This window comes from Bacillus sp. GZB (genome assembly GCF_001975995.1).
GTDB lineage: Bacteria > Bacillota > Bacilli > Bacillales > Bacillaceae > Bacillus > Bacillus velezensis.
The window spans coordinates 684,914-741,458 of sequence record NZ_MTQG01000016.1 but is presented as its reverse complement, the minus strand read 5'-3'; the positions used below and the strand labels follow the sequence as shown (position 1 = coordinate 741,458).

Below are 56,545 nucleotides of genomic sequence, written 5' to 3'. Positions count from 1 at the left end.
CGATGCCGCCGCTGATTTCCGGTTATTTGGCGACGGGCGGGAAAATCTCCGGTTCGGTCATGCAGCTGATCAATCTCCTGATTACATTTATCATCTATTATCCGTTTTTCCGAATTTGGGATCTTCAAAAATGGAGAGAGGAACGGGCGGCGGAACAAAACGTCACTGAAGAAACATAAAAAAAACGGGCGCCTTCGCCCGTTTTTTTTTAACGCTGGAAAAATTCGATCCATTCGCCGTCAGGTCCTTCAATGTAAAAGTAGCGGTACCCGTTCGGAAGCGTCGTGATTTCTTCATCGATAAATACGGCGCCCTGACGCTTCGCATGCGTGAACTCCGCCGCGATATCTTCAGTTAATAAAGCGACATGATGGACTTTTCCTTCTGCGGGAAGCTCGCTGCTATAGCCCTGGATCAGCTCAATTTCTGTCTCCGGCCCTTCCTGAAAGCCGAGAAAGGCAAGTTCAATAATGCCGTTCGTATGAGTGATACGATCCTTTAACTGCATACCGAGAACGTCTTGATAAAAGGCGATGGATGTTTCAATATCTTTGACCATAATGCCTGTATGGTCGATTCTTTTGGCTGTCATGGTTTTCCCCCTGTTTTGAATTTTTCGGGACAATGCGGTGTTGATCATGTTTTATGGTACGATAAGAGAAAGCAAAACGAAAGAGGAATGCACAATGAAGCTACTTACAGTGAAAGATACATTTGCCGGAAAGCTGAAAAAAGGATTCCCCCTGATTGAAAAAGACGCTCTGTCCGGAAGCTCGGCTCATTTAACAGAGGGCGATCTTTTTGATGTGACATCCGAGAAGGGTGAGTTTATCGGAAAAGGCTATTACGGCTTGCAGAATAAAGGAGTCGGCTGGGTGCTGTCCCGCGCGAGAGATGAACGGATCGACGGACGTTTCTTTCTGGACAAGCTGAAAAAAGCGGCTGAAGCGAGAGCCCATCTGTTTAAGGCGCCCGATACGACGGCGTTCCGGCTTTTCAACGGCGAGGGCGACGGCATCGGCGGCGTCACGATTGACTTTTATGACGGTTATCTGCTGATTCAATGGTACAGTAAAGGCATTTACGCTTATAAGGACAGCATGATTGAGGCGATTGACGGACTGGAGCTTTCTTATAAAGCGATCTATGAAAAGAAACGATTCGATACGGCCGGGCAATACGTGGAAGACGACGATTTTGTCAAAGGCGAAAGAGGAGATTTTCCGGTCATTGTTCAAGAAAACGGCATACAGTACGCGGTGGATTTAAACGACGGGGCGATGACGGGCATTTTCTTAGACCAGCGTCATGTGCGCAAAGCGATTCGGGATAAGTATGCAAACGGCAGACGGGTGCTGAATACGTTCTCTTATACGGGGGCATTTTCCGTCGCGGCGGCGCTTGGCGGAGCTGAGAAAACGACCAGCGTCGATGTCGCCAACCGCAGTCTCGCAAAAACGATTGAACAGTTCAGCGCCAACAGAATTGATTATGAGGCGCATGACATTAAAGTCATGGATGTTTTCAAATACTTCGGCTATGCGGAGAAAAAAGGGCTGGAGTTTGACCTCATCATCCTTGATCCGCCTTCTTTCGCCCGCACAAAAAAACGGACGTTCAGCGCAGCGAAAGATTATAAAAACCTGTTGAAGGAAACGATCGCCATCACTGCAAAAAACGGCATCATCGTCGCTTCGACAAACAGCAGCGCCTTCAATATGAAGAAATTTAAAGGTTTTATAGAGACCGCCTTTAAAGAAACAAATGAGCGTTACGACATTTTGGAAGAATACACGCTTCCGGAAGATTTCAAAACGATTCCCGCGTTTAAAGAAGGAAATTATTTGAAGGTTGTTTTCTTGCGGAAAAAATAGGATGATCATTTATAGCGTGGAAAGAGGGGAAAAGAAAACCCTCTTCCATCGCTTTAATACGGGATAAAATAATCTTCATTCTTAAAGAAATAACCCGCTATTACTTAGTATCTCATCTGTGCCAAGTAAAGTGGCCTCTCTAATCCCCACATTGTTGGCTTTCATGAAGGATTGCACCGCTTGGTAGCCAACCGCATAACCTGCAAACGGTGATAAGCCGACAGGCTGATAACCTTGTTCGGCTGCAAAGGTGTCACCAAACATGTAACTGCTGACCTCAGCAAACCCTTTCACATTTAATGAGTCTTTGATAATTTCTTTTGAGTATTCTAAGTCTTCTTTTTCAAAAGAAGTAACCCAAGGACCTAACAGAGCTTCTCCGTAAAGTTCTTTGGCAAACGATTCTGCCAGCCCCTCTATAATTAAGTAATCACCAACCGTTACGTTCCCATAATCCCAATTGAAATACGAAAAACGAATATTATGATGAAATTCATGTGCGATTACAGCAGGCAGTCTCGGTATGTTATATGAATTGGGGAATATTGAAACTTGAATAAATCCCGGAATTCCTCCGAATCCACAATACCCTCTATGTAATTCAAGCTTTTTTTGATTAGCCAGATACATCCCAAACCTTATTTCATCAGCATTTATTTTTAAGCGGTTTTGTTTGATAAATTCTACACAATGAGTTAAAGTGCCATATGCAATTTGAAGAGCTTGAATTTCTTTTAGATTCTCTAATGCTTTTCTTCCGGTTTCCGTATCAAATATGCTCAGATAGCCCAGCATATTTGCAGCCATGATTACATCATATCCGTTAGGTTGCTTTGCCTTTAAGGGGACATTAATCTTTTTCCACATATCTTCAAAAGGTTTCATCATTGAATACCGATAATAATCTTCTCTATTTTCAATCATTGAAAATAGCGTTTCGTATTGCCCAATTGTATCCTCGATAATGATTTTAATGGGTACCACCCTTTTTTTGATGATCTATATAAATTGTAATGGCATCACTCATGAGCTTCGCCAACCCTTCACCATACCGGTCGATGTTCTTAGTGAAGCGTTTATCTTCAATATAGAGTTGACCTAATCCGTAAAAGGCATCAAAAGAATATTCACCAAAATTTTCATTGAGAAAATCAAACCACTCTTTGATAGCTGTTTGTACGTCTGGGGACTTGGGAGATTGGTTAATAAGGAGTGCAAATTTATTGAACATTGCAGTCCACTTATCAGATAAATCTTTTTGCTCACCATCAGTCATGCTTTTCAATCTAATATTTACCTTATCGACAGGTTGATCACCCCACCGTTTGCGAGCTTCTTGCTCATAAAGATTATGATTGAAGTTCATTCCCTCAAACCGTTCTTTGTTCGTCATGCAAATCTCTCCCATCATATGTTTGATTGATTTATCGATGGTTTCAATCATCTTATCGACCCTATTCCGTTTCTCAATCAACATTTTCTTTTGTAAAATTAATGCCTCCCTTCGGTTAAATGAAGGACTATTAATGATTTCTTTAATCTCTTTTAAGGAGAAATCGAGCTCCTTGAAAAATAGTATCTGCTGCAGCTGTTCAAGATTTTCTTCAGAATAAAGCCGATAACCGGAATCGGTCGTTTCCTGAGGAGTCAATAATCCAATTTGATCGTAATGATGGAGAGTACGTATGCTTACTCCAATCAGTTCAGCTACTTCTTTTACTTTCATACCCATCACGTTTGCCGCCTCCTTAATGGCTACTCTAAAGTATTACGCAACGTAAGAGTCAATAGTTGGTTAAAGATTTTTTGTATATAAAGGGGAACATATGAGGATTTCATTGCTGAAATTAAAGAAAAAAAGCCGGGCGTGAAGCTCCGGCTTTTTTCTATTCAATAATGTGCTGCACCCGGCCGATTCGCCCGTCTTCAAGGCGGACCTTAATGCCGCGCGGGTGGAAGCTTGAGTTCGTCAAAATATCCTTCACGATTCCTCTTGTCAGCTTTCCTGAACGCTGATCGGCTTTCAGGACGATATCGACTTCAAGTCCTTTTCTGATGCTGCTTCGCTGCTGGCCGTTCATATGACACATCCGTTCTTCAGTCTTTTCACTTCATATCTTATCATATCGTGTTTTCGTCTTTTTATGAAGGACAGACGAATCAATCCTTCATAGCAAATAAAAAAAGACCGCTCTGTAAGGAGCAGTCTTTTATGACATAAACGAAAGCAAAATCGGGGCCGCGCACAGCGTCATAATTGCGGCGAGAATCATGGACACGCTTGAGATCGTTCCTGATACGGAGCTGAGCTCAAATGCTTTAGATGTTCCCGCTCCGTGCGCGCTGGTTCCGAGCAGCACGCCCCGGGCAATTTCGTTATCAATGCGGAAATAGCGGATGACCATCGGCCCGATGATCGTTCCCAATAAAGCCGTTAAAATGACGAAAACCGCTGTAACGGCCGGCATCCCGCCGATCATTTCTGAAACGTTCATGGCAATCGGCGTCGTCACGGATCGCGGCACGAGACTGTCGACTAAGCTGCTGCCGAGATGGAACCATTTGGCGATAAAGGCCGTTGACAGAATGGCGATACATGAACCGACCGCTACGTTCAAAATAATTTCCACGGCGTATTTCTTTAAAATCGGGAAATATTTATAAAGCGGGATAGCGAACGCCACTGTTGCCGGCTGAAGCATATCGGTCAGCAGTCCGCCGCCGAGATTGTATGTCTGATACGGGACATTGACAAGAAGCAGCAGTACGACCAAAACAGCGGGCGTAATCAGAAGCGGCGACGTATACACCCGAGGAAAACGAATGTAGAGTTTTTTCGCGCCCAAATATACTAAGACAGTTAAGAATAAACTTATGATTCCGATGAACACGTTTGTTTTTTCTCCTTTCTTTTTGCTATCAGCTGTGTAAGCGTACCTGTTGAAACCATCACGACAAATGTGCTGATGACGACGACAAGTAAAATGCTTACGCCGAATTTAGACATGATATCTCCGTATTCAATCACTCCGACGGCAGACGGGATGAAAAACAGCAGCAGCTCACCGAGGAGCCATGCTGCGCCAAGCTCAATCCATTCAAGTTTGATAATCTTGAAATGCAATAATGTGAAAAGAATCACAATCCCGATTATACTGCCGGGAATATTTATATGAAGAGCCGCCGTGACCCAATTGATCAGACGCGCAAATATAAACAGCAGAGCGATTTGAATAACGGTAAGCAGCAATTTTTTCATAATGATGCCTCCCTTATATTTATATTGTACAGAAGGTTTTGCTATAGGTAAAATACATATAAAGAATAATGTGTATTCCTTTTGTCTATAGAAAGGATGAAATGTAATGGATATCCGGCACTTAACGTATTTCTTGGAAGTGGCCCGTTTGAAAAGCTTTACGAAGGCTTCACAGTCGCTGTATGTTTCACAGCCGACAATCTCAAAAATGATTAAAAACCTGGAGACGGAGCTCGGCATTAAGCTGTTTTACCGCAATGGCCGGCAAGTTGAACTGACTGACGCCGGGCAGAGCATGTATGTGCAGGCGCAGGAAATCACAAAGTCATTCCAAAACCTGACGTCAGAGCTGAACGATATTATGGAAGTGAAGAAAGGGCACGTCCGCATCGGTCTTCCGCCGATGATCGGGTCCGGCTTTTTCCCGAGAGTGCTCGGAGACTTCCGCGTCACATATCCCGATGTGACGTTTCAGCTTGTTGAGGACGGCTCTATTAAAGTGCAGCAAGGAGTGGAGGACGGCTCGCTTGATATCGGGGTCGTCGTGCTTCCCGCGAATGAAGAGATTTTTCATACGTTCACAATCGTCAAGGAAACCCTTATGCTCGTCGTCCATCCGTCACATCGGCTCGCTGACGAGAAAGAATGCAGTCTTCACGAATTGAAAGAAGAGCCATTCATATTTTTCAGGGAGGATTTTGTCCTTCATAATCGAATTATGACGGAATGCGTGAAAGCCGGATTCAGGCCGCACGTCATTTATGAAACGTCACAGTGGGACTTTATCAGCGAAATGGTATCCGCCAATCTCGGTATCGGCCTGCTGCCGGAAAGAATCTGCCGCGGTCTTGATCCTGACAAAGTCAGAACCATTCCGCTCGTTCATCCGGTCATTCCGTGGCATTTAGCCATCATTTGGCGGAAAGACCGCTATATGTCCTTTGCCGCCAGAGCCTGGCTGGAGCATACGAAATCGTATTTATGGAATCCGAAAAAGAGAAAAAAGGATGATTAAGCATGGACGCACAAACCGCAGCTCAACACTTGAGTAAAGTGCGGGATCAAAACCCGCTCGTTCACAGTATCACCAATAATGTCGTCACGAACTTCACCGCTAACGGACTGCTCGCGCTCGGCGCATCGCCCGTTATGGCTTATGCAATTGAGGAGGCCGCCGACATGGCGAAAATCGCAGGAGCGCTCGTCCTGAATATAGGCACCCTCAGTTCGGCGTCGGTTGAAGCTATGATCGCAGCCGGAAAATCGGCCAATGAAAACGGTGTTCCGGTCATTTTTGATCCGGTAGGTGCCGGCGCCACGCCGTTTCGGACGGCATCAGCCCGCAAGATCATACAGGAGGTCCGCTTGTCCGCCATTCGCGGAAATGCCGCGGAAATCGCCAATATTGCCGGCGCCCCTGATTGGAAGATAAAAGGCGTGGATGCGGGGGAAGCCGGAGGAGATGTGGTTCACCTCGCTAAGACGGCTGCAAGCGGGCTGAAGACGGTCATTGCGATTACCGGAAAAACCGACGTCATCTCCGACGGCACCGACACATACGCCGTACATAACGGTGATAAACTGCTGACGAAGGTGACGGGGGCGGGATGCCTGCTGACGTCTGTAATCGGAGCCTTCTGCGCAGCGGGGCAGGACGTTCTGCAAGCGGCCGTTTCAGCCGTTTCTGTATACGGAAGCGCCGCTCAGCTTGCCGCTTTGGACACCGTCCATAAGGGGCCGGGCAGCTTCCAGATTGAGCTTTTAAACAAGCTGGCAAGCATCGCAGAACAAGAAGCGGCCGAGCTTGCTGCAATTGAAAGGGTGACAGAAAAATGACGCGTATTTCTCGGGAAATGATGAAGGATATGTTATCGGTTTATTTTATTATGGGATCAAACAATACAAGCGCAGACCCCGTTTCTGTGGTGAAAAAAGCCATTGAGGGCGGCGCTACGCTTTTTCAATTTCGGGAAAAGGGGAGCGGTTCTTTAACAGGGGATGAACGTGTCCTGTTCGCGAAGCAGGTGCAGGATGTCTGCAGGCAGGCCGGGATTCCTTTCATCATTAATGATGATGTCGAATTGGCCTTGCGCCTTCAGGCGGACGGAGTGCATATCGGACAGGATGACGCAGACGCCGAAGAAACGAGAGCGGCAATCGGCGATATGATTCTCGGTGTGTCAGCACATAACGTCTCCGAGGTGAAGCGGGCGGAAGCCGCCGGAGCCGATTACGTTGGAATGGGCCCGGTCTATCCGACCGAAACAAAAAAAGATGCTGAAGCTGTGCAGGGCGTTACATTGATTGAAGAGGTGCGGCGTCAGGGCATCAGCATTCCGATTGTAGGAATCGGCGGCATTACGGCTGACAACGCGGCGCCCGTCATTGAATCGGGTGCAGACGGCGTCAGCATGATCAGCGCCATCAGCCAAGCCGAAGATCCAAAAGCGGCGGCGCGCAAGTTTTCAGAGGAAATTCGGCACTCCAAAGCAGGGCTGTCCCGATAGGGCGGCCCTTTTTCTGTGTGCGCAAAAAGGCAGTGACGGACTTGGAGAATATAAGCCGTATGTTAAGAACAGGGCAATCAGCTTGCAATATCGACCGAAGTGTTTGACGGCTCTATCGCTTCGCTCAAAAGTAATGCCTGAACCAATCACCGCCGGCGCCGAAGGCTTAAAAGCCCTCTATGAAACAGTGAAAAGCGCGCATGTGAAAGATCATTTCGAGGTCACGGAAAAACTTGATGCGGAATTCAGCGAATTTGAAGTTTTGATGTCGAAATACAAAACGTGCGATCAATCGTATACGTCTTGTGATACATTAAGTACAGATCAAATCAGAGAGATAAGCACGAAGCTGACGGCCCTTTCTGAAACCATGTCGAAGATTGCCGATGTGCTTTAAAAGGAGTTAAGACACAGCATGAGCGATGAACAAAACAAGGAAAAACAGATCCACAGACGGGATGTCCTGAAGTGGAGCGCCGTCGCGGGCGCCGCCGTCGCTGTCGGAGCGAGCGGCCTCGGAGGACTCGCGCCGCTCTTCAAACCGGCGGCCACCGCTTCAAAGAAGAATGATGAAAAACGTGATCGTGATCAAATCGTTCCTTTTTACGGAAAGCACCAAGCAGGAATCACAACGGCGCATCAGACGTATGTGTATTTTGCAGCGCTTGATATCATGTCAAGCGACAAAGCCGATGTCATCTCCCTTTTCAAACAATGGACAAGCCTGACACAGCTGCTGACTTCAGGCGCCGTCCCGTCGGGCGAACAGAAAAATAAATATATACCTCCGCAGGATACCGGGGAGTCGCAGGATCTGGCCCCGGCGAATTTGACCGTTACCTTCGGCTTCGGCCCCGGGTTTTTCGAGAAAGACGGGAAGGACCGCTTCGGACTGAAAGATAAAAAACCGAAGCACCTCGCCGATATTCCGCCGATGCCTAACGACAAGCTCGATAAGAAACAAGGCGGCGGTGATATCGTCATACAGGTCTGCGCGGATAATGAACAAACGGCGTTTCACGCGGTGCGCAACCTGATGAAACAGGCAGCAGGCGTGTGCGAAGTCCGCTTTCTCAATAAAGGTTTCTTAAGCGGCGGGAAAAACGGGGAAACGCCGCGCAACCTCTTCGGATTCAAAGACGGCACCGGCAACCAAAGCACAAAGGATGAAAACCTGATGAATTCGATCGTTTGGGTTCAATCAGGAGAGCCGGACTGGATGACGGGCGGCACGTACATGGCGTTTAGGAAAATTAAGATGTTTTTAGATATATGGGACCGTTCATCCTTGAAGGAGCAAGAGGACACGTTCGGGCGGGTGAAAAGCTCGGGCGCGCCTTTCGGGCAAAAAAAGGAAAACGATCCCGTGAAGCTGAATCAAATTCCCGCAGACTCGCATGTCAGCGTGGCAAAATCAACCGGCAGACAGATTCTGCGCCGGGCATTTTCCTATACGGACGGAATTGATCCGAAGACGGGCTATGTTGACGCAGGCCTGCTGTTTATCTGTTTTCAAAAAGACCCGGACCGCCAATTTGTCCCGATGCTGAAGGCTTTGGCGGCAAAGGATGCACTGAATGAATACACACAAACGATCGGCTCTTCCTTATTCGCCTGTCCCGGCGGCTGTAAAAAAGGAGAATATATCGCCCAAAGGCTGCTGGAATCGTGACACCTTCCATATGGAGGGTGTTTTTTAAAAAACACTTGTAACTATATATGTTACAACTTAAAATAAAAAGGAAAGGAGACTTACAATGACACTGCAGATTAAAGTATATTCTGATTATGTATGTCCGTTTTGCTTTGTCGGCAAAGCGGCGTTTGAAGAAGCAATCAAGGACAAGGACGTACAGGTGGAATGGATGCCGTTTGAATTGCGTCCGAGCCCCTCGCCGAAACTTGATCCGGTGAATGATCCCGCCAAGCGGCAGATGTGGAAAAACTCCATTGAGCCGATGGCGCAGTCTTTAGGCGTTGAAATCACGTTCCCCCGCGTGTCACCGCATCCTTACACGGATTTGGCATTTGAAGGCTTTCATTTCGCAAAGGAACATGGGAAAGGAAGCGAATACCATACACGCGTTTTTCAGGCGTTCTTTCAGGAAGAGCAAAATATCGGTGACGTTGGCGTGCTGACAAAGCTTGCGGAAGAAGCCGGACTTGACGGCGCTGCCTTCAAAGAGGCGCTTGAGACAAGAGCGTACAGACACGTACAGCGGGAAGCGCTCCGCCATGCTTATGAGGAAGCCGGCATTACGGCAGTGCCGACGTTTATCATCGGCGATGAGAGAATCCCTGGCGCGGCGGGGAAGGAAACCTTTGAACAAATCATTGAGCGGGAACTGAATAAACGTTAACAAAAAGCCCTCTCGATCAGCGAGAGGGCTTTGCCATATAGTGTTTGACAAATGTTTGTCTGTCCGCTTCATAAGCCGCGGCGTCAAATGAGTCGCCGCAAAAATGAAGGCACCAAGGGTCTTTTTGGCAGGCGACGCCGACTTGATAGCCGTGTTTTTGAAATTCAAGCGACTGTGATGTGTCGTAAAAATGAAAGCCGCGAAACAAATCCTCCCGCCACTCCACGTCATATTGAGCCGCCATTAACAAGCCGTCAATGGCGTCAGCGGGCGTAAACAGGCCGTCTTCATCACCGTGCTCAAAGACCAGCGGGTGATAAGCATTCCCCCGGTATTCAATCACTTTTCCCATCCGCTCTCCGCTTTCCCACCAAATGCCGTTCGGCGGCAGGGTTTTGCAGCCGGCGACACCGAGAAGGCCGAGCTCCTGATGAGATTGAAAGATATGAAGCATGTCATGAAGGAAATGCTGATGAATGATAAAGGTATCCTGATGCAGATAAATTTTATATTTGGAGGGGTGTCTCAGCGCTTTGTTGTAGGACGAGGCTATGCTTGCTGAATCGTATATCGGCATGATATCAACGGAGTATGAAGGGGGGACGGTAAGCTGCATGATATGGCTTTTGCACCGGGAGTACAGCGACTCGTCATTCACACAGACGACAAACAGAAATGAATGTGAATCCATTACATGCTCCTCTCGGCCTCAATCACATATTGATACGCCGATGCTTCTGTCATAAAGTCATGCCTTATGCCAAGCTGTACGCATACTTCGTGCAATGATGCGATGGCTTTGTGATAAGAGGGGTGATCAACGCGGATCGCCTCAATGCGTTTCACCTCATAGCCGGCGGCTTTAAATAATGAAAGCGTCTCTTCACGGGTAAAAAAACGCAGGTGGGTCTGATCCATTAATCCGGCGTCACTGTAAGTCCATTTGCCGGCTAAAAGCTCCAGCACCACTGAGATGTGGCCGACATTCGGTATGCATGCAAGCACCGTGCCGTCTTTTTTTACATACGGGCGAAGCTTTTTCAGCACGGACCACGGGTCGATAAGATGCTCAAGAACGTCTCCGAACAGCATGCAGTCGAATTGTTCTGATTCGTACGGAAGAATGGCGGATTCAATGTCGCCGCAAAGCACGTGGCTCAATTTGCTTTCCGCCTTTTTTGCGGCTTCGGGATACGCTTCAATGCCGTAAACCGTTATTCCGCGGTCTTCGATCGCCGCTCCTAAATTGCCTGTGCCGCAGCCGACATCAAGCACTGTCCGCCAGTTTTCGTCTATTTTGTTCAATAAATAAGGATTCAGGCCTTCGTAGTAGTTCTGTTGTTTTTCATCATAATAGGGATTCGTATCCATCTGTGTATCACCTCATAAATGGGCATATACACAAGATATGCAGCGGGGGGATCTCATATCACCATGTTTGGCTGTTCAATTGCGGAATGCGGACGGGAATGGTTGTCCGGTATACGGTTTGTTCTCTGATTCCCCTCTTATTGCGGATGTTCCTTTGAAAACTCGGGTGCGGGCGGACTGTGGCAGGTCATATAGTAAAAGGATCCGCCTGTAATCTTACCGCTGGCGGATGGTGTTTTTCATTGGTGTTTTTTTCTTCACCGCTTTTTCAGTATTTAAGAAGCGCCTCACATCGTCAATGTGCAAACCCATGATTCTAGCCTCTTGAATTAACAATTGCCAATCTTGATCTATATCTTTCATTACATGAGTTTTCATAAGAACCTCCAATTGAAAAATTGATTTGCCCAGCTACAGCAGCCAATGTATAACAAATATCACACATAGTTGGCCGGTAATCCCAAATTGAAGATGAATTCACCTACCTATTCCCTAAGAAAATGACTGAAATAACCAAAATCCTTCAAGAATTCTTACGTATAATAATAAACAAATAAATACTGACTGGATAGTATGCAAATAAAAATAAATCATATGACCTATTAATATTTACCCTCAAAGCGTCGACTAGCATATTCTTTTTGCATAAAAAATACCGCAAAAGAATGATTCGGTGTAAGATAAAGTGAATGATCAAACAGCTGGGGTAAAAAATGAAAAAAAACAAATTTCAAATTAAGAGAGAAGAAACATTTGAAAGTTTTATTGACGCAGGCCTTCATCTCCTGATTGAAAGAGCTTACGATTCAGTCTCAATCGATGACATCAGTAAAGCGGCGGGTTTCAGCAAAGGCGCGTTTTACGTTCATTTTGAAAGCAAGGAAGATTTTCTGAAGCATTTGTTAGACAGGCGTCAGATAAAAAAAAGGATCATCACTGGCTATCTCGACGAATTAGAAAAGCAAACAGCACGGCCGTTGACGCTTTGTGAAGCTGCGGCAAGCGCGGCCAGCCTGTTGATGCGGTTTGTAAACAGCAAGCCTGCCTGGAATGTTGTGTCTTTTGCCGTTCATATGCCTACTTACAAAGTTGTCAGTGAATATGAAGCTTATATCCGTCTTTATAAGTTATGGATAGAAGAAAGCACCATGTACATAAATTGGCTCAAATCGAGGAATTTAATAGAAGACCATATAGATACCGAACATACCGCTAACATGATGTGCGCGCTCATCGACGGGATGATTAAGCAATCCAATGTGCTGGGAAGGCCGGTTACTTTCCGCAGCATGTTTGACGCGCTCTATGTTTTTGTCAGCGGCAGAAAATCGGGGTAACGTTCTTCTTGATTTGACAAAAGGTTTAGAAAAGTCTTTCAGAAAGCGAGGAACTGCCATGCGCTACAGAGAAATTATGATGTATATCATTATGGGGATATTCACGACCATCGTGAATATCGTCAGTTTTTACATTCTGACGTCGGCCTTTGAGATGGATTACAAGGCGGCGACCGTCACTGCTTGGATTCTGTCCGTTCTATTTGCATATGTCACGAATAAACTGTATGTATTTCAGCAAAAGACCGCGGGGATGCGGAGTCTGATGAAAGAATTGACGGCCTTTTTCAGCGTGCGGGTATTGTCTCTCGCCATCGATCTCGCCATGATGATTCTTCTGGTCAGTCAATTTCATATGAACGAAACGTTGGCGAAAATCGCCGATAACGTCATTATCGTAGTCGTCAACTATGCGGCCAGCAAGTGGATTGTCTTCAGAAAAGCGAAAGAAGAGGGCGTGTCATAACGGTTTCTTTCCGCGCCCCGGGGGAAAGTGTAATGGTGAAAGGGGATGCGTATGAAGCACAAAATAAAGAAAGCGTTTGCTGATGTATTCGGGGAATCGGAGGACCTGCGCATTTTCTTTGCGCCCGGCAGAGTGAATCTCATCGGAGAGCATACGGATTATAACGGGGGCCACGTCTTTCCGTGCGCGCTGACGATCGGTACATATGCAGCCGTCCGGGAGAGAGGGGACAGGCTCGTCAGAATGTACTCTCATCAATTTAAGGAAGCGGGCATAAAGGAATGCAGTCTCGATGATATCCGTTATCAAAAAGAGGACGGGTGGGCCAACTATCCGAAAGGGGTCATGGCGGAATGTCTCGGCAGCGGTTTTTCCCTTCCGCACGGCTTCGATATTGTGTTCTGGGGAAATATCCCGAACGGCGCGGGGCTGTCATCTTCGGCTTCCATTGAACTTGTTACGGCGGTCATTCTCAAGGAATGCCATGAGCTTGAGGCGGATATGCTCGACTTGGTGAAGCTCGCTCAGACGGCGGAAAATTCCTTTATCGGCGTCAGCTGCGGAATAATGGATCAATTCGCCATCGGAATGGGAAAGAAACATCATGCGATTCTGCTGAATTGCGGGACGCTCAGCTTTGAATATACAAAACTCGGGCTGTCGGGGCTGTCGATCGTTATTGCAAATACCAATAAAAAACGAACGCTTGCAGACTCAGGCTATAATACAAGGCTCAAGGAGTGCGGGGAAGCGCTTTGTGATCTTCAGAAGCATCTTTCCGTTCAATCACTGGGAGAGCTGACCCCTTCCGCTTTTGACGCTCATGCGGAGCTGATTCAGAATGAAGTGAACAGACGTCGGGCGAAACACGCCGTCTATGAAAATCACCGCACAATAGAGGCCGCCGACATGTTCAGTAACAATCAGCTTCATCATATCGGTGAATTAATGAGGGATTCGCATCTCTCTTTACGCGATGACTACGAGGTGACGAGTCATGAGCTGGATACACTGGCTGAAGCGGCCTGGCGCCACGGCGGGGTGATCGGATCAAGAATGACGGGAGCCGGTTTCGGCGGCTGTACAGTCAGTATCGTCAAGGACGATGCGGTTTCGGATTTTATTGAAACGGCAGGGGCCCGCTATGAGGAAAAGACAGGGAAAAAAGCTGACTTTTACACGGCGGATGTCGGAGCCGGAGCGAGAGAACTAAAGGGGGATGACGATGGCAATTGAGCGGCACGTGGAACGTTTAATCCGGTACGGGTTGCAAAAAGAGCTGATTTCCTATCTTGATATTGAATATACAAGAAACCGTTTATATGAAGCTTTGCATATCACCCATCCGGAAGTTTCAGAACAGAAAGAAAATGAATCGGCGGCATCATTGCCGGACATATTGGCCCCGATTTATGAATGGGCGGCAGAAACGGGCCGGATTGCAGCCGATACAGACACCTATCGCGACCTGCTGAGCGCGAAGATCATGGGCTGCTTTGCCCCGCAGCCGTCCGAGATTGTCCGTCGTTTTGAAGAAACAAAGGCGGTGCACGGGCCGGAGCAGGCGACAAAGGCGTTTTACCGATTTTCAGAGGATGTGTATTATATCCGTTCGGACAGAATACAGCGGAATGTCGGGTGGACGGCTGAGACGGCTTACGGAAAGCTGGACATCACGATCAACCTTTCAAAACCGGAAAAAGATCCGAAAGCAATTGCGGCTGCCAAAGAGCAGCCTCAATCCGATTATCCGAGATGTGTTCTTTGTAAAGAAAATGTCGGGTACGAGGGGAGACCGGATCACCCGGCGCGTCAAAACCTTCGTGTCATTCCGGTAATTCTCGGCGATGAGCAGTGGTTTCTGCAATTTTCTCCGTATGTGTATTACCGGGAGCATTGCATCGTTTTGAAAGACCGGCACGAACCGATGAAGATCAGCAAAAAAACGTTTGACCGGCTGCTGTCGTTCGTCAGCCAGTATCCTCATTATTTTCTCGGTTCCAATGCTGATCTGCCGATTGTCGGCGGCAGTATTTTAAGCCACGACCATTTTCAGGGGGGCAATTATGAATTCCCGATGGCGCGGGCGGAGACAGAAAGCCGGTACAGGCTGCCTGACTATCCGAAAACGGTGCTGGGAATTGTGAAGTGGCCGATGTCGGTCATCCGCCTGCAAAGCGAGAGCGCGTCTGAGCTTTCCGGCGCGGCGGATGCCATCCTGCGGGCGTGGCGCGGTTATTCCGATGAGGCGGCTGATCTCCTCGCCTATTCAGGAGAAACACCGCACAATACAATTACGCCGATTGCCCGGCGGAAAAAAGGTTTATTCGAATTAGATCTCGTCCTCAGAAATAACCGCACCTCTGATGAGCATCCGCTGGGAATTTTTCATCCCCATCAGGAAGTTCATCACCTGAAAAAAGAATATATCGGACTGATTGAGGTAATGGGGCTTGCGATTCTGCCGGGCCGCCTTGAACAAGAAATGAAATACACGGCTGAAGCGCTGTGCTCACCGGACCCGGAAGCGGTCTTAACGGCAGCCCCTTCTGCGGCAGCGCATAAAGATTGGGCGCTCAGTGTGCTGCATAAGCGGAAGATAACGAAAGAAAACGCGGAACAGATTCTGAAAGAGGAAATCGGCCATGCCTTTGCGCGGATACTGGAGCATGCCGGCGTCTTTAAACAGACAGAAGAAGGCAGAGCGGCTTTCCGGCGGTTTATCCGCCATTTGGGCGCTCTACCGGAAAAAAGCCCCATCCCATAAGGGACGAGGCTTTTTTTTTATCCTCTGCTTCTGGCGATCAGGCTGAATAAGAATACCACGATCGCAGCTCCGATGATTGCCGGAATGATGGCAAAGCCGGCAAGGTGAGGACCCCATGTGCCGAGCAGCCCGTGCCCGATCCATGCGCCGATCAGACCGGCGATCATTGACCCGATGATTCCTCCGGGCATACTGCCTTTTACAAATAAACTTCCGATCCAGCCGATAATAATAGCGACAATCAGAGATACGATAAAACCCATAAATATCACTTCCTATTTTTTATTATTTATGCCTATATGTTACCTTCGTTTTGTCCATATTAAACATATGAATGCGTTTTTTATAATGAACATATCAAGACGCGTTCCGGTCTTTTTTTTCACAATGCGTTGCGTTAAAATGGAAACCGTGTGAAAAGGTGTGAGCAAAGGAAAAAATATTTCTTTTGTAGAATGTTTAACAAAATGAAACTTTTTGTTGACCAGCGTTTTTTATTATGGTAAACCTTTATTTGGTATTATTCGTTCTCACTATCTTTTTTCTCTATATATGCTAAATGATCTAAAACTTTTTATGTTTGATTTGCGCAAGTGGAAAAAGTTCATGCATTTTTTGACGATTTTGTGACATTAGGTCGAAAAAAAGATGAACTTTAGAAAAAAATAAAGCTAATAAGGGCAGATTTTGATAGCATAACAAGGTAGATAGAGAAAAGATTTTGAGAAAGTACATTTCAGATTCACTACATCAATAGGAAGGATGGTGATCTTCTTGTTCAGAGCATTTAAACCGTTACTTTTAATAGCGATGTTGGCTGTTGTTTTCGTACTGGGCGGATGCAGCGACATTTCCGTTTTAGATCCGAAAGGACCTGTAGCAGACCAGCAGAAAGATCTGATTCTCTTGTCAATCGGATTTATGCTGTTCATTGTCGGCGTCGTATTCGTACTATTTACAATCATTTTAGTGAAATACCGCGACCGCAAAGGCAAAGACAGCGGAAATTACAAGCCCGAGATGCACGGCAACACGTTCTTAGAAGTAGTCTGGACAGTGATCCCAATTTTAATTGTTATTGCACTTTCTGTGCCTACCGTACAGACGATATATTCGTTAGAAAAAGCGCCTGAAGCGACAAAGGATAAAGAGCCTCTTGTTGTTTATGCTACTTCGGTAGACTGGAAATGGGTATTCAGCTACCCAGAGCAGGATATTGAGACGGTTAACTACCTGAACATTCCTGTAGACCGTCCGGTTTTATTTAAAATTTCTTCAGCCGATTCAATGGCATCGCTATGGATTCCTCAGCTTGGGGGACAAAAATACGCGATGGCGGGAATGCTGATGGATCAATACTTACAGGCTGACAAAGTGGGAACATATGAAGGCCGCAACGCGAACTTCACCGGCGAACACTTTGCCGACCAGAAATTCAACGTAAAAGCTGTTACGCAAAAAGACTTTAACAGCTGGGTGAAAAAAGCCCAAAGCGATTCTCCAAAGCTGACGAAAGAGAAGTATGACGAACTGATGCTTCCGGAGAATGTCGGTAAATTAACGTTCTCTTCTACACACTTAAAATACGTTGACCACGGCCAAGATGCCGAATATGCGATGGAGGCGCGCAAACGCCTTGGCTACAAAGCCGTATCACCGCACTCTAAAACAGATCCGTGGGAAAATGTAAAGAAAAACGAATTTAAAGTATCCGACGATAAACAAGATTGAAATTGAACAAGAAAGGAGGAAGCCCGAATGAAATTGAGATGGGATGAATTTTTTGTAACAGGTGACCCATTAATTCTGGGCGCACAAGTTTCCATTGCGCTTTCCACTATTGCTATCATCGTTGTACTCACATACTTCAAAAAGTGGAAGTGGCTCTGGTCTGAATGGCTTACGTCTGTAGACCATAAGAAACTTGGAATCATGTACATTATCTCTGCTGTTATCATGCTGTTCCGCGGCGGGGTCGACGGCTTGATGATGCGCGCCCAGTTAGCGCTTCCTAATAACAGTTTTTTAGACTCAAACCACTATAATGAGATCTTTACGACTCACGGTACGATCATGATTATCTTCATGGCGATGCCGTTTTTAATCGGTCTGATCAACGTTGTCGTACCTTTGCAGATCGGTGCGCGCGACGTAGCATTCCCTTACTTGAACAACCTGAGTTTCTGGACGTTCTTCGTAGGTGCGATGCTTTTCAATATTTCTTTCGTTATCGGAGGTTCTCCGAACGCAGGCTGGACGAGTTACATGCCGCTGGCAAGCAACGACATGAGTCCCGGGCCTGGTGAGAACTTCTACCTGCTCGGTCTTCAGATTGCCGGTATCGGTACGCTGATGACGGGTATCAATTTTATGGTGACGATCCTGAAAATGCGTACGAAAGGCATGACGCTGATGCGTATGCCGATGTTCACATGGACGACGCTGATTACAATGGTTATTATCGTATTCGCCTTCCCTGTTTTGACAGTGGCATTGGCGCTGTTATCATTTGACCGTTTGTTCGGCGCTCACTTTTTCACGCTGGAAGCCGGCGGTATGCCGATGCTTTGGGCTAACTTGTTCTGGATTTGGGGACACCCTGAAGTATATATCGTTATCTTACCGGCATTCGGTATTTTCTCTGAAATTATTTCAGCGTTTGCAAGAAAGCAGTTATTCGGTTACAAAGCGATGGTCGGCTCAATTATCGCCATTTCCGTCCTGAGTTTCCTTGTATGGACTCACCACTTCTTCACAATGGGGAACAGTGCGTCCGTTAACTCTTTCTTCTCGATTACAACGATGGCGATTTCGGTTCCGACCGGGGTTAAAATCTTTAACTGGCTCTTTACGATGTATAAAGGCCGGATCAGTTTTACAACACCGATGCTGTGGGCGCTTGCGTTCATCCCGAACTTCGTTGTCGGCGGGGTAACAGGGGTTATGCTTGCGATGGCTGCAGCGGATTATCAATACCATAATACGTACTTCCTCGTATCTCACTTCCACTATGTGCTGATCGCGGGTACGGTATTTGCATGTTTCGCAGGATTTATTTTCTGGTATCCGAAAATGTTCGGCCACAAGCTGAACGAAAGAATCGGAAAATGGTTCTTCTGGATCTTTATGATCGGATTTAATGTATGTTTCTTCCCTCAATACTTCTTGGGGCTGCAAGGTATGCCTCGCCGTATTTACACTTACGGACCGAATGACGGATGGACTGCATTGAACTTTATTTCAACTGTCGGAGCCTTCATGATGGGTGTCGGATTCTTAATCCTTTGCTACAACATCTACTACAGCTTCCGCTACTCTACTCGCGAGATCAGCGGAGATTCATGGGGCGTGGGACGTACGCTTGAGTGGGCGACTTCATCTGCGATTCCGCCGCATTACAACTTTGCGGTGCTTCCTGAAGTGAAATCTCAAGATGCGTTACTGCAATTGAAAGAAGACAAAACGGATATTCATCCGGAAAGCAAGTTCAAGAAAATCCATATGCCGCACAACTCCGGAAGACCGCTTATTATGTCAGTGGCGTTCGGTATTGCAGGCTTCGGACTTGTATTTGAATGGTTCTGGATGGGCATTGTCGGTTTGATCGGCATTCTGCTTTGCATGGTGCTTCGTTCATTTGAATATGACAATGGCTACTATATACCTGTTGAAGAAATAAAAGAGACGGAAAGAAAGATTTCCGAATAAAGGAGGCGTGATTTATGGAACATGCAGAACACGGCAATTCTAACGCGCCTATGGAATATCAATCTGAAACCGGCAGACTCAATATTCTCGGGTTTTGGATCTTTTTAGGGGCAGAGATTGTGTTGTTCTCAACACTATTTGCAACCTTCTTCGTTCTTCAAAGAAGAACAGCAGGAGGAGTCTTACCGGCTGAATTATTTGAAGTGAAGCTTGTCATGATCATGACATTCCTGCTTCTGATCAGCAGTTTCACCTGCGGGATCGCTGTTCATGAAATGCGTCGCGGAAGTTTAAAAGGCGTCGTCATTTGGACGATCATTACGCTTCTTCTTGGCGCGGGCTTCGTCGGATGTGAGCTTAACGAGTTCATCCACTATGTACATGAAGGAGCATCTCTCGGTACAAGTGCTTTCTGGTCTGGATTCTTCGTCCTTCTGGGAACGCACGGAACGCACGTAACGATCGGTATCTTCTGGATTGCCGGCATCTTACTGCAATTGAAGAAACGCGGATTAACGCCGCAGACGTCTTCAAAAATCTTTATCTCAAGTTTATACTGGCACTTCTTAGACGTTGTTTGGATCTTCATCTTTACAGGCGTCTATCTCATCGGATTGGGGGGACTATAATATGGCAAACAAATCTGCTGAACACAGCCACTTTCCGTGGAAGCATATCGTAGGTTTTGCGTTGTCTATTATTCTGACCCTGCTGGCCCTTTGGGTTGCAGTATATACGGAATTAAGCCCATCAGCAAAACTCTGGATCATTTTCGGATTCGCATTTATCCAAGCCGGTCTTCAGCTTCTCATGTTCATGCACATGACAGAAAGCGAAAACGGCGGAATTCAAGTCGGAAACACGCTCTTCGGATTTTTCGGAGCGATTGTTATCATCCTTGGTTCCATCTGGATCTTTGCGGCGCACTACCATCACGGTGACCATATGGATGGAAACCCTCCTGGCGGTGCGAAGCAACATTCCGAACATCAGGAATAAAAAAAAACCCTCTTCGTTCAGGCGAAGAGGGTTTTTTGTGCCTTTATTGGCTTCTTCTCCGGCGCAGGCGCGGAAGGCCGTAAATGATAAAGGCGGCGATATGGGCAACGATGACGTTGACGGCAAACAGGATGATCATGAGTGTGTGGCCGAGAGGGGATAGGCTGCTGGTTGCGTAAAAGTAGAAGAAAACCCACATGAGAATAATTGGCGGTATGGCCGAAAGAGCGACTTTTTTGTTATCCAGCCAGATAAAGAGGGGTGTTGCGCTTGCGACCAGTAAATAAGCAAAAAACATGTCCATCTTACATGTCTCCTTTCACTTTATGGGAGCGTTTCCAAAATGAAATACAGAGAATGAAATGTGTCTGTTTTGTGGTCGTTTTTTGAACATTTTGTTACAATTATTATACCATGTTTTCCAATTTTTGATACCGCTTTTTCGAGAAATGTATTGCAACTATTGCCTCATTTTTGGATAGGTACAAGAAACCGGAAAGGCCAAATACCCTGTCACAATTCCGGACAATGGAATGGCGCAGGCTGTGAACCTTTGCTATGGTCAAAGAAAATATGCACAGCAAGGGTGGTTTGAAGTGGACGTAAGGAAAGAAGATGTCACTGCGCCGGATGTCATTGCGCTTTTGCAGGATCATCTGAAGAGCATGACCATGCATTCTCCTCCGGAAAGTATACATGCGCTCAATGCGGACCGGCTGCGTCAGCCTGACGTTACGTTTTGGAGTGCGAGGGAAAACGGCATCCTGCTCGGCTGCGGCGCCTTAAAGGAGCTAAACAGCCGGCACGGTGAGATCAAATCAATGAAAACCTCTCCGCATCATATTAGAAAAGGCGCAGCAGCCAACCGGATCCTCCGCCATATGCTTGAAGAAGCAAGGCGGCGGGGCTATCAGCGGATCAGCTTGGAAACCGGTTCTATGGAGGCTTTTCTCCCCGCCAGACGCCTGTATGAAAAAGCCGGGTTTCAATATTGTAATCCGTTTGCACATTATAAAGAGGACCCGAACAGCTTGTTTATGACGTTAAACATAGACTGAAACCCCTTTTCTGACGAGAAGGGGTTTTTTATCGGAAAAGTTTCGTCATGACCGAAACATTTCCTTTTCTGACACGTCATATGTCGTGTAGTCCCCAAACCGTAAAAAATAAAAAGGAAGCAACCTCATCATGTTTTCTTGAACAGTGTTCATGTATAATAAACAATAGTGACTTCCGATGAAAATGTAAGGCGGGATAGAATGAGTCGATATAAGAAACAGCAAAATCCCTATTATCAGGGGGATTTGATTTTTATATTTGGTGTGTTTTTAATAATTAGTGTTGCGGCGATTTATGCGGCCGGACAGTTCGGGCAGTACGGAAGTGATGCCTGGATGAGACAGATCGTCTTTTATGTCATCGGGGCCGGTCTCATGGTCAGTATCATGTATTTTGATTTAGAGCAGCTTGAAAAACTGAGTCTGTACGTGTTAATTGCCGGCGTGCTGTCGCTGCTCCTTTTACGTGTGGCGCCGGAATCCATCGCGCCGATTAAAAACGGAGCGAAGAGCTGGTTTAAAATCGGCAGCTTCACTCTTCAACCTTCAGAGTTCACGAAAATAGGAATTATGATGATGGTCGCGTCCATTATATCGAAGGCGGGCCCGAAGGATCAAAGATCACTTCGGGAAGATGTGAATCTGCTTTTGAAAATTGCGGCATGGACGGTTATTCCGATCGGGATGATCGTATTGCAGGATGCCGGAACGGGTGCGATCTGTCTGTTTATCGTTATGGTGATGGTGTTTATGTCAGGTGTGAACTGGAAGCTGATCACCATCATCGGCGGTTCGGCCGCGCTTGTGCTTGGCCTTTTCTTAGTGCTGGTAATTGAATTTCCCCATGTGGCGAATTCGATCGGCATTGCGGATTATCAAATTAACCGGATTACATCGTGGATGTCTGACTCCAGTGCGGCAACGACTCAGGCAGAGAGCGATAAAAGCTGGCAGGTGGATCAGGCCGTTATGGCGATCGGATCGGGCGGCATTACCGGAAACGGTGTTCATAATCTGAAGGTGTACGTACCTGAGGGACAGACCGACTTTATCTTTGCGATTTTGGGTGAAAGTTTTGGATTTTTAGGCTGCGCCATTGCGGTTGTCATGTTTTTCTTTTTAATTTACAGACTTGTGGTGCTGATTGACCGCTTGCATGCGTTTAACCGGTTTGGCGCGTTTTTTTGCGTAGGATTTACTGCACTTATCGTGATTCACACCTTCCAGAACATCGGGATGAATATCGGCATTATGCCGGTTACCGGTATTCCGCTGCTGTTTGTCAGCTATGGGGGGAGCTCGGTGCTTTCTACATTAATCAGCTTCGGGATCGTATATAACGCAAGTGTGCAGCTGACGAAATATAAAAGCTACTTGTTCAATTCTTAATGTGAGACGGCTCGTTTTTCGGGCTGTCTTTTTTTGTTTAGAGCATTTCGCTTTTGACATGATTCCCTTTCGGATATGATATAGAGAGAAGGAGGCTTTTATATGAACAATACCATCGAAACTATACTTAATCATCGGTCGATCCGATCATTTACTGACGAGCTTCTGACAGCAGAAGAGATAGATACATTAGTGAAAAGCGCCCAGGCGGCGTCAACGTCCAGTTACGTGCAGGCTTACTCCATCATCGGCGTAACCGATAAGGAGAAAAAGCGGAAGCTGGCGGCACTGGCCGGAAACCAGCCTTACGTCGAAAATAACGGGCACTTGTTTGTGTTTTGCGCTGATTTGTACCGTCATAAAAAACTTGCTGAGGAAAAAGGCGAAAACATTACCGAGCTTCTTGAGAATACGGAAATGTTTATGGTCAGCGTCATTGATGCCGCACTTGCCGCACAAAACGTAAGTGTTGCCGCGGAATCAATGGGACTTGGCATTTGTTATATCGGAGGCATTCGAAATGAACTTGATCAGGTGACGGAAGTGCTTGGAACGCCTGACCATGTGCTGCCGCTGTTCGGCTTGGTAGTCGGTCATCCCGCTCATCCGTCCGGTCAAAAGCCGCGCCTGCCGAAACAAGCCGTATATCATGAAAACACATACGATACGAATGAAGAACACTTCCGCAGTTATATGAAGGAATATGATGAAACCATTTCCGCTTATTATGATAAAAGGACAAACGGCAAGCGGGTTGAAACGTGGTCTGATCAAATCCTGCAGTTCATGAAACAAAAACCGAGAACCTATTTAAATCAATATGTAAAAGATAAAGGTTTTCAAAAGAATTAAGAAAAAACCTCTCCTGACCGGGAGAGGTTTTTTTATGTTTCACGTGTAACATATTTCGACAAAATGGAACAAGGTATATAAATGTTTATCATCAGGGATGCTTATAAGCATACAGAAAGAAAAAACGGCTTAGCAGTGGTACGATGTTGATGAGGTGACAGTGATGATTTCATTAAGCATATTAGATCAATCTCCTGTATCAGAAGGGAGTTCTGCGGAAAGCGCGCTGCGGAATACAGTAAGACTGGCGCAGGAGGCGGAAAAGCTCGGATATAAGAGGTTTTGGGTGTCAGAGCATCATTTTTCAGAGCGGTTGGCGGGTTCAAGCCCTGAAGTGCTGATCAGCCATATTGCGGCGAAAACGAATGAGATTCGTGTAGGCTCGGGCGGTGTCATGCTTCCGCATTACAGCGCATATAAGGTGGCGGAGAATTTCCGCGTGCTTGAAGGGTTGACGCCGGGCAGAATCGATCTCGGATTAGGGAGAGCGCCGGGCGGAATGCCGATCGCATCATGGGCGCTGAATGACGGCGGGAAGCGTAACGCTGATCAATATCCGCAGCAGCTTCGTGAGCTGGCGATGTATTTGCATGATGCAGCCGACGACAATCACCGTTTTCCGAATCTCACGGCATCACCCCTTATTAAGACGGCGCCGGAAGTCTGGCTTCTCGGTTCTTCGGGGGAAAGCGCGCTTCTGAGTGCAGAAATGGGAGCAGGCTATATGTTTGCTCACTTTATTAATGGAGAAGGCGGAGAAAGCACGACAGCACAATATAAGCGCAGATTTAAACCTTCTCTATTAGGAAAAGAACCAAAAACAGCCGTGGCGGTGTTTGTGCTGTGCGCGGACACGGAGGAGAAAGCGGAGGAACTCGCGGCCGTCATGGATTATACGCTGCTTGCGGGTGAACAGGGGATTCCGCTTCACGGCGTACCGTCTTATGAAACCGTCCGCGGAAATACGTATACACCGTATGAACAAAGGCGAATTGCCGATAATCGGAATCGAATGATCATCGGAACGAAGCAGCAAGTGAAAGAACAGATTCTGGCTCTCAGTAAAGCATACGGAACGGAAGAAGTGATGGCTGTAACCATTACTCATCATTTTGAAGATAAACTTCAGTCATATCGCCTGCTTCGAGAAGCTTTTGCCGAATGATCAGAAAGAAACCCTGCTGATGCTCCAGCAGGGTTGTTCGGTTATTCAATGATAAAAGGTTTTTCAGTCAGCACCTGGCTTGATTTCCCTTTGTTCGCGGCATAGGCCAGCATATAATATTCTCCTGCCGGCAGTGCGGTGTCACCATTGACTTTGCCGTTCCAGTCGAAATATTGATAGCCTTTATCCTGCTTTTTGTAGATGCCGGCTTGGCCGACAAAGTCAAGATTGCTGTCATATACAAGGAAGGCAAGCTCTTCGGCTCCCGCCGGAAGATAGGTTTCAATTTGGTAGGTTCCCTGCGTTGTGCCGTCCTGCACGTCGATTGACGTCACGCGCGGATAGTCCGGCTCTTTTACAATCAGCAGCGTCGGCACTTTTGCGACTGTTTTTCCGCCTTCACGCACTGTGACGGTTCCCTCATAGGTGCCTGCCTTTACTTTTTTGGCATTGACCTTTACTTTCGCATTGACCTTTCCGGTTTGATGAGCGGGGATCACGACCCGGTCTGTGCCCGAAACGGTAATGCCCGTGCCGGCGAAAGAGTACTCGAGCTGATATGATTTTCTGATGGACGATTGGTTTTCAATCGTAAAGGTTTCTTTTTTCGTTTCATTGTCTTTGTCTTTCATAAACGTTCCGTAAGAATAACTTCCCGGGGCGACAAGGGAGTCTGCTTTGATCGCCTTCATGATTCTGATGCTTCCGGCGCCTTGCGCATTATGCGGGTATACGTCACCGTCCGCGTCCGTTAAGGTTTCCGCGGTGTTCATGAGAGCGGCTTTTATTTGTTCCGGGCTCCATTTCGGTTTGGCCTGCTTGATAACGGCAGCTGCGCCGGCTACATGCGGGGAAGCCATGCTCGTTCCCTGCTTCGATCCGTAGCCGTACGGGTCGGCCGGATCATGGGTCGGAATAGTACTGACGATATTTACGCCGGGAGCGGAGACGTCAGGTTTAATCATCCACGTGTCCATAACCGGACCGCGTGACGAAAAGTCTGCCATTTGTTCAGTGAGCGATTTAGCCACGGATAAATTGAAAGTCACTTTTGTGCCGCCTGCTTTTAATTGGCTGACGAGTTTTTCGCCGTCTTCTGATGAAAGCTTAATCGTCGGCACGGACATGCCCGGTACGTTGGCTTCAATTTCTCCCGGGGCATTGTTATACACAACCATACCGATCGCGCCCGCTTTTTTGGCGTTGTCGGCTTTATCCACAAAGGCGATGCTGCCCCGTTTGACGACAGCGACTTTTCCTTTCAGATCTTTGCCTTCAAAATCCTTTTGCTCGCCGATACCCGCCTCTATGAGCTCTGTTTCTTTTTTATTCAGTGCTTTTATGTCATCTTCTTTGTTGTAGCCCATTACTTTCGCTGAGGAATAGGAACCGAAGGAGACGGCGTACTCGTTCAGCGGCAGCTGGGTCGCTCCGACGGAGATCGCTTCTCTGGACGTTCCCGGAGAGCCGACGGTCCAATTGTTCGGCCCGCTGTTTCCGTTTGATGTAACGGCCGTGACGCCTTCTGACATCGCCCAGTCAAGCGCCGTGCTTGTCGCCCAGTCTGGGTTATTCACAGAATTGCCGAGAGAAAGATTCATGACATCCGCTCCGTCCTGTACGGCGCGTTCGATGCCGGCGATGACGTTCTCCGTTGTTCCGCTTCCGCCCGGACCGAGCACACGGTAGGCAAGGAGTGTAGCATCCGGTGCGACGCCTTTAATCGTTCCGTTTGCCGCTACCGTGCCCGCGACATGGGTTCCGTGGTCAGTCGACGCGCCTCTCGGATCACCGGACGGCGTTTCTTCAGGATCGTAGTCGTTATCCACAAAATCGTATCCTTTATATTGTCCGAAATTTTTCTTTAAGTCAGGGTGTTTATATTCGACACCGGTGTCAATAATGGCAACCTTGACGCCTTTACCCGTATAGCCGAGCTTCCACGCGTCATTTGCCCCTATATAAGGCGCGCTGTCATCCATCTGCGGGGACACGGTATCTTTAGATAGGGTGATGTCTTTATCTTTGAGCTGATCGGTATGATAGGTAACATTCGGATAAACCGCTTTGACATCCTGATCACTCAGCAGTTTGGGGATTTCATTTGCCGGGAGTTTCATGGAGAAGCCGGAAAACACTTGCTCATATTCCCTGTTGATTTTTCCGTGTTTAACGATTTTGAGTGCTTTCTTTTTCACTTTTGCGCGTTCGCTTTTCAGCTTGCTTTTTGTCTGTGCTTTGCCGAGTTCCTTTGCTTCCGCCAGTGACTTTTCCTTCAGCTCCACGATGACTGTCGTTTGTTTGCCGGTGGTCATATCAATGTCACCGAACACCTCAGCCTTCTCAAGATCAGGAGTTTGCGGTTTTGAAGCCGGTGCAGCCTGTGAACTTGTGGATAAGGTAAAGGATAAGACAAAAGCCGGAAGCAGATAACGGATGATTCCTTTTTTCAATCGTGTTTCCCCCTTTTTCTTTATCTAAATTAGAAATCTAGTATATATTTCTTGAAAATTCAAAATAATCCTTGTGACATATGACTCATTTATGGAAATTGGTCTGTGAATAAGGAGGGAGTTATACACAGAATCCTGTGCATAACTGAATAAATTTGTGTATATATATTGTTGGGAACGAGTGTTCCTATACAAAATATAGATCAAGTTTGTGGATATGTGGATATACCCTGTGTTTAAGCTGTGCTTAACCAAGGGATAAAGTGTGTATAACTTTTTTTATCGGCTTTTCCATTTTTCAGGTCATTTCCATCAGCTTTCAACAAAACTTCTGAAAACTAGTTTGTTTTTTCACTCATATTGTGACAAACAATTCGCCCGGCCGCGTCTATCATAGAGTCATAGGGTTGCTAGACCCGCTAGTTTTTAGCGGAGAAGGATCGGCCGCCTTTTCCGTTAAAGCGGAGAGAAAAACAGGCCTGCGAACAAGCTGTCTGTCAAAAAGAAGCGGAGGGATGATTTGCAATGAAACGTTTGCTAGTATCTTTACGGGTGTGGATGGTCTTTCTGATGAACTGGATGGCGCCGGGTAACGGAAGATATCCATTAGCCGCCGTGTACGGAAACCAAGCGGCTTATCATAAGAAAGCGAACCGGACGGCTTGGGCTTTTTCGTTTGTGAGCCGTGTCCGATCGGCGGATTTGACCGATGAAACGAAATCGGCCAGCGGCAGGCTGGATAAAAACCGATGGATGCCTGTCCGCAAAGAATTGCCGAAACGGGAGCGCGCGGGTCCGACACCTTTACATCATATGAAAAAGAGGGTACAATCCCACTAAACATAAGAACGGGAGCGAACCTCTTGAGAATAGACAAAGTATTAAATAACAATGCGGCGTTAATAAAAGAAGACGGACGGGAAAAGATCGTAATGGGTCCCGGAATCGCTTTTCAAAAGAGAAAAAATGATGTGATTCAAAAACATAAAATTGAAAAAATATTTGTCGTGCACGACGAAAATGAAAAGTTCAAACAAGTGTTAGAAACGCTTCCCGAAGAGCATATAGAGGCGGCTGAAGATATCATCAGCCATGCGGAGGGAGAGCTTGCGGCACCTTTGAGCGATCACATCCACATTGCGCTGGCGGACCATTTATCCTTTGCGATCGAAAGGATTCAAAACGGCCTTCAGGTGCATAACCGATTGCTTCATGAAATTAAGGCGCTTTATAAAAAAGAATATGAGATCGGCCGCTGGGCGGTTGAACACGTGAAACAAACCCTCGGTATATCATTGCCTGATGATGAGGCGGGGTATATCGCGCTTCATATCCACACTGCCAAGGCGGATGCCAAAAGCATGTATTCGGCGATGAAGCATACAACCATGATCAAAGAAATGATCGAAAAGATCGAATCCTTTTTCGAACAGAAGGTGGATGAAGACAGTATTTCCTATCAGCGCCTCGTCACGCACTTACGGTATGCGGTCAGCCGGTTGGACTCAAATGAAGCACTCCATTCCATGGACGAGGAGATGCTTTATTTCATCCAAAAAAAGTATCCGTTTGCTTATCGGTGTGCGCTTGAACTGGCGGCGTTTTTAAAAACTGAATATGATTTGGAACTGCCGGAATCCGAGGCCGGCTATATTACGCTGCATGTCCAGCGTCTGCAAAAAAACCCGGAATAACGCGTCTGTTTCGAGAAACAGACTTTTTTTATGAAAACATATTGACGAAAGCGCTATCATGAAATAGAATGAAAGCGCATTAAAAAAACTGAATCCGGCGGGATTGTGACTGGTAATGCAGGCAAGACCTAAAATTTGCGTACATGAAAAAGGGATCATGCTGACCTTTTTCGTTGGCGAATTTTAGGTCTTTTTTGATTTTAGAAAGGGGGATACATAATGAATTATCAAGAAACGGCAAAACAGCTTATCAAACATATCGGAGGGGAATCAAATATCATCAGCGCGACACATTGCGCGACGCGGCTCAGGCTCGTCATTCAAGATGAACAGAAGATCAGCCAGGCCGGCATCGAAGAAATAGAAGGCGTAAAAGGGGCTTTCAGCAGCTCGGGGCAATATCAGATTATATTCGGCACCGGCCTCGTGAATAAAGTGTATGACGCTTTTTCAAAAGAAGCCGATTTGGGGCGGGAAGATCGTGAGACACATCAGGACGCAGCGAAAAAAAAGCTGAATCCGGCCGCAAGATTTGCGAAGACACTGTCTAACATATTCGTTCCCATCATTCCGGCTATCGTGGCAAGCGGACTTTTAATGGGGCTGCTCGGCATGATGAAGGCTTTTCACTGGGTGTCTGAACAATCATCGCTGTTTAAGCTTTTAGACATGTTTTCAAGCGCGGCGTTTATCTTCCTGCCCGTATTCATCGGATTCAGCGCGGCGAAGGAATTTGGAGGTAATGCCTATCTCGGTGCCGTGCTCGGGGGAATTATGATCCATCCGGCGCTTTTGAATCCGTGGGGGCTTGCGGATGCATCACCTGATTTTATGCAGCTCTTCGGCTTCGACATTGCGCTGCTCGGCTACCAAGGGACGGTCATCCCCGTACTGTTAGCCGTTTACATTATGAGCAAAGTGGAAAAGGGCACGAGAAAAATTGTGCCTCACGCATTCGATTTATTGGTCACGCCGTTTGTCACGGTGATTGTCACAGGATTTATTACCTTTATCGCAATCGGTCCGCTTGGCAGGGCGATCGGATCAGGCATTACCGTCTCGCTGACATATGTGTATGATCATGCGGGCATTGTTGCCGGACTGCTTTTCAGCGGTCTTTATCCGCTTATTGTGCTTACCGGTGTGCATCACAGCTTTCATGCGATTGAGGCCGGCCTCATCGCTGATTTGGGCAGAAACTATATCCTTCCTATCTGGTCGATGGCGAATGTCGCTCAGGGTGCGGCGGGACTGGCTGTATTTTTCCTGACGAAAAAAGCGAAAATGAAAGAAATCGCTCTGCCTGCCGCATTTTCCGCTTTTCTCGGCGTAACCGAACCAGTCATTTTCGGTGTGAACCTAAGGTACCGTAAGCCGTTTATCGCGGGAATGATCGGCGGAGCGCTGGGAGGAGCCTATGTCGTGGTGACCGGCGTCGCCGCCAATGCCTACGGTCTGACCGGAATTCCGATGATTGCCATCACGGCACCGCTCGGTTTAGGAAATCTTATAAACTATCTGATCGGAATGGGCATCGCCTCTGTCTCGGCGTTTATTGCCGCTTACATTATGGGAGCTAAAGAAAAGGAGGCCGTCAAATGAGGACACCGGATCAAGAGCTGCGCCTGCAGGCTGAGGAAGCGAAAAAGAAGCGGGGAGAAACAGCCGCGTCAGATCCATACCGCCAGAACTATCATATTATGCCGCCGGTCGGGCTTTTAAATGATCCGAACGGCGTGATCCAATGGAACGGCGTATATCACTTGTTTTTTCAATGGCAGCCATTTCATACGGGGCATGGCGCGAAATTTTGGGCGCATGTGACGACGAAGGATTTCGTTGAGTGGAAAGAGGAAGAAATCGCGCTTGCGCCGGGTGAGTGGTATGACAAAAACGGCTGTTATTCCGGAAGCGCCATCGAAAAAGACGGGCGGCTCTGCCTGATGTACACAGGCAATGTCCGTGACGAAGAAGGCAATCGGGAAACGTATCAATGCCTCGCCGTATCCGAAGACGGGATCGTATTTGAAAAAAAAGGAGTCGTCGCGCGTCTCCCGGAAGGCTATACCGCTCATTTCCGTGATCCGAAGGTTTGGAAGAAAGACGGAGCGTATTACATGGTGCTCGGCGCGCAGACAGAAAAGCTCACCGGAAGCGCTGTATTGTTCACATCAGAGAACTTGACGGATTGGACGTTTCTCGGTGCGATTGCGGGGGCGGACTCCGGCGGTCTCGGGTCATTCGGCTATATGTGGGAATGTCCCGACCTGTTTTCCCTTGACGGAACCGACGTGCTGCTCGTATGTCCGCAGGGGCTTGAAGCCGACGGGATAAAATATCATAACAGCCACCAGGCGGGCTATTTCCTCGGCAGGCTGCATACAGAGCCGCCAGAGTTTAAGCACGGTGAATTTACGGAGCTTGACAGAGGATTTGATTTTTATGCGGCGCAGACGCTGGAAGATGATAAGGGACGGAGAATTCTGTTCGCGTGGATGGGCGTTCCGGATCAGCATGAGGACAAACATCCGACACATGCGTATCACTGGGTTCACTGCTTAACGATGCCGAGACAGCTGTCACTGTCCAACGGCAGAATCATACAGCGCCCGCTCCCGGAAATGAAATCACGCCGCACGGATGAACAAAAGCGCCGTCTTCAATTGAATTGCTCGTCTGTAAGCCTCCCGGTGAAAGATGCGTCCCGGGCTGAAGTGCTGCTGGAAGACATCACTTGCGAATCCGGTTTTGAAATCTCAATTCGGGGCGCAGTCCGGTTTATATTTCATCAGAAAGAGGGGCTGGCTGTGCTGGAGCGCACTGCTTTCAGCGGAGAAGAAAAAGAAACGAGAAGCTGCGCCATCAGCGAGGTGTATTCCGTGCAGCTCTTTCTGGATGCATCCTCGATTGAATTGTTTTTGAATGATGGAGAAGAGGTATTCAGCGCCAGATATTTTCCTTTCCCGGGAAATGATGACGTAACCGTCACTTCGGTAGGAAAAACGGAAATAAATGGCTCAATTTGGACACTTTTGTAGAAAATCGTTCTTTTTTCTTATGTGAAACCTATGCCATCTGTGCTATTCTTCAAACGAAAGCCTATGATTCCAGGAATAAAAGGAGTTGTTTTCTCAGTTTTGAAAAATCAGAAGATGACGCCGAAATGTTTACTTGTCAAAGCCGCAGAGCAAGTGGAAGATAAGCGGGAAGAATATAAAGAAGTATTGCTTCAGCTGAATCGCATGCTCAAGAGAGCTGAGCCGCACAATGAATGGAGTGATCGGCTAATGCATACATATGAACAGATGAAGGAATATGCGCTGTTTGTGCAGTCTATTGAGATGTTTTTGCGGTCATCCGCGAAAAAAATGAAATAATCCCCCTCGATCATGAGGGGGATATTTATTTTATTTTCTGCTAAGGCGCATCGCCGAATGTTTAGTCGGTCCGATGTATTGGTTCAGCGGGAAGGATTCTTTGATTGCCGCGGTGATAAATTCTTTTGCCGCATAGATGGCTTCCTTCACTTCAGCGCCTTTGGCCAGTTCTGCCGTCACGGCGGCGGAGAATGTGCATCCGGCTCCGTGCGTGTAAGGTGTATCAATCATTTCGCTTTCTAATACTTCCGCGGTTTCTCCGTCATACAGCACGTCGATCGCTTTTTCATGTTTCAATTTGCCTCCGCCTGTAATCAATACATATTTCGCGCCGAGTTCGTGAATTTTCTTGGCCGCTTCTTTCATGTCTTCCACTGTTTTTAATTCATCCATACCGCTCAGCTGGCTTGCTTCAAACAGGTTTGGCGTGATGACGGTTGCCAGAGGCGCCAATTGGGTGCGAAGCGCTTCGGCATGCTCCGGATACAGCACTTCGTTCGCTCCTTTGCAGACCATGACAGGATCGATAACGACATTCTTCAGCTGTTTTTCTTTAATCGTTTTCGCCGCAAGCTCTATGATCTCCACGGTAGGGAGCATTCCCGTTTTCATGGCGTCTACGCCGATTCCGTCAACAATCGTTGCCAGCTGTGCGCGAATCGTATCGGCATCGATCGGAAATACTTGATGATCCCAGCTGTTCTCCGGGTCCATCGCTACGATCACGGTCAAAGCCGTCATTCCGTATACGTTTTTTTCTTGAAATGTTTTTAAATCGGCCTGAATTCCCGCGCCGCCGCTGGAATCAGAACCGGCAATAGTAAGTGCTTTGTGCATTGACATATCAATGGCCTCCATCAGTGTTTTATATCTCATTATAGTTAGATTTTCTCCCGATCACAATACGGAAGGCTTGGAGGAATGATTTGACAGCCGCGGGGGATGTGCGTACAATACCTACATAAGATTACTAGGTAAGGGTGAGAAAATAAATGCTCAACAGGGAGCTTGTAAAGGGAAGCACGGTCATTCTGGTGCTGACGCTGCTGAATGAACGGCCCATGTACGGGTATGAACTTGTGAAAGAAATGGAGAAAAGAAGCGGGAATGAACTGCAAATGAAGGAAGGCACGCTGTACCCATCGCTTCATAAGCTTGAACGCCAAAGCTATATTTCTTCTTACTGGGAAAAGCAGACCAAAGGGCCGGACCGAAAATATTACCGGATCACCGATGAAGGAAAAAACATTCTAGCCGAACGGACGAAGGAATGGAATCTGTTCTCTGCTCTGATGGACCGGATGCTGAAGCGGGGCGGGCAGAATGGATAAGGACCTTTATGTGCAGGAAATCAGAAAAGGGCTGGAAGGCAAGGCCGGAAGCCGTGAATTATTAAAAGAAATCGAAAGCCATATTCATCATGCCATATGTGATCATCTGGAAAAAGGCAAAACCGAAAGCGAAGCGATGGCGCTTATTCTGCGGGAAGTGGGGACTCCGTCTGAAATTATCTCTGCTTTTCAAAAAGCTTCGGCGGTGCCCGCGCGGACTTTTATGCTCTTTTATCTGTTCTGCAACTGCGGTCTTTTTGTGATGGGGGCGATGATTACGATGATGCACGCGTGGAGGATTCATCCCGCTGTTGACGCGCTGTGGAAAGGGATTTCCGTGTCAGTATGGCTGATTATGATCGGTTATGTGCTGTATTGGTTCCAAATCGGCTATCAAGCTGGCAAAGAGTTCGGGGCTGGCGGAAAAAAGCTTGCTGAGCGGACGGTATGGGCTTCAATGGTGCCGAATCTATGTTTTATGTTTGTCTTTTTGTTCAATCTGGTTCCGGCTGGGCTGTTTCCTTCGGCGGTCACACCGAGTTTTGCGGCAGTATGCGCCGTTGTGACGGTATGTTTTCCGTTTTGCGGCAAAATAGGTTTTTACGCAGGCAGGCAGAGGCTTGCCTGATCTTTTTCACTATATACATAGGTAATCTATATAGGGGTGTTAAAATGAGATTAGGTTCGTGGATGTACGGCGCGTGCGCCCAAATAGCCGTTACCGTATTTACCGTCTGCGGCTTGGTTCTTGCATTGCCCGTTGTGAGTCTTTTTATTATGGTTCTGAATGGGATGCAAGACGCTATTTTTGTTGTTTTCAGTATTTTGCTTCTTCTATTGTTTTATGCGCTGGGATGGATTTGGGCCGTTTCGTTTGCGCGTGAGTGGAAGGTGAAACTTTTCGAGCTGCAGATCAGTTCGCTCATTCCGCTGGCGGGTATATTATACTTGTACATTGACAGCGGGGTGAGTATACCGGAACTGATTCATGATTGGGATGAGGATGGATGTGCGCTTGTCCCGCCGGCTTTTGTCTGCTTGTGCACATGCTATGCGATGGTGTTGGTGCCTGTTTATCAATCAAAACTTTGGAACGCCATGGAGGCGGGCAGATTTAATGCCAAGGCGGTATGCACTGTTTGGGGAGACCTTCTAATCATTCTCGTTTTGCTGGCGGGCATGACCTGGATTTGTTTCTGAATGGGCAGAAATCAAAAATCCCCCCTGATCTCTCCGCCGCTTTATGTTTTAATAGAACATGAGAAAAAGCAGAAGGAGCGGGTCATGAATATATCAATTGTTATAGTCACGTATAACCGGATTCCGGCTTTGTGTGAGCTGCTGGAGTCGATTTCCATGCAGACCATAAAGCCTTATGAAGTGATCATTGTAAATGATGCCGGGGAATCGGTCGAACAAGCGAAGCAGCTGTACAGCGATCTGCCGATTCAGATTATTGATTTAGAACAGAATGCCGGACATGTGGAAGCGCGGAACGCAGGTGTGAAAAAAGCGTCGGGTGATTATATCATGCTGTGCGATGATGATGATTTCATTACGCCGGGCCATTTGGAAAGAATGGCGGCTGCACTTGCTGATGCGGATTTTGTCCATTCTGACGCGGAAATTGTGTCATTTGAAGAACGGGGCGGCACGAGATATCCGATGTCACGGAAGCCGTTCGCCTATACGGCGGATTATGCGGATATGCGGGTATTTTCCACGTACGTTCCGTCAGGCAGCATGTACAGGCGTTCTCTGCATGACACGTTAGGGTATTTTGATCCGGATGTCCATAATTATTGGGACTGGGACTTTTATTTGCGCGCCGCGAAACAGCACCGTGTGAAGCGTGTTCCTTGCGCGAGCGTCATATATGCGTTTTTTGAGGGAGGCGGCAATCAGTCCGCGGATCTCGGCGGCAAACGGAAGCGGTACTTAGACCGGTTAAGCGAAAAGCACGGGCTTGGGGAGCTCCCGACGAAAAACTTCGCGGTTCTTCTTGAAGAGCCGGACATGAAGAGGCGGGAGGCGCCGACTGACATTGTGTGGGACGGAAAGCCCGTCCATTCAAGACTGCACAGTTCATAAGGGGGACGGACAGTTTGAAACAGCTTTTAAAAGACAGCTGGTGGAATCAGCTGAAAGATGAATTTGACAAACCGTATTATCAAGAGCTGAGAGAAATGCTGAAACAAGAATACAGCAGCCAAACGATTTATCCTGACAGCCATGATATTTTTAACGCCTTGCATTATACGCCCTATGAGGATGTAAAAGCGGTCATTCTCGGACAGGACCCGTATCACGGGCCAGGACAGGCGCACGGGCTTAGTTTTTCCGTTCAGCCCGGGGTCAGACAGCCGCCGTCTTTGAAAAATATTTTCATAGAGCTTCAGGACGATATCGGCTGCTCCGTACCGAACCACGGATCGCTCGTCAGCTGGGCGAAGCAGGGAGTGCTTTTGTTAAACACAGTGCTTACGGTTCGCCGCGGTCAGGCCAATTCCCACAAAGGCAAGGGATGGGAGCGGCTCACTGACCGCATCATTGATGTGGTGAATGAAAGAGAGAAGCCGATTGTCTTTATCCTGTGGGGGCGTCACGCGCAGATGAAAAAAGAGCGCATTGACACATCGAAACACATTATTATTGAATCGACTCATCCGAGCCCGTTTTCGGCAAGGAACGGTTTTTTCGGGAGCAGACCGTTTTCCCGTACAAACGCCGCCCTTGAAAAAATGGGGGAGCAGCCGATCGATTGGTGCATCCCCGACCTGCCGCAATAAACGGTTTTTTTGAGGCGCTTCCGCCCGGCGGAAAGCGCCTTTTTTGGCGTTCAGGGCGATATGCCGTCAGAAAAAATAACAAACTCAATTCTGCGATTCGCTCAGAAATTTGATAAAATGCAGGAAGAAGACAAATTACTGCTGGAGGATTTACTCATGAACATACATATCTCTGCTTTGATTCAGAAGATGGAAGAAGAACTGAGGCAGGCGAAAACGGCGACCCGCACCGAGGAGGTCAAAATGCACGCGGCCGCCATCCGCTCTCTGTGTGATGTCGTGCTCGGCACTCAGACGCACACCGATCCGGCGCCTGTGCAGAATCCGATTCCGAAAGCGGCGCCGAAACCTTCCGCGTCTCCTTCGACAGACCCGCTGCTGCTTGAAAAAATGATGGGCAGCGCCGGGCTGAACCAATATCAGAAAAAAGCGAAAGACGAACGTGAGGAAGACGGAAACGGGGATTCCATTTTCGATTTTTAACAGGAGAGGTTGATTGACTTGAAACTGATACTCGGGGGTTTGCAATGGACGGCATTTATGATTGCGGCTGCGATTGTAGTTCCTGTCGCCATCGCACAATCATTTCACTTGAACCATGCCGATTCTGCCGCATTGATTCAGAGCACATTTTTTGTGCTTGGCGTCGCGGCGGTCATCCAATGTCTCCAGGGACATCGTCTGCCGATTAATGAAAGCCCGGCAGGCTTATGGTGGGGCGTATACACGATTTACGGCGGACTGACTGGCACGGTGTTTGCGACATTCGGCGAGACGCTGCGGGCGCTGCAGGGGGCGCTGTTATTAAGCGCTGTCTTTTTCTTTTTGTTCAGCCTTTTTAAAGTGATTGAACGGCTGGCCGTGCTGTTTACGCCGGTTGTGACCGGTGTGTATCTGCTGCTGTTGGTCATGCAGCTGAGTCAGCCGATTGTGAAAGGCCTTTTGGGCATCGGCTATTTAAAAAACAGCGTCGACGGCCTTGTATTCGGGCTCGCCATGGTTGTGACGGCGGCGATGTTCATCATGTCCCGATCGAATGTTACGTTCTTAAGACAGTATGCGATTCTCCTTTCGCTTGCCGGCGGATGGATCTTATTCGCCGTCTTCGGCGCTGCCAAACCGATTCAAATACCGGACCGCGTGATTCAGCTGCCGGCTCTTTTTCCGTTTGGAAAACCCGTGTTTGACAGCGGCCTGATCATTACGTCACTCTTCATTACCGTGCTTTTGATTGTCAACATGCTCGCGAGCATCCGGGTTGTAGAAGCGGCGGTGAAAAAATTCGGCGGCACCGTCGGGAAGCGGCGTGAGCGTCCGGCAGGGTTTGCGGCTTCGATCAGCCACCTTTTGAGCGGACTGTCAGGAGGCATTGCGCCTGTGCCGATTTCAGGGGCGGCCGGTTTTATTGAGACGACGAAGCTTCCTTCGAAAAAGCCGTTTCTTTTGGGAAGTGTATTTGTCATGATCATCAGTATGATCCCGCTATTTATGAATGCGTTCGCGAGTCTGCCCTCACCGGTCGGCTTTGCGGTAAACTTCGTCGTTTTCTCCACGATGGCGGGTCTTGCCTTTACGGAGTTTGACTCTTATGAGAAAGCGGAGCAAAAACGAATCCGCTCCATTATCGGTCTGGCGCTCCTGACGGGAGTCGGTGTGATGTTTGTGCCGGAGAGCGCGTTATCGGGAATGCATCCGATACTGATTTCGCTCTTAAGCAACGGTCTTGTGCTCGGGACGCTGCTGGCGATAGCGATTGACCGAATCCAGCTTATCAAAAAGAAAAAATCCGACAATCTCGTGTCATCGGACGGCGGACGTTGAATTTTGCCGATGTTGGGTTATGATTGAATTGGAAACTTTAACGAAAAGGCGGGAGAAAAATAGATGAAAGTGTTTATTATTCTTGGTGCGATTAACGCTTTATTGGCCGTGGCGCTGGGCGCTTTCGGCGCGCATGGGCTTGAAGGGAAAATCCCCGATAAATATTTGCAGGTGTGGCACACAGGCGTGCAATATCATATGTATCACGCGCTCGGTCTTCTGGCTGTCGCGTTTTTGGCCGAAAAGCTTTCTGGCGCAGGCAGTGTTTCTGTTGCGGGCTGGCTGATGTTTGCGGGCATCGTTCTGTTTTCAGGAAGCCTGTACGTATTGAGCGTGACGCAGATTTCCATTCTCGGCGCGATTACACCGCTCGGCGGCGTGGCGTTTATCATCTCTTGGATTATGATTATCGTCGCGGCCGTCAAATATTTATAAAGAAAAAAAGCCAATCCTCTGTCAAGTGAGCGATTGGCTTTTTGATTTATCTCGGAGAATAAGAAGACATGGAGTACGGGTAAGTATAAGCGATTTCCTCATCAAACGTGATGTAATCAAGGTAAATGGTCAAAAGCAGATAGCGGGTGCCCGTTTTCGGATCGCTGATGATGATATGGTCACGTCCCGCCGCCTGAATCACACCGCGGAAAATCTTTGAATTCCATTCTTTGCTGTTTTCAAATGTCATATAAATCGTCGCCGTTTTGCCCCGGTTCAACCGCAGAATATTTTCAATGTATGACTCTTCAATCGGCAGCATGCCGGGAACGTTTTGTGACGATGATGGACCTGACGGGATTTGAAAGCTGCCGCCGCCCTGCTGCTGCGGCTGACCGGGGAACCCCCCGCCGAAGCTCTGCTGGCCTTGCTGCATCGGCATTGTCATTTGCTGCTGCATCGGCATCATTTGTGATCCTTGGCCCTGTGGCTGCGGATAAGGGTTAGGCCCGAGCTGCGGCTGGTATCCTTGCATATCCATTCCCATCCCCATCCCTTGCATTTGCTGATATTGATTCTTTTTCGGTTTCATATTGTTCCTCCTTTGATGAAAACCTCTTGATGCTGAAACCTCCTGAAAAGTATCAGACAGCCGACAGAGAGGCTGCTGTTTTTATCTATTCCACCATATGAGCCCAAAGAAAGATTTATGCGGAAAAAGAAAATACGCTCCAATAAGTCCGGACATCAGAGCCGGCTTTTTTTGTGCGCGCAATGCTGACTTTTCACATAATAGTCTGTATTCCTATCGCATCTTCCGCATAAGGAACATATGATAGCGGTAGTTTCAGGTGCGAAAAGGGGGTGACGAGTTGCCTAAAGTGTCAGTGATCATGACGAGCTATAACAAAAGTGACTATGTGGCCCGCTCTATTAAAAGTATTCTGTCTCAGACGTTTACGGACTTTGAGCTGTTCATTATGGATGACAACTCAAATGAAGCGACATTGGCGGAAATACGTCCTTTTCTCACGGATGACCGCGTCCGGTTTTATCAAAGCGATGTATCGGGCGTCAAAGAAAGAACGGAAAAAACACGCTACGCCGCCTTGATTAATCAGGCAATAGAAATGGCGGAGGGCGAGTACGTGACGTATGCGACCGACGACAACACGTATGTGCCGGAACGGCTTGAGAAAATGGTGAAAGAGCTTGATGAAGACCCGAAAAAAGCCGTCGTGTATTCAAGTTCCAAAACCTATCATCTGAATCAGCGGAAAGAGACGGTGAAGGAGACGGCCAGGCCCGCCGAACGGATCGTGTGGAACGCACCGTGCGCCATTGACCATTGTTCGGTCATGCACCGGTTTTCCGTGCTGGAACAGGTCAAATCGGCATTCGGTTCCTATTGGGATGAAAGCCCCGCGTTTTACCGGATCGGTGACGCCCGTTTCTTCTGGAGAGTGAATCATTTTTATCCGTTTTACCCGATTTCTGAGGAGCTTGATATCAATTATATTACCGATCAATCCATCCATTATCAGCTTTTCGCGGCGGAGAAAAACGAGTTTGTGAACAGTCTTCCGCAGCAGACCACGTGCCGGGAGCTGAGGGAATCATTAAAAAAGCTTGGGAAGGGGTGAGGGCTTGTCGGCATACTTAGCGAATTATTGGGTGCTGTACCGGCAGTATATTGACCTTTTTCAGTCACTTCGCTACAAAGACATCCCGCTCGCATTGATCAGTAATTTTTATCAATATATCAGTCCGGCGCTTCGGGAGAGCATGGAGCAGAACCCAGAGCTTTTCGGTCCGGCTGATCAGCATATTCCTGAAGCCGGTATACAGCCATATTATGATCAAAAAAGGCAAAACATTAAGAAAACAGATGAGAAACCGGTAAACGGAAAAGTCATTCTGCATTTCGATCATCTTCGGTTCACCGAGGGAAATTACCGGCAGTTTGATCCGGCAAAAACAGCGGTACTGGCCAGATGGAGTCTGCCTGACCATTACGGGCTGCCCGTTATCTGCAAATTGGAGCTGACGGGAATGGGGCAAAAAGGGAACCCCGTCCCTTATATTGAAAAAGCCCATTCCATTTTGAAAGAGCTTCACAGCCATCCCGCTTTCGGAAACAGAGAATTTCAGGAACGTTTGTATAAAGACATTCCATTATTTATTGAAGCGGTTGATGCCGTTGATATTTTGTTTACGGCCGAGAAGATTTCCGCCGTTGTAGTCGGCACGACAGAGGATATTTACAGCCGTGTGCTGGCGCTGATGTCAGCGAAAAAAAACGCCGTCAGCATCTGTCTCCAGCACGGAGCGCTCATGGGAGATGAAGCGTTTCTGCCCGTATTTACGGACTATCAGGCTGTATTCGGGGCTTATGAAGCGGAGTGGTATAAAGCAAAAGGCTGCAGGGATGAACAAATCATCATCACGGGGCATCCCCGTTTCGACGAGATTTTTTCAAGAGAACCGATAGATCAGGATACGTTTTACCGCAAACTTTCTTTTCTCCCGTCACAGCGGACGGTGCTGATCGCCACGCAGCCGTTTTCTGATGAATTTTATACGGGAGTGCTTGAAGAGCTTGCCGGCCAAAAGAACATGCAGCTCATTATTAAACCGCATCCGTGGGAAATCGGCAAAAACAAGCTGGATGCTTACAATCAGGTGCTGCGGAAATATAAAGCAGGCAAAATCATCAAAAAAGAGATGGAGCTGTATGACATTCTCCCGTATGTTGACGCTGCGGTGACACAGACATCAACGGTCGGTCTTGAAGCGATGCTGTTTCAAAAGCCCGTGCTGATCGGAAAATCAGCGGGAACCCGCAGATACCCTTATTATCACTCACTTGGAGAATTTGTCTTTGAGGACCCGCAGGCACTCGCTCAGGAATTAATCAGGATATGCGAAAGCCCCGCAGAATATCAAAAAGCGGAACAGGCGCGCCGTGCTTTTGTCGCCGCGAACTACCCGGTTCAGGATTCGCTTGCCGCTTTATGCCAAGTGCTTCAGGAAAAAACCGGAGTCAGCTTCAGACGGGTTGACCCTTCATAAAAAAGATAGGAGCGCAAAGAAAATGGTGCAAAAAAGATCAGCATTTCTTCCCTATTCATTGCCCATGATCGGGAAGGACGAAATTCAGGAGGTTATTGATACGCTTGAATCGGGCTGGCTTTCAAAGGGACCGAAAGTAGAGGCGTTTGAAAAAGCCTTTGCTGCCTGGACGGGGGCAAAGCACGCGATCGCGCTGAACTCATGTACCGCCGCTTTGTTTTTGGCCCTGAAAGCGAAAGGGATCGGTCCCGGCGACGAGGTCATCACGTCTGCCGTGACGTTCAGTTCAACGGCCAATACAATCGTGCACACAGGGGCCGTTCCGGTGTTTGTTGACATCGATCCGCTTACGCTGAATGCGGACCCTGAAAAAATTGAGGCGGCCGTCACCCCGCGGACAAAAGCGATTGTACCCGTTCATTTCGCCGGCCAGTCGTGTGATATGGATCGGATTCTGGCCACCGCCGAAAAGCATCAGCTGTTTGTCTTAGAGGATGCCGCACATGCCGTGTACACCACTTATAAACAGAAAATGATCGGATCAATCGGGGATGCGACGGCATTCAGCTTCTACGCGACAAAAAACCTGGCAACCGGTGAAGGCGGCATGCTGACGACGGACGATGACGGGCTTGCCGATCAGATCAGGGTGCTCAGCCTTCACGGCATGAGCAAAGGCGCGTGGAACCGCTATTCTTCAAACGGAAGCTGGTACTACGAGGTCGAAACGCCCGGCTATAAAATGAATATGTTTGATCTTCAGGCAGCGCTTGGGCTTCATCAGCTGAAACGGATTGACAGCATGCAGCAAAGAAGAGCCGACATTGCGAGACGCTACCAGGACGCCTTCAAACACATGAAAGGGCTGACCATCCCGCATGTCAGTGATGACGGGCGGCATGCATGGCATCTGTATGTTCTTCAAATAGAGGAGCAGGAGGCCGGGATCAGCCGGAACGATCTGATTTCCGCTTTAAAAGACCAATATAATATCGGCACAAGTGTTCATTTTATTCCGGTTCCGTTCCATCCGTATTATCAAAAAACGTACGGGTATAAGGAAACTGACTTTCCGGCCGCGGCAGCGTATTATCACCGCACCGTGTCACTCCCTCTTTATCCGTCAATGACAGATGACGACGTTGAATACGTCATTGCAGCCGTTACGGATATCGTCAAAGGGGCTGATTAGGTGTACAGACTGAGGGAAAATCTTGCGCAGGACATGATTCATGCCTTCCTGCATCAGAAGGGCATCCAGCCGGAAGCCTATGAATCTTCGCTCTGTTTATTGGAAGAAAACAGCCTTCAAGGCGCGATTTTATATGAAAACTCTTCGTGGGAAAGTCAATTGTTCCGAAAAAATATCATCAATGTGAAGCTTGCAGCCGCAAACAGCACCGGACAGCTCAAAAGGCTGTTTCAGGAATTTTACGCGGCAAGGCGGGCGGCAGGCACTGATTTTATATTTATTAAAATACCGGCTGAAGATATCGGCGCGATGCAGGTCGTTCAGCAGCTTCCGAACGCTTATTTTGTAGGGAGTCTGCTCAAACTCGTCAGCCCGGTGCGTGTATATAACAGCACGCCGCCATTTGAGATTACAGAAGCCGGACCCGGCGACACGGAAGCGATCAGACGGCTGGCCCGCGACGCCTTTACAAAAAGCAGGTATTACCAAGACCCCCATCTCAGCTATGAAAGTGCAAACCGCCTGTTTGAAGAGTGGGCGCGGAATAACGCGGAAGGCAGAGCTTCGTTACAATTCGCCGCCACATATAAGGGAGAGACCGTGGGCTTTGTTCAGGGGCTGTCTAAAGGCGATGAATTCGTCCTTGATCTGATGGCGGTAAAGCCGGGATTTGAAGGGAAAGGAGCGGGATTCCATTTAGCGGCGCACGTGATTGAACAATCATTGCGCTTTCAGCATAAGACTGTATCAGCGGGAACGCAGCTCCACAATGTAAGAGCCATCCGCCTGTATGAAAGAATGGGATTTAAAGCGGATGCGTCCTATTACTACTATCACGTGTGGCCCGGAAAGGAGGCGGACTGATGGCATCATGCAAAATCGGAACGAAGTCAATCGGCGAAGGTTCGCCCGTATTCATCATCGCCGAAGCCGGAATTAATCATGACGGAAAACTGAGCCAGGCGTTTGAATTGATAGACGCGGCCAGTGAGGCCGGCGCGGACGCGGTCAAGTTCCAAATGTTTCAGGCTGACAAAATGTATCAGAAAGACCCCGGCTTGTACAAAACCGCTGCGGGAAAAAACGTCTCTATTTTTTCTTTGGTGCAATCAATGGAAATGCCCGCCGAATGGATCGAACCGCTGCTTGAATATTGTAAGAAAAAAGGCGTGCTGTTTTTAAGCACGGTCTGTGACGAAGGCTCTGCCGACTTACTGTATGCGACTTCGCCTTCAGCCTTTAAAATCGCCTCCTACGAGCTGAATCATCTGCCGTTATTGAAATATGTCGCAGGACTGAAGACACCGATTATCTTTTCCACCGCGGGCGCTGATATTTCAGATATTCAGGAGGCTTATCAAACCATTACCGGCGAGGGGAACACAGAAATTGCGATCATGCATTGTGTGGCGAAATATCCCGCGCCGCCTGAATACAGCAATCTGAGCGTCATTCCCATGCTTGCCGCCGCATTCCCGGATGCAGTGATCGGTTTCTCCGATCACAGCGCCCATCCGTATGATGTGCCGTGCGCGGCGGTCAGGCTCGGAGCGAAACTGATTGAAAAGCATTTTACGATCGATAAAAACCTGCCCGGTGCTGATCACTCCTTCGCCCTCAATCCGGATGAATTAAAAGAAATGGTTGCGGCGATCCGCTCGGTTGAAGCGGAGCTGCGGCAGGGGCATCACGCTCCGGTGCCGGAAGTGCTGTCGGGAAGCTCCCATAAAACCACGACACCGATTGAAGGAGATATCAGAAGGTTCGCTTACAGAGGCATTTTTTCAACAGCGCCGATTCAAAAAGGCGAATGTTTTACGGCTGAAAACCTTGCCGTCCTTCGTCCCGGTCAAAAACCGCAGGGGCTCCACCCGAGATATTTTGAGCTTTTAACTGACGGCGCGCGTGCGGTCAGGGATATCCCCGCCGACACGGGCATCACTTGGGATGACCTTTTGACGAAAGGCAGCCCATATGATGACTGACATTTTGTTTATCATTCAGGCGCGGATGGGAAGCGGGCGTCTTCCCGGCAAAGTGCTGAAACCGATCGGCGGGTATACGATCCTCGATATGATTGTCAAAAGGGTTCGGCAAAGCGCGTATTATGATCAATCACGGGATAATCTGATTGTCGCCTCGTCTGACAGCAAGACCGACGACATTCTGTCTGCGCACTGCCTCAGCAAGAACTACCGTGTGCACCGCGGCAGCGAACAGTGTGTGCTTGACCGGTTTGCACAAGTCATCGAACAAGTAAAACCGGACATCGCAGTCAGACTGACGGGGGATAACCCGTTTGTCGACCCTTCGCTGCTTGATTTTCTGATTCAATCGCATTTAGATCAGCACGCAGACTACACGTATATTTGCGGTACACCGCTCGGCATCGGCGGTGAGGCGGTAAAAGCGCGCCTTTTAACGGAGATCAATGCCGACAAAACGCTGGCGGACAAATATCAGGAACATGTCACCCTTTTAATAAGAGAATCTCCTGAGAGGTACCGGCTTCTCTTTCCTGAGCCCCCGCAGGAACTCCGGGCTCCTCACTTGCGGCTGACCGTCGATACCGAAGAGGACTACAGGCTGGCCCGCGAGCTGTACGTAAAAGCGGGCTCGCGTCCTGATATTCCGGCAAAAGAATTGATCCATCTGCTGAATCGTGATCCGGAGCTCAGGGCCATTAATCAAATGATCCGGCAAAAAGAGGCTGATTAGCATGCGGGTTCTGATTTTCGCGGATGGGGGCCGTGACATCGGCATGGGGCATGCGGTGCGGATGAAGCTGCTTGCCGGTGCCATTAAGAACAATTGCTCAATAACGTTCTACACAAATAAAGAGGCTTCTTCTTATCTGTCTTCTGATCAATGGGAAGTGAACATCAAGCCTGACAAGGGACAGAAGGAATTTATTGTCCGGGAAATAAACAGGCAGGCTCCTGACCTTCTCATATTCGATCTGCTCGATATGCCGTGTGACTGGTTAGAGGAAATCAAAAAGCATTCATCGGCGCGCATCGTCTTATTTGAAGAAAAACGGGAACATGTCATTCATTTATGCGATGCCGTTATAAACGGCATTTACGGAGGGCTGAAAAGCCGGACGGTTCAAATGGGCAGCGCCGCGGTATATGAAGGCCCGGATTATTTGATTCTTCATCCGGGTTTTGAAAAAGCCAAACAGCTTTATCAGCTGAGAAAAGAATGCCGGACCATATTGGTTTCATTAGGAGGAAGCGACCCGAAGAAGCTTGTCTTTAAAGTGATGGAAGCATGCCGCAGCATCCCCGGCATTCAGCGAAAACGAGTGATCATCGTCATGGGCGGCGCCGCGCCTCATGCTGATGACGTGCGCGCGCATCTTACACAAATGCCGTATGCCGAGATGGTAAGGCAGACAAATGACATGGCCGCGCTTCTCATGAGGGCTGATATGGCCGTCGTGTCCGGCGGGATCACTTTATATGAAACCATTTGTACAGGTGTGCCCTGCATTGTACTTTCTCAAGTGGAGCATCAAACTGAGACGGCGGAAAAATTCGCCGCACGGGGGGCCGCCGTTCACCTCGGCCTTGGTGAATGCATATCAGCGGACGTTCTCGCACGGCATATGTCTGACATGGCCGCTGATTATCCTCTGCGGACCGGACTTCATCAAAACGGAAAGCCGCTGGTTGACGGCAGGGGCATCAAACGGGCGGCGGCGATTCTTTATGATTTGTGATAAAACCACACGTAAGGAAGTGTTCATGTGAAAGGTGTTATCTTAGCCGGAGGCACCGGCTCACGCCTTATGCCGCTGACAAAAGCGGTCAATAAGCATTTACTCCCTGTCGGTCCATATCCGATGATTTACTGGTCGGTCATGAAGCTGGAAGAAGCGGGGATTACAGATATCTTGCTGATTACGCAAAAAGAATATATTCCGCAATTTCATAAACTTCTCGAAACCGGAGAAGAGCTCGGCGTCTCAATCACATATCAGGTTCAGCCAGCCGCATCCGGCATTTCCGACGGTTTATCATACGCAAAGCGGTTTACCGGGCGCGATCCGTTCGTTCTGCTTTTGGGAGATAATATTTTTGAAGATTCATTAAAACCTTATACGGAGCGTTTCGCAAAGCAGGGAAAAGGAGCAAAAGTGCTGCTGAAAGAAGTGGACGATCCGGAGCGCTTCGGCATCGCCGAGATTGATGAGGAAAACAAACGGATCAAGTCGATCATTGAAAAGCCGGAGCAGCCGCCGACCAGACTATGCGTCACAGGGATCTACATGTACGACGCAGAAGTGTTTTCTTATATTGAACAAATTTCCCCTTCAAAACGCGGCGAACTGGAAATTACGGATGTCAATAATTTATACATTGAACACAGTGAGCTGACGTATGATGTGTTAACGGGCTGGTGGGTGGATGCGGGCACGCATGAATCGCTCTACCTCGCCGGAAGCCTGGCGCATCAGGCATTACAGAAAGGACAGGAGCATTAATCATGCCAAAATCATATTTAATTACAGGGGGCGCCGGATTTATCGGCCTTACCTTCACAAAGATGATGCTGAAAGAAACAGATGCGCAGATTACCGTCCTGGATAATCTCACGTATGCAAGCAGGCCGCTTGAAATAGAAGCCTTAAAAAAGAACGGCCGTTTTCGTTTTATCAAAGGTGACATTTCTAAAAAAGAGGACATTGACAAAGTCTTTTCCCAAATGTATGACGCTGTCATTCATTTTGCGGCTGAATCCCATGTGGACAGAAGCATAAATCAGGCAGAGCCGTTCATCACAACAAATGTAATGGGCACATACCGACTGGCGGACGCGGTGTTACAGGGAAAAGCCGGCAGGCTGATTCACATTTCCACAGATGAGGTGTACGGAGATTTGGCGCCGGATGATCCCGCTTTTACAGAGACGACGCCGCTTTCTCCGAACAATCCGTATTCGGCCAGCAAGGCAAGCTCAGACCTGCTCGTCATGTCTTATGTGAGAACCCATAAGCTTCCTGCCATTATTACAAGATGCAGCAACAATTACGGGCCGTACCAGCATCACGAGAAAATGATTCCGACCATTATCAGGCATGCCGTAAACGGCACGCCGGTTCCGCTGTACGGCGACGGGATGCAGATCAGAGACTGGCTGTTTGCCGAAGATCATTGCCGCGCCATTAAGCTCGTGCTGGAAAAAGGAACACTCGGTGACATTTACAATATCGGCGGAGGAAATGAACGGACGAATAAAGAGCTTGCGTCATTTATCATGAAGGAGCTCGGTGTCGAGGAACGGTTTGCTCATGTCGAAGACAGAAAAGGGCATGACCGCCGTTACGCCATCAATGCTTCAAAGCTGAAAAATGAGCTGGGGTGGCGGCAGGACGTCACATTTGAAGAAGGAATGAGAAGAACCATTCGCTGGTATACAGACAGCCAAGACTAATCGGAAAGAAGGGGATCCGATTGACGAAGGTATTAGTAACCGGAGCGGCCGGCCAGCTGGGGCGGGAGTTATGCCGCCAGCTGAAGCGGGAAGGGTATGAAGTGATCGCCTTGACAAAAGCGATGATGAACATATCCGACCAGCGTTCGGTGCGGCACTCGTTCAGCCATTACAAGCCGGATATCGTCGTCAATACGGCGGCATACACCTCCGTTGACAAATGTGAAACGGAGCTCGACAAAGCGTATTTAATAAACGGAATCGGCGCTTATTATGCCGCGCTTGAGGCTGAAAACACCGGCGCGAAATTCATTCACATCAGCACCGATTACGTCTTCAGCGGCAAAGGAACACGGCCATACCAGACCGATGATCCCGCAGATCCGGGCACGATTTACGGAAAAAGCAAAAAACTCGGCGAAGAACTGATCCGGTTAACGGGGAAAAACCACACCATTATCAGAACATCGTGGGTGTACGGCAGCGGCGGGCACAACTTTGTCAATACGATGCTGAAGCTTGCGGATACACATGATCAGGTGCGTGTCGTTAACGATCAAGTCGGAGCGCCGACGTATACAAAAGATTTAGCCGAAACGGTGATCGGTCTGTTTGACAGGCCGCCGGGCTTATACCACGCCGCAAACAGCGGAGTGTGCAGCTGGTATGAATTTGCCAAGGCTATTTTTGAAGAAAGCGGCAGAACCGCCTCCGTGCTGCCCGTCACGACGGAGGAATACGGAAATGAGACGCCGCGCCCCGCTTATTCGGTGTTGAGTCTTGAGTCGATTGAACGGCAGGGGCTCGGCATGAGGCATTGGCGGGAAGCGCTGCAGGATTATTTACAAGGGGAGGGACAGTGCAAGTGATCGAAGGCGTAAAAATCAAAAAGCTGATCAAACACAGCGATGACCGGGGTTTTTTCTCAGAACTCGTCCGTGACGATGAACATCTCTTAGAGCGTTTCGGGCAGGCTTCCTGGTCCAAAAGCTATCCCGGCGTCATTAAAGCGTTTCACTATCATGAGAAACAGGATGACCTGTGGTTTTTCCCGACAGGCCACGCCCAGGTCGTGCTCCATGACCTTCGCGAAGAGTCGGCAACCAAGGGAGAAACGGATGTCTACTACATGGGAGAAGACAATCCGATGCTCCTTCTCATTCCCAAAGGCGTCGCACACGGGTACAGAGTGCTGGGCGAAACCCCGCTGACCATTATTTATTTCACGACGATGTCCTACAATCCGGATCAGCCTGACGAAAAAAGAATTCCGTGGAATGATGAAACTATCGGATTTGACTGGCAGACGGCTCACCGATAGCGCACAAGACGAAGACAGCGGATGTCTTCGTTTTTGTGTTTTTGTTGACTTTGATATGAGTGGAGCCAGTGAATAAGATACGACCGTCGACGATCATGATTGCTGGCCTGAAGGACAATTTCATCAAAAATGTCTTGGAAGATGGCGGTCAGTTAGGGACCTGAAATTTAAGAGATCCTCCCTTTCTACTCCTATGGACATCATGCATCCTAAAAAAACAAAAAATGATTTATAGAATGGGGATAGGATTTAATTAGAAAAATCTTAAGAAAAAAGTAATATTTGCTTAAGAGAAAAGAGAACTTTCCTTTATATAGTAGGAGTATATATGGAAAGGGGAAAGCGAATGACATACATCTTAAAAACGAGTCAGCTTACAAAAACATTTAAAGGAAAAGAAGTTGTTTCCGGGGTTAATATGCACGTGAAAAAAGGGGAGATTTATGGATTCTTGGGTCCCAATGGTGCAGGTAAAACAACCATTATGAAAATGATTACCAATTTAATCAAGCCAACAAGTGGTGAAATAGAAATTTTCGGTGAGAAATTAACAGATACGTCATTTGAAGTTTTAAAAAGAATGGGCACCATTATTGAATATCCCATTTTCTATGACAACCTCACTGCTAAAGAAAATTTAGATTTCCATTGTGAATATATGGGCTATTACGATAAAAAATCCATTGACCACGCTATCGAGCTTGTAAAGTTACATAATATTGATAATAAAAAAGTGAAAGAGTTTTCTTTAGGAATGAAACAAAGGTTAGGAATAGCCAGAGCTATTTCTACAAGACCAGAACTTCTCATTTTAGACGAGCCGATTAATGGCCTGGATCCAATAGGTATAAAAGAGTTGAGGGATCTCTTTAAGTTACTTTGCAGAGAATATGGAATTACATTATTAGTCTCCAGTCACATTTTAGCCGAAATGGAACAAATGTCAGATACTGTTGGTATCATACAGAATGGCAAGTTAATAAAAGAAGTTTCTATGAAGAGTATTAACGGAAAACAAACAGAGTATATAGAGGTAAAAGTCCAAAATATAAAAAAAGCGTTATATATTTTAGAGCAAAATCTGGGGATAAGAAATTTTAAAATGATTGATCAACAATTAATTCGTATCTATGAAACAGCAGTTACACAACAAGAAATCTCTAAAGCACTTATTCTGAATGACATTGGTATAGAAAGTATAAATAAAAAACACAGTTCTTTAGAAGAATACTTCTTAAATTCTATGAATGGGGAGGGAATACACACTAGATAGATTGCCCGTCTGTGTTATGCACCTATTTGCATTGTCTTAAATTCTTCTGCTGGAGGCTATTAGCATGTTAAAACTTATGAAATTAGAGTACAAAAAACATCACTTATCACAGTATTTTAAATGGGTGGCACTTTGGATATTCATCATCTTTGCCTTAGCGGCTTTTATGGGATGGGAATCTAAAAATGAAAATGAACTTATGTTTCGTGATTATGCAGATTTTATATCTCTAACTAATATTTTAATTAGAATTGTGTTTATTAGTTTTTCTGCTGTGATTTTATCCCGTTTAGTTATTGATGAATATAAAAATAAAACAATACAATTGCTGTTTACTTATCCTTTACAAAGAAAAAAATTAATGCAAGCTAAACTATCTATTGTCTTCCTATTCTGCTTTGTAAGTATTGTTATTGCTACGTTTGTTATTAACTTGTTAATTCTCTTCGTGAGTCCGCACTTATATTTATTCGAGAAGCCTGTTGAAATGAGTGAAGTTATTTCCGCTATGCCATCGACTCTTCTCACCGCTTTTATGATGGGAGGAGTGAGTCTGATTCCTTTATTTTTCGGCATGAGAAAAAAATCAACTTCTGCTACAATCACTTGGGCTGTCATAATCGGGGTCTTTATCAATGCAACAGTTTCCGACGGAGGAGAAACAGTCAGTTTAAGTCAATTTATTATCATTCCAATTATACTTTGTTTATTTGGTTTTTTAGTGGGTTATCTTTCTTACCGTAAGGTGGATCAGAAAGATTTATTGTAGATAAAAGGAGAAATTATACAATGAAGAAGATTATAGCATCATGTGCAGTGTTAATCGTAATCGGCGGAATTGTTTTAAGCCTTTATAAGACAGATACTAAAAACTTTAAAAAGAACGTGTCCTGCAATGTTGAAAAAATTGATACTTTAAAAGTATATACTGACTCATGGGATGTGAAGTTTAAAAAGAGTAATTCAAATAAGGCAACAATATCTGCTGAGGGGAAGCAGAAAGATAAGGCTCCAGTTACATTTCAAGGAGATGGGGGGGATTTGGTCGTTAGTCAAAAAGAACAAAAGAATGGCGGCTTTTTGGATGGATTTACTTTTGGGAAGCAGGGCGGCACAATCTATATTAATGTTCCCGATTCAGGTATGAACAATATTGAAATAACCAATAAAGATGGGAATATACAATTAAGTGAAATTTCAGCTGAAAATATTGTCGTTGATAATCATTCCGGTGATGAAAAAATCAATAATGTTTCGGCTCATACTGGAAAGTTTTCATCCAAGGATGGGGCGTTAAGCGTTGAAAATAGTTCTTTTGAGAAATTAAATATAACATCTGCAGGCGGCGATAACGAGATGAAGGAAATACATAGTTCCAATGTAAAGGTTACTTCTAAAGATGGAGCGGTTTCAATCAAGGACATAACAGAAGGAAAATCTTTATCAGTAAATACGAAATCAGGAGATATAGGTGTATCTTATAAAAAAGCGCCAACTTCACTTGCTGTTTTTGCTCAGAGTAATTCTGATGTAACGTTTGATTTAGATGGGCTTAATAAGAGCCATGATGGCGTAAAACTGAAAAAAGGTGAAATTGGCGCGGGAAGTAATAAAGTAAGTCTATCTAGTGAAGATGGTTCGATAAAGGTGAGATAAAAAGAGAAAAACACAAGACAACAATTCCCGCTATTGAAGAATGGTTGTCTTATTTGTTTGTATTTAAAATGTTTTGGAATATTTATCTCCTTTTGTATAAAAAATAATTATAATGAGATTAATTATCTGTATAATGATTGAAATAAACAGTGAATTAAGAATATCAGTTTTATATTTAAGGAGCGGAAAGCTTGGGTTACAAAATATTAATTGTAGAAGACGACCAATTCATAAGCGATATGGTAAGCGAAAGCTTAACGAAAGAAGGGTTTGAAGTAACAGCAGCTTTTGATGGTGAAGAAGCTTTAGACATATTGAACACCCAAAAGTTTGAGGTTATATTGTTGGATTTAATGCTTCCGAAGATAGATGGTATGGAATGTTTAAGAATGATTCGTTCCAAAAGTATGGTTCCCGTTCTTATCATGTCTGCAAAAGATGAAGATGTAGATAAGGCACTTGGTCTCGGCCTCGGGGCTGATGATTATATTTCTAAACCTTTTTCTATGCTGGAGGTAATAGCCAGAATTAAAGCAACCATTAGAAGAGAAAGACACTATAAGAGCTCCCTGTCTTCAAAGGAAGAAAAAATCATTAAAATAGGTGATTTAAGTGTTGACCTGAATGGCTTTTCCGTTAAAAAATTCAATGAAAAGATTAATCTCACGGCAAAAGAATTTAATATTTTAAAACTCTTTATTTCTAATCCTTCACAAGTATATACTAAATCTCAACTTTATAAGTCCGTATGGGAAGATGAGTATCATGGAGATGAGAATGTAATTAATGTTCATATTAGACGGCTTAGAGAGAAAATTGAGGACGATCCATCTCATCCAATGTACATAAAAACGTTGTGGGGAATCGGTTATAAGTTGGGAGATTTTTGAATGTTTTATCTAGTGGTTATTTTATTCATATGCTCTGCAGCAGTAAATATATTTCTTTTCCGAAGCCGATTAAATCTAAGGACTGAGATTAAATATATAAGAAATAAACTTCGAAAAGTTGTTAATGAAGAGACAGGCGAAAGATTATTGCTTAACACGGAAGATAAATATATAAAATCCTTGTTAATTCAAATAAACCGTCTTTTAGACCATAATCAAAAGATCAAAGGGAACTGCAATAGTATTGAACTGTCCATGCGAAAAATGTTATCAAATATTTCACACGATTTAAAGACGCCTTTAACAGTTATACTAGGTTATATTGAAATGATAAATAACGATAAAAGTCTGACTTCGGAAAAGGTTATGAGTTTACTAAAAACAGTTAATTTAAAAACGGTCGAGGTATTAGCGTTAATAAACCGTTTTTTTGAACTTGTAAAATTAGAGTCAGGAGATAAAAAATTAAATTCTTCACGAATTGACATATGTGAAGTCAGCCGAAAAATAATTTTGGATTACTACGAAATTTTAATCAGCAAAGAATTTGAAGTAGTGATTGATATACCCGATGATTCTGTCTTTGTTAGCGGAGATGAAGAAGCAATTGAGAGGGTTCTGAATAATTTAATTACGAATGCAATTCAATATGGTTCCGATGGTAAGATGGTGGGTTTAAAGATCAGAATAACTGATAATGATGTTTTTGTAGAAATATCAGATAAAGGAAAAGGAATAAATGAAATGCATAAAGACCGTGTCTTTGAACGAATGTACACATTGGAGGACTCGAGAAATACCAATTATCAGGGAAGCGGATTGGGGCTGACGATTACTAAGAGATTAGTAGAGCAAATGGAAGGAAGTATATCTCTAAATAGTGTCCCCTTCAAAGAAACAACGTTTTCTGTACGTTTAAGACGTATTAAATTTTAATAAAAGCAGTAAGGTTTCTTCTGTATACGTCTTCAAATCCCCTTTCTCTTTAATCTGAGAGGCTGACAACAGTCTCTTTTTTTTATACGCAAAAGGCTGGCATGAATCTTGCATATAAAAAAGGGCGTAACGACAATGTGAAAGGGATTGATGGGTTTTGGTGTAAAAGCGCTTACATTTTGTTCTGCCGGTAATTGAAGCTTACACGTAAAATACGATGAGGTGATAAAACATGTCAGCCAACCCGATTTCTAAAAGCAATCAGAAAGATGAAGAAAAAGAAGTTCTTAATTTGTTCTTGTCAACACAATCGATCATAAAAGAGGCCCTGCGAAAACTGGGGTACCCTGACAATATGTATGAACTGATGAAAGAGCCGATGCGGCTTTTGACCGTCCGCATCCCTGTCAAAATGGACAATGGCTCAGTACAGGTTTTCACGGGCTACCGCTCACAGCATAATGACGCAGTCGGCCCGACAAAAGGGGGCGTGCGGTTTCATCCGGAAGTCAGTGAAGAAGAGGTTAAGGCGCTTTCCATCTGGATGACTTTAAAATGCGGCATCACAAATCTTCCTTACGGGGGCGGAAAAGGCGGCATCATCTGTGATCCTCGGACGATGTCATTCGGAGAGCTGGAACGGCTGAGCCGCGGATATGTGCGTGCGATCAGCCAGATCGTCGGTCCGACAAAGGATATTCCGGCTCCCGACGTATATACCAACTCGCAGATTATGGCATGGATGATGGACGAATACAGCCGCCTGAGAGAATTTGATTCACCGGGATTCATTACGGGCAAACCGATTGTTCTCGGCGGTTCACAGGGGCGGGAAACGGCGACCGCGCAAGGCGTCACGATTTGTATTGAGGAAGCCGTTAAGAAAAAAGGGATTCCATTGGAAAATGCGCGGATCATCATTCAGGGGTTCGGAAATGCGGGGAGCTTTCTCGCTAAATTTATGCATGACGCCGGCGCCAAGGTGATCGGCATCTCAGACGCCCACGGCGCTTTGTATGACCCTGACGGCCTTGACATTGATTACCTGCTGGATAAGCGGGACAGCTTTGGCACGGTGACGAATCTCTTCTCGGATGTCATAACGAACCGGGAGCTGCTGGAAAAGGACTGTGATATTCTCGTGCCCGCTGCAATCTCCAATCAGATTACGGCTGAAAACGCCCATCACATTAAAGCTTCAATCATTGTGGAGGCGGCAAACGGCCCGACAACGATAGATGCCACGAAAATTCTGAATGAAAGAGGCGTGCTTCTCGTGCCGGATATTTTGGCAAGCGCCGGCGGCGTGACGGTGTCTTATTTTGAATGGGTGCAAAATAATCAAGGCTTTTACTGGTCTGAGGAGGAAGTCGCCGGAAAACTGCGCAGCGTCATGGTGAATTCGTTTGAATCCATTTATCAGACAGCGCATATCCACAAAGTCGATATGCGTTTGGCCGCCTATATGACGGGCATCAGAAAGTCGGCTGAAGCGGCCCGGTTCCGCGGCTGGGTATAAGTGTTATCCGCAAAGAGATTTTGCATCAGTTATATAGCGGATCGCAAAATTTCTTTGCGTTTTCAGATTACAGCTGACAGATTAGGACACGCTTCGTCCGCTTTCGGCAAAGATTTTCTTATTTTTATCACAAATTGCTATGCTGGTATGCTTCTTGCATCTTCATAAAGCGTGAGCACACATTACAAAATACGGGGAGGAATTCTAATGACAGTTTCATACGCACACGAACCAT

64 protein-coding genes and 1 pseudogene (2 of these 65 cut by a window edge) are annotated in these 56,545 nt (G+C 46.8%); 51 read left to right on the top strand and 14 right to left on the bottom strand.

The window, feature by feature from the left end:
- Positions 1-179, top strand: partial view of a PTS cellobiose transporter subunit IIC gene (gene celB / locus BXO87_RS09625; RefSeq protein WP_038460320.1) — the 3' portion only. The gene continues 1,156 nt to the left of window position 1, outside the view; only the last 179 of its 1,335 coding nucleotides appear in the window; its start codon lies off the left edge, out of view; its stop codon occupies positions 177-179.
- Between the two features lie 29 nt (positions 180-208).
- On the opposite strand, the gene BXO87_RS09620 is transcribed toward celB, so the two are convergent.
- Positions 209-592 carry a VOC family protein gene (locus BXO87_RS09620; protein WP_003150894.1) on the bottom strand — a complete coding sequence of 128 codons (384 nt, stop codon included), beginning with the start codon at positions 590-592 and terminating at the stop codon, positions 209-211.
- A gap of 94 nt (positions 593-686) precedes the next feature.
- On the opposite strand from BXO87_RS09620, the gene BXO87_RS09615 reads away from it, so the two are divergent.
- Positions 687-1,874 (top strand): class I SAM-dependent rRNA methyltransferase, encoded by a 1,188-nt coding sequence (locus BXO87_RS09615; protein ID WP_038460318.1) that lies wholly within the window; start codon positions 687-689, stop codon positions 1,872-1,874.
- 81 nt (positions 1,875-1,955) lie between these two features.
- Here BXO87_RS09615 and BXO87_RS09610 read toward each other — a convergent pair whose 3' ends face one another.
- The 5 genes from BXO87_RS09610 to BXO87_RS09590 form a co-directional block, all read right to left on the bottom strand.
- The gene (locus BXO87_RS09610) at positions 1,956-2,858 is read right to left on the bottom strand and encodes a DUF2268 domain-containing putative Zn-dependent protease (RefSeq protein WP_108654956.1); all 903 of its coding nucleotides are present in this window, start codon (positions 2,856-2,858) and stop codon (positions 1,956-1,958) included.
- Positions 2,845-3,606 (bottom strand): MerR family transcriptional regulator, encoded by a 762-nt coding sequence (locus BXO87_RS09605; protein ID WP_038460933.1) that lies wholly within the window; start codon positions 3,604-3,606, stop codon positions 2,845-2,847. Before BXO87_RS09605 ends, BXO87_RS09610 begins: the two co-directional genes overlap by 14 nt.
- 154 nt (positions 3,607-3,760) lie before the next feature.
- Positions 3,761-3,955, bottom strand: a complete 195-nt coding sequence (locus BXO87_RS09600; protein ID WP_003150901.1) for a YwbE family protein — start codon at positions 3,953-3,955, stop codon at positions 3,761-3,763.
- Positions 3,956-4,084: 129 nt separating this feature from the next.
- Positions 4,085-4,765 (bottom strand): CidB/LrgB family autolysis modulator, encoded by a 681-nt coding sequence (locus tag BXO87_RS09595; RefSeq protein ID WP_012118753.1) that lies wholly within the window; start codon positions 4,763-4,765, stop codon positions 4,085-4,087.
- Positions 4,747-5,133: a CidA/LrgA family holin-like protein gene (locus BXO87_RS09590; protein WP_007407725.1), complete on the bottom strand. Its 387-nt coding sequence runs from the start codon at positions 5,131-5,133 to the stop codon at positions 4,747-4,749. Before BXO87_RS09590 ends, BXO87_RS09595 begins: the two co-directional genes overlap by 19 nt.
- A 106-nt stretch (positions 5,134-5,239) precedes the next feature.
- Here BXO87_RS09590 and cidR point away from each other — a divergent pair, with 106 nt between their 5' ends.
- The 6 genes and pseudogenes from cidR to BXO87_RS09560 all read left to right on the top strand — a co-directional run bounded on the left by cidR (position 5,240) and on the right by BXO87_RS09560 (position 10,000).
- Complete coding sequence (cidR, locus tag BXO87_RS09585) at positions 5,240-6,148, top strand: cidABC operon transcriptional activator CidR (RefSeq protein ID WP_003150908.1); 909 nt, start codon at positions 5,240-5,242, stop codon at positions 6,146-6,148.
- Positions 6,149-6,150: 2 nt separating this feature from the next.
- Positions 6,151-6,969 carry a hydroxyethylthiazole kinase gene (gene thiM / locus BXO87_RS09580; protein WP_038460316.1) on the top strand — a complete coding sequence of 273 codons (819 nt, stop codon included), beginning with the start codon at positions 6,151-6,153 and terminating at the stop codon, positions 6,967-6,969.
- On the top strand, positions 6,966-7,640 hold the full coding sequence (thiE, locus tag BXO87_RS09575; protein WP_038460313.1) for a thiamine phosphate synthase: 675 nt from the start codon (positions 6,966-6,968) through the stop codon (positions 7,638-7,640). Before thiM ends, thiE begins: the two co-directional genes overlap by 4 nt.
- Before the next feature lie 145 nt (positions 7,641-7,785).
- A pseudogene (locus tag BXO87_RS09570) lies at positions 7,786-8,037 on the top strand (Efem/EfeO family lipoprotein); the annotation flags it as partial.
- A gap of 18 nt (positions 8,038-8,055) precedes the next feature.
- Positions 8,056-9,312 (top strand): iron uptake transporter deferrochelatase/peroxidase subunit, encoded by a 1,257-nt coding sequence (gene efeB, locus BXO87_RS09565; RefSeq protein ID WP_038460310.1) that lies wholly within the window; start codon positions 8,056-8,058, stop codon positions 9,310-9,312.
- 85 nt (positions 9,313-9,397) lie between these two features.
- Positions 9,398-10,000, top strand: coding sequence for a DsbA family oxidoreductase (locus BXO87_RS09560; protein WP_012118748.1), 603 nt, complete (start codon positions 9,398-9,400; stop codon positions 9,998-10,000).
- Positions 10,001-10,016: 16 nt separating this feature from the next.
- Here the strand turns inward: BXO87_RS09560 and BXO87_RS09555 are convergent, their stop codons facing one another.
- The 3 genes from BXO87_RS09555 to BXO87_RS09545 all read right to left on the bottom strand — a co-directional run bounded on the left by BXO87_RS09555 (position 10,017) and on the right by BXO87_RS09545 (position 11,749).
- On the bottom strand, positions 10,017-10,691 hold the full coding sequence (locus tag BXO87_RS09555; RefSeq protein ID WP_038460308.1) for a glycosyltransferase family protein: 675 nt from the start codon (positions 10,689-10,691) through the stop codon (positions 10,017-10,019).
- Complete coding sequence (locus BXO87_RS09550) at positions 10,691-11,371, bottom strand: class I SAM-dependent methyltransferase (RefSeq protein WP_015240821.1); 681 nt, start codon at positions 11,369-11,371, stop codon at positions 10,691-10,693. The genes BXO87_RS09555 and BXO87_RS09550 overlap by 1 nt, the downstream gene beginning before the upstream one ends.
- Positions 11,372-11,587: 216 nt before the next feature.
- On the bottom strand, positions 11,588-11,749 hold the full coding sequence (locus BXO87_RS09545; RefSeq protein WP_003150917.1) for an anti-repressor SinI family protein: 162 nt from the start codon (positions 11,747-11,749) through the stop codon (positions 11,588-11,590).
- A gap of 335 nt (positions 11,750-12,084) precedes the next feature.
- On the opposite strand from BXO87_RS09545, the gene BXO87_RS09540 reads away from it, so the two are divergent.
- From BXO87_RS09540 to galT, 4 genes are all read left to right on the top strand, one after another.
- Positions 12,085-12,708 (top strand): TetR/AcrR family transcriptional regulator, encoded by a 624-nt coding sequence (locus tag BXO87_RS09540; RefSeq protein WP_007614590.1) that lies wholly within the window; start codon positions 12,085-12,087, stop codon positions 12,706-12,708.
- A 79-nt stretch (positions 12,709-12,787) separates the two neighbouring features.
- A complete protein-coding gene (locus tag BXO87_RS09535) occupies positions 12,788-13,174 on the top strand; it encodes a GtrA family protein (protein ID WP_038460927.1) in 387 nt (128 codons plus the stop codon).
- 51 nt (positions 13,175-13,225) lie between these two features.
- Entirely contained in the window at positions 13,226-14,410 is a 1,185-nt protein-coding gene (locus tag BXO87_RS09530) for a galactokinase (protein ID WP_038460305.1), read from the top strand.
- Positions 14,400-15,941, top strand: coding sequence for a UDP-glucose--hexose-1-phosphate uridylyltransferase (galT, locus tag BXO87_RS09525; protein ID WP_076851315.1), 1,542 nt, complete (start codon positions 14,400-14,402; stop codon positions 15,939-15,941). Before BXO87_RS09530 ends, galT begins: the two co-directional genes overlap by 11 nt.
- Positions 15,942-15,958: 17 nt before the next feature.
- Here galT and BXO87_RS09520 read toward each other — a convergent pair whose 3' ends face one another.
- Positions 15,959-16,204 carry a GlsB/YeaQ/YmgE family stress response membrane protein gene (locus BXO87_RS09520; RefSeq protein ID WP_003150926.1) on the bottom strand — a complete coding sequence of 82 codons (246 nt, stop codon included), beginning with the start codon at positions 16,202-16,204 and terminating at the stop codon, positions 15,959-15,961.
- Positions 16,205-16,706: 502 nt separating this feature from the next.
- Between BXO87_RS09520 and qoxA the strand changes: the two genes are divergently transcribed.
- Genes qoxA through qoxD form a run of 4 tightly spaced genes read left to right on the top strand, consistent with a single transcriptional unit; the run spans position 16,707 to position 20,648 of the window.
- A complete protein-coding gene (qoxA, locus tag BXO87_RS09515) occupies positions 16,707-17,672 on the top strand; it encodes a cytochrome aa3 quinol oxidase subunit II (protein ID WP_087920812.1) in 966 nt (321 codons plus the stop codon).
- A gap of 27 nt (positions 17,673-17,699) precedes the next feature.
- On the top strand, positions 17,700-19,649 hold the full coding sequence (gene qoxB / locus BXO87_RS09510) for a cytochrome aa3 quinol oxidase subunit I (RefSeq protein WP_007614578.1): 1,950 nt from the start codon (positions 17,700-17,702) through the stop codon (positions 19,647-19,649).
- 14 nt (positions 19,650-19,663) lie between these two features.
- Positions 19,664-20,278 (top strand): cytochrome aa3 quinol oxidase subunit III, encoded by a 615-nt coding sequence (gene qoxC, locus BXO87_RS09505; RefSeq protein WP_003150930.1) that lies wholly within the window; start codon positions 19,664-19,666, stop codon positions 20,276-20,278.
- Position 20,279: 1 nt separating this feature from the next.
- The gene (gene qoxD / locus BXO87_RS09500; RefSeq protein WP_014419185.1) at positions 20,280-20,648 is read left to right on the top strand and encodes a cytochrome aa3 quinol oxidase subunit IV; all 369 of its coding nucleotides are present in this window, start codon (positions 20,280-20,282) and stop codon (positions 20,646-20,648) included.
- A gap of 43 nt (positions 20,649-20,691) precedes the next feature.
- Here the strand turns inward: qoxD and ywcE are convergent, their stop codons facing one another.
- A complete protein-coding gene (gene ywcE, locus BXO87_RS09495; protein ID WP_003150937.1) occupies positions 20,692-20,952 on the bottom strand; it encodes a spore morphogenesis/germination protein YwcE in 261 nt (86 codons plus the stop codon).
- A gap of 292 nt (positions 20,953-21,244) precedes the next feature.
- Between ywcE and BXO87_RS09490 the strand changes: the two genes are divergently transcribed.
- From BXO87_RS09490 to BXO87_RS09475, 4 genes are all read left to right on the top strand, one after another.
- Positions 21,245-21,706 (top strand): GNAT family N-acetyltransferase, encoded by a 462-nt coding sequence (locus BXO87_RS09490; RefSeq protein ID WP_038460299.1) that lies wholly within the window; start codon positions 21,245-21,247, stop codon positions 21,704-21,706.
- Positions 21,707-21,907: 201 nt separating this feature from the next.
- Complete coding sequence (locus BXO87_RS09485; RefSeq protein WP_007614568.1) at positions 21,908-23,095, top strand: FtsW/RodA/SpoVE family cell cycle protein; 1,188 nt, start codon at positions 21,908-21,910, stop codon at positions 23,093-23,095.
- A gap of 102 nt (positions 23,096-23,197) precedes the next feature.
- Positions 23,198-23,947, top strand: a complete 750-nt coding sequence (gene nfsA, locus BXO87_RS09480; protein WP_007407708.1) for an oxygen-insensitive NADPH nitroreductase — start codon at positions 23,198-23,200, stop codon at positions 23,945-23,947.
- Between the two features lie 163 nt (positions 23,948-24,110).
- Positions 24,111-25,112 carry an LLM class flavin-dependent oxidoreductase gene (locus BXO87_RS09475; protein WP_038460296.1) on the top strand — a complete coding sequence of 334 codons (1,002 nt, stop codon included), beginning with the start codon at positions 24,111-24,113 and terminating at the stop codon, positions 25,110-25,112.
- A 41-nt stretch (positions 25,113-25,153) separates the two neighbouring features.
- Here the strand turns inward: BXO87_RS09475 and BXO87_RS09470 are convergent, their stop codons facing one another.
- On the bottom strand, positions 25,154-27,565 hold the full coding sequence (locus BXO87_RS09470) for a S8 family peptidase (protein WP_038460294.1): 2,412 nt from the start codon (positions 27,563-27,565) through the stop codon (positions 25,154-25,156).
- A 525-nt stretch (positions 27,566-28,090) separates the two neighbouring features.
- Between BXO87_RS09470 and BXO87_RS09465 the strand changes: the two genes are divergently transcribed.
- The 5 genes from BXO87_RS09465 to BXO87_RS09445 all read left to right on the top strand — a co-directional run bounded on the left by BXO87_RS09465 (position 28,091) and on the right by BXO87_RS09445 (position 32,636).
- Positions 28,091-28,405, top strand: a complete 315-nt coding sequence (locus tag BXO87_RS09465) for a hypothetical protein (RefSeq protein WP_038460291.1) — start codon at positions 28,091-28,093, stop codon at positions 28,403-28,405.
- Between the two features lie 23 nt (positions 28,406-28,428).
- Positions 28,429-29,259 (top strand): PRD domain-containing protein, encoded by an 831-nt coding sequence (locus BXO87_RS09460; RefSeq protein ID WP_007407705.1) that lies wholly within the window; start codon positions 28,429-28,431, stop codon positions 29,257-29,259.
- Positions 29,260-29,478: 219 nt separating this feature from the next.
- On the top strand, positions 29,479-30,861 hold the full coding sequence (locus BXO87_RS09455; protein WP_038460288.1) for a sucrose-specific PTS transporter subunit IIBC: 1,383 nt from the start codon (positions 29,479-29,481) through the stop codon (positions 30,859-30,861).
- Complete coding sequence (locus BXO87_RS09450; protein ID WP_038460286.1) at positions 30,858-32,297, top strand: sucrose-6-phosphate hydrolase; 1,440 nt, start codon at positions 30,858-30,860, stop codon at positions 32,295-32,297. Before BXO87_RS09455 ends, BXO87_RS09450 begins: the two co-directional genes overlap by 4 nt.
- Positions 32,298-32,360: 63 nt before the next feature.
- Positions 32,361-32,636, top strand: coding sequence for a hypothetical protein (locus BXO87_RS09445; RefSeq protein ID WP_042635591.1), 276 nt, complete (start codon positions 32,361-32,363; stop codon positions 32,634-32,636).
- A 30-nt stretch (positions 32,637-32,666) separates the two neighbouring features.
- Here BXO87_RS09445 and BXO87_RS09440 read toward each other — a convergent pair whose 3' ends face one another.
- Positions 32,667-33,479 carry a bifunctional hydroxymethylpyrimidine kinase/phosphomethylpyrimidine kinase gene (locus BXO87_RS09440; protein WP_038460925.1) on the bottom strand — a complete coding sequence of 271 codons (813 nt, stop codon included), beginning with the start codon at positions 33,477-33,479 and terminating at the stop codon, positions 32,667-32,669.
- Between the two features lie 149 nt (positions 33,480-33,628).
- On the opposite strand from BXO87_RS09440, the gene BXO87_RS09435 reads away from it, so the two are divergent.
- From BXO87_RS09435 to BXO87_RS09400, 8 genes are all read left to right on the top strand, one after another.
- Positions 33,629-33,967 (top strand): PadR family transcriptional regulator, encoded by a 339-nt coding sequence (locus tag BXO87_RS09435; protein ID WP_003150960.1) that lies wholly within the window; start codon positions 33,629-33,631, stop codon positions 33,965-33,967.
- Positions 33,960-34,595, top strand: coding sequence for a permease prefix domain 1-containing protein (locus BXO87_RS09430; RefSeq protein WP_014419175.1), 636 nt, complete (start codon positions 33,960-33,962; stop codon positions 34,593-34,595). Before BXO87_RS09435 ends, BXO87_RS09430 begins: the two co-directional genes overlap by 8 nt.
- Positions 34,596-34,639: 44 nt before the next feature.
- A complete protein-coding gene (locus tag BXO87_RS09425; RefSeq protein WP_038460283.1) occupies positions 34,640-35,167 on the top strand; it encodes a hypothetical protein in 528 nt (175 codons plus the stop codon).
- Between the two features lie 84 nt (positions 35,168-35,251).
- Positions 35,252-36,058, top strand: coding sequence for a glycosyltransferase family 2 protein (locus tag BXO87_RS09420; RefSeq protein WP_032876926.1), 807 nt, complete (start codon positions 35,252-35,254; stop codon positions 36,056-36,058).
- A 14-nt stretch (positions 36,059-36,072) separates the two neighbouring features.
- On the top strand, positions 36,073-36,756 hold the full coding sequence (locus BXO87_RS09415; RefSeq protein ID WP_012118732.1) for a uracil-DNA glycosylase: 684 nt from the start codon (positions 36,073-36,075) through the stop codon (positions 36,754-36,756).
- 60 nt (positions 36,757-36,816) lie between these two features.
- Positions 36,817-37,239 carry a YwdI family protein gene (locus tag BXO87_RS09410; protein WP_007614542.1) on the top strand — a complete coding sequence of 141 codons (423 nt, stop codon included), beginning with the start codon at positions 36,817-36,819 and terminating at the stop codon, positions 37,237-37,239.
- A gap of 18 nt (positions 37,240-37,257) precedes the next feature.
- Entirely contained in the window at positions 37,258-38,577 is a 1,320-nt protein-coding gene (locus BXO87_RS09405) for a purine/pyrimidine permease (protein WP_021494757.1), read from the top strand.
- Between the two features lie 63 nt (positions 38,578-38,640).
- Positions 38,641-39,012, top strand: a complete 372-nt coding sequence (locus tag BXO87_RS09400) for a DUF423 domain-containing protein (protein WP_003150969.1) — start codon at positions 38,641-38,643, stop codon at positions 39,010-39,012.
- Positions 39,013-39,058: 46 nt separating this feature from the next.
- Here the strand turns inward: BXO87_RS09400 and gerQ are convergent, their stop codons facing one another.
- On the bottom strand, positions 39,059-39,604 hold the full coding sequence (gene gerQ, locus BXO87_RS09395; RefSeq protein ID WP_007614539.1) for a spore coat protein GerQ: 546 nt from the start codon (positions 39,602-39,604) through the stop codon (positions 39,059-39,061).
- Between the two features lie 280 nt (positions 39,605-39,884).
- Between gerQ and BXO87_RS09390 the strand changes: the two genes are divergently transcribed.
- The 18 genes from BXO87_RS09390 to pruA form a co-directional block, all read left to right on the top strand.
- Entirely contained in the window at positions 39,885-40,655 is a 771-nt protein-coding gene (locus BXO87_RS09390; protein ID WP_038460281.1) for a glycosyltransferase family 2 protein, read from the top strand.
- A gap of 4 nt (positions 40,656-40,659) precedes the next feature.
- Positions 40,660-42,084 carry a capsular polysaccharide export protein, LipB/KpsS family gene (locus BXO87_RS09385; protein ID WP_017418666.1) on the top strand — a complete coding sequence of 475 codons (1,425 nt, stop codon included), beginning with the start codon at positions 40,660-40,662 and terminating at the stop codon, positions 42,082-42,084.
- 22 nt (positions 42,085-42,106) lie between these two features.
- Positions 42,107-43,276: a DegT/DnrJ/EryC1/StrS family aminotransferase gene (locus BXO87_RS09380; RefSeq protein WP_038460278.1), complete on the top strand. Its 1,170-nt coding sequence runs from the start codon at positions 42,107-42,109 to the stop codon at positions 43,274-43,276.
- The gene (locus tag BXO87_RS09375; protein ID WP_038460275.1) at positions 43,277-44,140 is read left to right on the top strand and encodes a GNAT family N-acetyltransferase; all 864 of its coding nucleotides are present in this window, start codon (positions 43,277-43,279) and stop codon (positions 44,138-44,140) included. It begins immediately after the preceding gene.
- On the top strand, positions 44,140-45,261 hold the full coding sequence (locus BXO87_RS09370) for an N-acetylneuraminate synthase family protein (protein WP_007614529.1): 1,122 nt from the start codon (positions 44,140-44,142) through the stop codon (positions 45,259-45,261). The genes BXO87_RS09375 and BXO87_RS09370 overlap by 1 nt, the downstream gene beginning before the upstream one ends.
- Entirely contained in the window at positions 45,254-45,994 is a 741-nt protein-coding gene (locus BXO87_RS09365; RefSeq protein WP_038460272.1) for a cytidylyltransferase domain-containing protein, read from the top strand. The genes BXO87_RS09370 and BXO87_RS09365 overlap by 8 nt, the downstream gene beginning before the upstream one ends.
- 1 nt (position 45,995) lies before the next feature.
- Positions 45,996-47,000 (top strand): PseG/SpsG family protein, encoded by a 1,005-nt coding sequence (locus BXO87_RS09360; RefSeq protein WP_038460269.1) that lies wholly within the window; start codon positions 45,996-45,998, stop codon positions 46,998-47,000.
- Between the two features lie 27 nt (positions 47,001-47,027).
- Complete coding sequence (locus BXO87_RS09355) at positions 47,028-47,765, top strand: sugar phosphate nucleotidyltransferase (protein ID WP_038460267.1); 738 nt, start codon at positions 47,028-47,030, stop codon at positions 47,763-47,765.
- 2 nt (positions 47,766-47,767) lie between these two features.
- The gene (gene rfbB, locus BXO87_RS09350; protein ID WP_020957994.1) at positions 47,768-48,715 is read left to right on the top strand and encodes a dTDP-glucose 4,6-dehydratase; all 948 of its coding nucleotides are present in this window, start codon (positions 47,768-47,770) and stop codon (positions 48,713-48,715) included.
- 20 nt (positions 48,716-48,735) lie between these two features.
- Positions 48,736-49,584 carry a dTDP-4-dehydrorhamnose reductase gene (gene rfbD / locus BXO87_RS09345; protein ID WP_038460264.1) on the top strand — a complete coding sequence of 283 codons (849 nt, stop codon included), beginning with the start codon at positions 48,736-48,738 and terminating at the stop codon, positions 49,582-49,584.
- Positions 49,581-50,036 (top strand): dTDP-4-dehydrorhamnose 3,5-epimerase family protein, encoded by a 456-nt coding sequence (locus BXO87_RS09340; protein WP_033574365.1) that lies wholly within the window; start codon positions 49,581-49,583, stop codon positions 50,034-50,036. The genes rfbD and BXO87_RS09340 overlap by 4 nt, the downstream gene beginning before the upstream one ends.
- Before the next feature lie 346 nt (positions 50,037-50,382).
- Entirely contained in the window at positions 50,383-51,309 is a 927-nt protein-coding gene (locus BXO87_RS09335) for an ABC transporter ATP-binding protein (protein WP_032876931.1), read from the top strand.
- Positions 51,310-51,373: 64 nt separating this feature from the next.
- The gene (locus BXO87_RS09330; protein WP_012118718.1) at positions 51,374-52,078 is read left to right on the top strand and encodes an ABC transporter permease; all 705 of its coding nucleotides are present in this window, start codon (positions 51,374-51,376) and stop codon (positions 52,076-52,078) included.
- 20 nt (positions 52,079-52,098) lie between these two features.
- Positions 52,099-52,965, top strand: a complete 867-nt coding sequence (locus BXO87_RS09325) for a DUF4097 family beta strand repeat-containing protein (RefSeq protein WP_038460260.1) — start codon at positions 52,099-52,101, stop codon at positions 52,963-52,965.
- Positions 52,966-53,156: 191 nt separating this feature from the next.
- Positions 53,157-53,855, top strand: coding sequence for a response regulator transcription factor (locus BXO87_RS09320; RefSeq protein WP_038460258.1), 699 nt, complete (start codon positions 53,157-53,159; stop codon positions 53,853-53,855).
- Complete coding sequence (locus BXO87_RS09315) at positions 53,856-54,791, top strand: sensor histidine kinase (RefSeq protein WP_038460256.1); 936 nt, start codon at positions 53,856-53,858, stop codon at positions 54,789-54,791.
- 232 nt (positions 54,792-55,023) lie between these two features.
- Entirely contained in the window at positions 55,024-56,310 is a 1,287-nt protein-coding gene (locus tag BXO87_RS09310) for a Glu/Leu/Phe/Val family dehydrogenase (RefSeq protein WP_025285442.1), read from the top strand.
- Positions 56,311-56,517: 207 nt separating this feature from the next.
- Positions 56,518-56,545, top strand: the beginning of a protein-coding gene (gene pruA / locus BXO87_RS09305; RefSeq protein ID WP_003150992.1) for an L-glutamate gamma-semialdehyde dehydrogenase. 1,520 nt of this gene lie beyond the right edge of the window; only the first 28 of its 1,548 coding nucleotides appear in the window; its start codon is at positions 56,518-56,520; the stop codon falls past the right edge of the window.

What these genes read in the sequence shown, in the direction of transcription:
- BXO87_RS09620 (WP_003150894.1), bottom strand. Translation starts at nt 592, where the DNA reads ATGACAGCCAAAAGAATCGACCATACAGGCATTATGGTCAAAGATATT.
- BXO87_RS09615 (WP_038460318.1), top strand. Translation starts at nt 687, where the DNA reads ATGAAGCTACTTACAGTGAAAGATACATTTGCCGGAAAGCTGAAAAAA.
- BXO87_RS09605 (WP_038460933.1), bottom strand. Translation starts at nt 3,606, where the DNA reads ATGGGTATGAAAGTAAAAGAAGTAGCTGAACTGATTGGAGTAAGCATA.
- BXO87_RS09600 (WP_003150901.1), bottom strand. Translation starts at nt 3,955, where the DNA reads ATGAACGGCCAGCAGCGAAGCAGCATCAGAAAAGGACTTGAAGTCGAT.
- BXO87_RS09590 (WP_007407725.1), bottom strand. Translation starts at nt 5,133, where the DNA reads ATGAAAAAATTGCTGCTTACCGTTATTCAAATCGCTCTGCTGTTTATA.
- cidR (WP_003150908.1), top strand. Translation starts at nt 5,240, where the DNA reads ATGGATATCCGGCACTTAACGTATTTCTTGGAAGTGGCCCGTTTGAAA.
- thiM (WP_038460316.1), top strand. Translation starts at nt 6,151, where the DNA reads ATGGACGCACAAACCGCAGCTCAACACTTGAGTAAAGTGCGGGATCAA.
- thiE (WP_038460313.1), top strand. Translation starts at nt 6,966, where the DNA reads ATGACGCGTATTTCTCGGGAAATGATGAAGGATATGTTATCGGTTTAT.
- efeB (WP_038460310.1), top strand. Translation starts at nt 8,056, where the DNA reads ATGAGCGATGAACAAAACAAGGAAAAACAGATCCACAGACGGGATGTC.
- BXO87_RS09560 (WP_012118748.1), top strand. Translation starts at nt 9,398, where the DNA reads ATGACACTGCAGATTAAAGTATATTCTGATTATGTATGTCCGTTTTGC.
- BXO87_RS09555 (WP_038460308.1), bottom strand. Translation starts at nt 10,691, where the DNA reads ATGGATTCACATTCATTTCTGTTTGTCGTCTGTGTGAATGACGAGTCG.
- BXO87_RS09550 (WP_015240821.1), bottom strand. Translation starts at nt 11,371, where the DNA reads ATGGATACGAATCCCTATTATGATGAAAAACAACAGAACTACTACGAA.
- BXO87_RS09545 (WP_003150917.1), bottom strand. Translation starts at nt 11,749, where the DNA reads ATGAAAACTCATGTAATGAAAGATATAGATCAAGATTGGCAATTGTTA.
- BXO87_RS09540 (WP_007614590.1), top strand. Translation starts at nt 12,085, where the DNA reads ATGAAAAAAAACAAATTTCAAATTAAGAGAGAAGAAACATTTGAAAGT.
- BXO87_RS09535 (WP_038460927.1), top strand. Translation starts at nt 12,788, where the DNA reads ATGTATATCATTATGGGGATATTCACGACCATCGTGAATATCGTCAGT.
- BXO87_RS09530 (WP_038460305.1), top strand. Translation starts at nt 13,226, where the DNA reads ATGAAGCACAAAATAAAGAAAGCGTTTGCTGATGTATTCGGGGAATCG.
- galT (WP_076851315.1), top strand. Translation starts at nt 14,400, where the DNA reads ATGGCAATTGAGCGGCACGTGGAACGTTTAATCCGGTACGGGTTGCAA.
- BXO87_RS09520 (WP_003150926.1), bottom strand. Translation starts at nt 16,204, where the DNA reads ATGGGTTTTATCGTATCTCTGATTGTCGCTATTATTATCGGCTGGATC.
- qoxB (WP_007614578.1), top strand. Translation starts at nt 17,700, where the DNA reads ATGAAATTGAGATGGGATGAATTTTTTGTAACAGGTGACCCATTAATT.
- qoxC (WP_003150930.1), top strand. Translation starts at nt 19,664, where the DNA reads ATGGAACATGCAGAACACGGCAATTCTAACGCGCCTATGGAATATCAA.
- qoxD (WP_014419185.1), top strand. Translation starts at nt 20,280, where the DNA reads ATGGCAAACAAATCTGCTGAACACAGCCACTTTCCGTGGAAGCATATC.
- ywcE (WP_003150937.1), bottom strand. Translation starts at nt 20,952, where the DNA reads ATGGACATGTTTTTTGCTTATTTACTGGTCGCAAGCGCAACACCCCTC.
- BXO87_RS09485 (WP_007614568.1), top strand. Translation starts at nt 21,908, where the DNA reads ATGAGTCGATATAAGAAACAGCAAAATCCCTATTATCAGGGGGATTTG.
- nfsA (WP_007407708.1), top strand. Translation starts at nt 23,198, where the DNA reads ATGAACAATACCATCGAAACTATACTTAATCATCGGTCGATCCGATCA.
- BXO87_RS09475 (WP_038460296.1), top strand. Translation starts at nt 24,111, where the DNA reads ATGATTTCATTAAGCATATTAGATCAATCTCCTGTATCAGAAGGGAGT.
- BXO87_RS09465 (WP_038460291.1), top strand. Translation starts at nt 28,091, where the DNA reads ATGAAACGTTTGCTAGTATCTTTACGGGTGTGGATGGTCTTTCTGATG.
- BXO87_RS09455 (WP_038460288.1), top strand. Translation starts at nt 29,479, where the DNA reads ATGAATTATCAAGAAACGGCAAAACAGCTTATCAAACATATCGGAGGG.
- BXO87_RS09450 (WP_038460286.1), top strand. Translation starts at nt 30,858, where the DNA reads ATGAGGACACCGGATCAAGAGCTGCGCCTGCAGGCTGAGGAAGCGAAA.
- BXO87_RS09445 (WP_042635591.1), top strand. Translation starts at nt 32,361, where the DNA reads ATGATTCCAGGAATAAAAGGAGTTGTTTTCTCAGTTTTGAAAAATCAG.
- BXO87_RS09440 (WP_038460925.1), bottom strand. Translation starts at nt 33,479, where the DNA reads ATGTCAATGCACAAAGCACTTACTATTGCCGGTTCTGATTCCAGCGGC.
- BXO87_RS09435 (WP_003150960.1), top strand. Translation starts at nt 33,629, where the DNA reads ATGCTCAACAGGGAGCTTGTAAAGGGAAGCACGGTCATTCTGGTGCTG.
- BXO87_RS09430 (WP_014419175.1), top strand. Translation starts at nt 33,960, where the DNA reads ATGGATAAGGACCTTTATGTGCAGGAAATCAGAAAAGGGCTGGAAGGC.
- BXO87_RS09425 (WP_038460283.1), top strand. Translation starts at nt 34,640, where the DNA reads ATGAGATTAGGTTCGTGGATGTACGGCGCGTGCGCCCAAATAGCCGTT.
- BXO87_RS09420 (WP_032876926.1), top strand. Translation starts at nt 35,252, where the DNA reads ATGAATATATCAATTGTTATAGTCACGTATAACCGGATTCCGGCTTTG.
- BXO87_RS09410 (WP_007614542.1), top strand. Translation starts at nt 36,817, where the DNA reads ATGCCGTCAGAAAAAATAACAAACTCAATTCTGCGATTCGCTCAGAAA.
- BXO87_RS09400 (WP_003150969.1), top strand. Translation starts at nt 38,641, where the DNA reads ATGAAAGTGTTTATTATTCTTGGTGCGATTAACGCTTTATTGGCCGTG.
- gerQ (WP_007614539.1), bottom strand. Translation starts at nt 39,604, where the DNA reads ATGAAACCGAAAAAGAATCAATATCAGCAAATGCAAGGGATGGGGATG.
- BXO87_RS09380 (WP_038460278.1), top strand. Translation starts at nt 42,107, where the DNA reads ATGGTGCAAAAAAGATCAGCATTTCTTCCCTATTCATTGCCCATGATC.
- BXO87_RS09370 (WP_007614529.1), top strand. Translation starts at nt 44,140, where the DNA reads ATGGCATCATGCAAAATCGGAACGAAGTCAATCGGCGAAGGTTCGCCC.
- BXO87_RS09365 (WP_038460272.1), top strand. Translation starts at nt 45,254, where the DNA reads ATGACTGACATTTTGTTTATCATTCAGGCGCGGATGGGAAGCGGGCGT.
- BXO87_RS09360 (WP_038460269.1), top strand. Translation starts at nt 45,996, where the DNA reads ATGCGGGTTCTGATTTTCGCGGATGGGGGCCGTGACATCGGCATGGGG.
- rfbB (WP_020957994.1), top strand. Translation starts at nt 47,768, where the DNA reads ATGCCAAAATCATATTTAATTACAGGGGGCGCCGGATTTATCGGCCTT.
- BXO87_RS09335 (WP_032876931.1), top strand. Translation starts at nt 50,383, where the DNA reads ATGACATACATCTTAAAAACGAGTCAGCTTACAAAAACATTTAAAGGA.
- BXO87_RS09330 (WP_012118718.1), top strand. Translation starts at nt 51,374, where the DNA reads ATGTTAAAACTTATGAAATTAGAGTACAAAAAACATCACTTATCACAG.
- BXO87_RS09325 (WP_038460260.1), top strand. Translation starts at nt 52,099, where the DNA reads ATGAAGAAGATTATAGCATCATGTGCAGTGTTAATCGTAATCGGCGGA.
- BXO87_RS09315 (WP_038460256.1), top strand. Translation starts at nt 53,856, where the DNA reads ATGTTTTATCTAGTGGTTATTTTATTCATATGCTCTGCAGCAGTAAAT.
- BXO87_RS09310 (WP_025285442.1), top strand. Translation starts at nt 55,024, where the DNA reads ATGTCAGCCAACCCGATTTCTAAAAGCAATCAGAAAGATGAAGAAAAA.